Raw genomic sequence first — 57,671 nt, 5'->3', positions numbered from 1 at the left:
CCGTTCTGTTGCAGGTGACCCAAGTCCCGCACGCCGTGCGGGGTGATACCCGTTATTATTGTAGGCTTAAAAGAGTAACAGCCTTGGGAAAAGAGAAAATGACAAAATTTTCATTAAGTCAGACAGTATTTTTGACCAGACTGGGAAGGCATTGGCTAACGTTTAGCCGCTAGCAGACCGTATAGCGCAGAGTCGGACACCTCGCCGTCGACGATCCAACGCTGTTTCAATAGCCCTTCCTGCGTGAATCCCAGTCGTTCCAGCGAGCGGGCTGAGGCCACGTTGCGGGGATCGATTTCGGCTTCCAACCGGCTGAGTCCCGCCGTTTCAAAGGCAAAATCCCGCAGCGCAGAGAGCGCTTCCGCCATATAGCCTTTGCCTTGCGCACTCGCCGCCAGACAGTAGCCGATTTCGGCGCGTTTAGACTCAATCTCAAGGTTGAACAGCACGCAGGTGCCGATCAGCTCGCTGCTTTCTTTAACTTCCAGACCCAACTTCATGTGCTGCCCGGCACACAGCGCGCTCCAGTATTCGTCAATCGCGTCGTGCGCCTGCTCGATGTGTTGCCAAGGCGGATGGTTCCAGAAGCGCATCACAACCGGATCGGACATAAAGACGAACAGCGCTGGTGCATCATCACGATAGAGTGGGCGCAGCAGCAGGCGAGGAGTTTCGATTTTGGTGGTTTCGGAAAATAGCGCAGTCATTATCGTGAAAGCCTCTTTTTCGTGTGGAATGAATAGGTGTGGAATGGAAGACGGTTATTCGGACAGATGGCCAGCTTGCAGTGCGGCAATATCGCCAGCTGCGATGATGTCCAGATGACGTGTGATTTTTTCTATCGGCCAGTTCCACCAACACAGCGTTTCCAGTGTATCGATGACGTCCGGCGCAAAACGCGGCTTCAGGATTTTGGCCGGATTGCCGCCGACGACCGTATAAGCGGGCACATCGGCGGTGACCACGGCGCGTGACGCAATAATGGCGCCATTTCCAATGCGGATGCCGGGCATGATCAGCGCGTCATAGCCAATCCAGACATCATTGCCGATGATCGTGTCGCCTTTGTAAGGTAGATCGCCGGGCTTGGGCGTTACTTTTTCCCAGCCGTTGCCAAAAATCTGAAACGGGTAAGTCGACAGGCCGGAAAGCCGATGATTGGCCCCGTTCATGATAAATTTTGCGCCACGCGCGATAGCGCAAAACTTACCGACGACTAATTTATCGCCGAGAAACGGATAGTGGTAGAGCACATTTTGCTCGAAATTTTCCGCGCCATCGGGATCGTCATAATAGGTGTAGTCGCCAATTTCAATATTCGGGTTGGTGACAATGTTCTTGATGAAACACACTTGGGGGAAACCGGCCATGGGGTAGCGGTTATCAGGGTCTGGTCCGTTCAACATGGTCTCCATAACATCATAAGTCGGTGGATGTTACACCTCATTACAGGGCGCGGCTTCCCAGCGATAGCCGATGCCGTATACCGTTCGGATAAATGAGGTCTCTTCGTCCAGCTGTTCCAGCTTGCGACGCAGATTTTTGATGTGGCTATCGATGGTGCGGTCGGTCACGACGCGGTAATCGTCGTAGAGCTTATCCAGCAGCGCCTCGCGGGAAAATACCTTGCCCGGCTCGGTGGAAAGCGTCTTGAGCAGGCGAAACTCCGCTGGCGTGAGATCGAGATTCTGCCCCAGATAGCTGGCCTGAAAGCCGCTTTTATCAATCAACAGGGCCGTTTCGGTTTTCTCGACGGCTTTCAGCCCGTCATTCTGCCAGCCGCAGCGGCGCAACAGCGTTCTGACGCGCACGACCACTTCGCGCGGGCTAAAGGGTTTACAAATATAGTCATCGGCACCAATTTCCAGCCCCAGCAGGCGATCGATCTCTTCGCTGCGGGCGGTGACCATGATAATCGGCACGTTGGAAAACTGGCGGATAGTGCGGCAGAGCGTCAGGCCATCGCAGCCCGGTAGCATTAAATCCAGCAAAATGAGGGAAGGGGAATGCTGCCGCACCCACTCGACGACATCATTGCCGTTGGGCAGCCAGTGCGTGGCATAGTCCGCTGCCTGAAGGTAATCCACCAGCAGTTGTCCCAATTTGGGCTCATCTTCGACGATCAGAATCGGTGATGCCATAGCGAAATCGGGTACGGTTGTCATAGCTCTGCTTATTTTCGGTGTCGTGAGTCGATCTTAATCAGGTTCGTGCAAGGGAAGCTCAATGGTAATCATCACTCCCCCTAATGGCGAATGTTCAGCATACAGCCGTCCGCTATGCGCCTCAACGATATTATTGCAGATCGCCAGCCCTAGCCCGGAGCCGCCGCTGGCGCGGTTGCGCGAACTTTCCGCACGGTAAAAACGCTCGAAAATTAGCGTGAGCTGCTCGTCGGTCACGCCGGGGGCGCTGTCCTGCCAGATAATCGCCCAGCGTTTATGCTGCTGAATAACCGTAATGGTCAACTGACCTTGCTCATCAGTGTAGCGCAGACTGTTTTCCAGCAAATTGTTAAACAGCTGACTTAGCCGGTCTGGATCGCCAAAGACGCCCGCCTGCGCGGGTAAATCAGTGGTGAGCGTAATCTGCTTTTTCTGGAAACGTTCATGAAACGCGGCGATAGCAATATGCAGAATTTGCACCACGTCTACAGAGGCCTTGCGGTAGGCCAGCGCTCCACGATCGGACAGGGTGAGTTGATGCAGGTCGTCCACCAGTTTGGTGAGCGTCGTGACCTCAGATTGGAGCGAGTGCAGAGAGTGTGAGTCGGGCTTGCGTACGCCATCCTGCAAAGCTTCCAGCTCGCCACGCAGCACCGCCAGCGGCGTGCGCAGTTCATGTGAGACGTCAGCCATAAACGCGCGGCGAGACTGTTCGTTTTTTTCCAGCGTGATGGCAAGCTGATTGAAATCCTGCGCCAGCCTGCCCAGTTCATCGTGCGAACTTGCCGTCACGCGGGTGCTGAAATCCCCCGAGGCCAAACTGTGCATACCGCTGACCAGCCGCTTGACGGGCGCGAGCAGGCCGCGCGCGGTCAGCCAGGTGGCGATAATCGCGAGCAGCGTCGAGAGTGCGACAATCAGCCAACTGGTGCGCTGCTGCTGCCTGTCGAAACTGATGTCGGCGTTGCGGGTCAGTCGCTCAACGGGCGAGGCAACAATCCAGCCGACCGTCTGGTTTTGTACCTGAATCGGCTGCCAGGTGCCTTCATTCGGGATCGGTGCCGGAGAGCCGAACAGCTTGCGTTTGCCGGTATCCAGCACCCAAAGGCGCACCCGCAGCCCCTGCATGCTGTTGTCGGTGTCGTTGTTCTGGTCCAGCGAATGCAGCATTTTGAACACCAGACGCTCATTGTTGCGCAGGAATGACCAGTCGCCGTGCAGCTGATATTGCTCCGCCAGCGCATCGCGCAGTTGCGTGACCCGCTGTTCGTTGCCGCGCTTAATGTAGTCGATAAAGCCGCGCTCGAAGCTGGCGCGCACGCCCCAGTGCATAGTAATCAGCACCAGCATGCAGGTGGCGAAGATCGCGAGGAACAGCTTGGCGGTGATTCCGAATTTCATGACAACCTCACGATTTGCGCGGCAGCGTGGACTGCTTGACGCCGTCCGTCGGGACGCGGTTAAAAATCAACACGGGCAGGGCGATGATGACGATCATGCTGAGATAGGTGTAAATAAACACCATGTGCGTTTCTCCGCTGCCCGCCGCCATGTGCGGCTGGGAAAACATGCCGAGCAGAATGCCTGCGATACTGACGCCGAGGCTGGTGGACAGTTGCATGGTCATCGACAGCAGGCTATTGCCGCCGCTGGCGAGCGTATCTGGCAGATCTTTCAGTGTTAGCGTGTTCATGGTGGAGAAGCGAACGGCGTTCACCGTACCGAGGAAGAACAGCACAATCGGGATCATCCAGATCCATTTCATCAGCGCAACCAGAGCAAACAGCGCCGTGACCAGCGCCAGCAGCAGCGTGGAGACAATCAGCACGCGGCGGTAGCCGAGTCGGTTGACGACCTGCACCACGATCCGCTTCATTCCCATGCTGCCTAGCACCATCGGCACCATCATCAGCCCGGCATGGAACGGAGAAAAGCCCATTCCCAGTTGTAAAAACAGCGGCGTCATAAACGGTAACATGCCACTGCCGATGCGCGCCAATAGCCCACCGCTCAGGCCGATAGAGAAGGTCGGCGTATCGAACAGATGCAGATTAAACAGCGCCCGTTTGTTGTGACGAGCGTGCAGCCAATAGCTCAATAGCGCGATCAGCCCGACGGCGATCAGCGCGAAAATGGCAATCGGCGGAATGCCCAGGCTGCGGTTGCCGTCCAGCGCCAATGTCAGTGTGGCCATACCGACGGCAAGCCAAAGGAAGCCGCTGATATCAAAGCGCTGCGTTCGCATGGTGTAATTGGGCATCAGGAACCAGGTGGCAAGCGCGCCGATGATGCCAACGGGCAGGTTGATGAGGAAGATCCAGTGCCAACTGGCGTATTCCACCAGAAAGCCGCCGAGGGCTGGCCCCATTAATGGGCCAATCTGGCCGGGCAGCGTCACGAATGTCATCGCCGCCATATACTGATCGCGCGGAACGATTTTCATCACCGTCAGGCGGCCAACCGGCACCATCATCGCGCCGCCAATACCCTGAATGACGCGTGAAATCAGCAGTTCATTCAGCGTTTCCGAACGGGCACACAGCAGCGATCCGAGTGTAAACAGCAGAATCGCGGTGAAAAAGATGTTCTTCACGCCGATGCGATCGGCCAGCCAGCCGCTGGCAGGCAGCATCACCGCGACGGTCAGCACATAGGAAACAATCACCGAATGCATATGCAGCGGGCTTTCATTCAGACTCGAGGCCATCGAAGGCAGCGCGGTATTCACGATGGTGGTATCCAGCGTCTGCATAAAGAAGCCAAAGGCAACAATCCAGAGCTGCCAGCGGACGGAAGCCGGTTGGGTCATATTCCTTGACCCTCTGAATTGTTGAATACATTGGGCATAGTCGGTGGTGTCCTCACATTTCGCATGGTGCTCTCAAAGCACGAATATTATTATCTCGGAGAGGTTTCGTGCGCTTAACATTTGTTTTTCTCTGCATGCTTTCTGTATACGCACGACACAGGGGCGCTCAGTCGCCGCCGCCCTGTGAACCCAGGCTGTTTGGCGGGAAATGATGCCGCTTCGCGGTTCCTTCGTCGTCAATGTTCTCCTGTTCGGACCGCCGCTGACGCGTTCCCGACGCGGCAGCGACTTTCGCGGCGTCCTGCCGCTCATCCGAGAGAGCATCTCCTCCTCAGCATCATTTACGCCAAGGTGGGAGTACGTTGCGAGCTATATATTCCTTTTCTGTCACTTCGTGTGCTTAACATTTTTTCCTGGCGTAAAAAATTGTACTGAGACGGAAGCTGGCTCACGGGTGAGTGGCATGGACGCCACGAAAGGCAGTGCCGCGCCGGGAGCGCGTCACTGGCGGCCCGTAAAGAGACTGCTTTCGGTGAAGGCACCGCGTAGCGGTACAATTTAGCGCCACAAGCCAGGGTTCCAAGGGCGACGGCAATTGAGCCGCCCTTGGTCGGGTGCGTTCGGGGCGCTACCAGAAAAACAGCGAACGTTACGCGCACGAAACCTCCCCCTGAAATAGCATGTTATTAGCTCTTTACCGTTACTCATGTGCAGTCATGATAGTGACAAATCCAGCCGCTCATCCGAGAGAGCATCTCCTCCTCAGCATCATTTACGCCAAGGTGGGAGTACGCTGCGAGTTAAGCGCACGAAATATCCCCATAAATAGCATATTAATTAGATAGCTAACGCTAATCCTATTCCGTCACGACAGTGACAAATCCTTCTCCGGGACTTTGCGCCGAATATTCCTCAGCTTGTCGAAAAACAGATACACCACCGGGGTGGTATACAGCGTGAGGATTTGGCTCATCACCAGCCCGCCGACAATCGTGATGCCGAGCGGTTGCCGCAGCTCTGCACCGTCGCCACTGGTCAGCACCAGCGGCAGGGCGCCAAACAGCGCGGCTAACGTGGTCATCATAATCGGGCGGAAACGCAGCAGGCAGGCCTGGAAAATCGCATCCTGCGCGCTCAACCCGCCGCTGCGCTGTGCTACCAGCGCAAAATCCACCATCATGATCGCGTTCTTCTTCACGATCCCAATGAGCAGCATGATGCCAATCAGCGCCACCAGACTAAACGGTGCACCGAACCACTCCAGCGCCAGCAGTGCGCCCACGCCCGCGGAGGGTAGAGTGGACAGAATCGTCAGCGGATGCACGTAGCTCTCATACAGCACGCCGAGCACGATATATACGGTGATAATCGCCGCCAGAATCAGCAACAGCTGGGAAGACTGTGACTGCTGGAACGCCTGTGCCGTACCGGAGAACTGGCCGCGTACCGCTGATGGCACACCCAGCGACGTCATGGTTCTTTCTATCGCCGCCGTCGCGCTGGACAGATCGGTGCCTTCCGGCAGGTTAAAAGAGATCGTCGAGGCGGCCGACAAGCCCTGATGGTTCACCGACAGCGGGGCGTTGATCGGCTTCCAACTGGCGAAGTAAGAGAGCGGAATGGGCTTACCTTCGTTATTTATCACGAACATCTTGTCCAGTGAACTGACGTCCTGCGTGTAGGCGTCGTCCACTTCCATCACTACCTTATATTGGTTTAGCGGCTGGTAAATGGTCGAAATCTGACGCTGTCCAAAAGCGTTATTGAGTAGCGCGTTAGCGGCAGAGACGCTGATGCCGAGCTGCGCCATCGCATCGCGATCGTAGGTGAGTGCCATTTCCGCGCCTTTATCCTGCTGATCGGAGTTCACGTCGGCCAGCTCGGGCAGTTTGCTGAAAGCAGCACGAATCTTGGGTTCCCAGATACGCAGCTCGCTCAGATCGTCAGACAGCAGCGTGTACTGGTATCCGGCGCTCGATTCGCGCCCGCCGATACGGATATCCTGCACCGGCATTAAAAACAGGTTGGCACCGGGCTCTTTTGCCAGCTTGATGCGCAGGCGGCTGATTACCTGCTGTGCCGACACATCACGCTCGGACAATGGCTTAAGCGAGATAAACATCGACCCGCTGTTGGTACGCGATCCGCCGGTAAACCCGTTCACGTTATCCACCGCCGGGTCGCTGCTAACAATGGTCATGAAGTTCTGGAGTTTCACCGTCATGGCCTGAAAAGAAATGCTCTGGTCGGCCTGAATGAAGCCCATCAATCGGCCCGTATCCTGTTCCGGGAAGAAGGTCTTCGGAATGCTGATATACAGCCAGACGTTGAGTGCGATGGTGCCCAACAGGAGCAGCAGAACCCAGCGCGCATGGTTGAGCACCCATTTCAGCGATCGTCCATAGCCTTGTTGCATCGCCAGCAATACACGATTAAAACCACGGGTACGCGGCTGACTGCGTTTGGGCACGGCGCGCAGCAGTCGTGCGCACAGCATCGGCGTGAGCGTGAGTGAGATCAGCAGCGAAATCATGATCGCCGCTGACAGCGTGACGGCGAATTCACGGAATAGCCGCCCCGGCAAGCCGTCCATCAGCAGGAGTGGGATGAACACCGCAACCAGCGACAGGCTCATGGATAAGACGGTGAAACCCACTTCGCGCACGCCCTGAAGCGACGCCTGTAGCGGCTTCATGCCAGCTTCGATGTGGCGGGAAATATTCTCCAGCACCACGATGGCGTCATCCACCACGAAGCCAGTGGCAATGGTAAGCGCCATCAACGACAGGTTATTCAGGCTAAAGCCGCACAGGTACATCGCTGCAAAGGTGCCGATCAGCGATACCGGTACGGCCAGTGCCGGAATAGCGGTGGCTCGGCCGGAACGCAGGAACAGGAAGACGACCAGAATAACCAGCGCGACGGCGATAATCAGCGACTGCTCGACTTCCGCCAACGAGGCGCGAATGGTGGGCGAACGATCCTGCGCGACATCCAGCTGTATTTCGGCGGGTAGGCTGGCACGCAGTTCCGGCATCGCGGCGCGGATATTGTCTACCGTGGTGATAATGTTGGCATCCGGCGCGCGGCGAATCATCACCAGAATTGCAGGCTTCGCGTTCGCCATCCCTGCGTTACGGGAATTCTGCACCGAATCTTCTACCGTGGCGACGTCGCTCAGGCGGACGGCAGCGCCGTTGTTGTAGTGGATAATCAGCGGCGCGTAGGCGTCAGCGGTTTTGAGCTCATCGTTAGTTTGTATCTGCCAGCTTTTCTGGCTGCTTTCCACATTCCCCAGCGGCTGACGCACGTTTGCCTGCGCAATAGCCTGCCGTACCTCATCGAGAGAAATGCCCTGATTAAACAGCGCCACTGGATTCAGCGCGACGCGTACGGCGGGCAGGGAACTCCCGCCGATGGAGACATCGCCGACGCCTTCCATCTGAGATATTTTCTGCGACAGCTGGGTCGAGGCAAAGTCGTACAGCTGCCCCTGACTGTAGGTGTCCGAGGTTAGCGTCAAAATCATGACGGGGGCGTCGGACGGATTGACTTTGCGGTAGGTCGGGCGGCTGGACATGCCGGATGGTAACAGATTCTGTGCCGCGTTAATGGCCGCCTGTACATCACGCGCCGCGCCGTTGATATCCCTGTCGAGGTTAAACACCAGAATGACGCGCGTGCTGCCGAGCGAGCTGGTGGAGGTCATTTCGTTAACGCCTGCGATCCTGCCGAGCGCGCGTTCCAGCGGCGTGGCGACAGCAGACGCCATCGTTTCTGGCGAGGCACCGGGCAGCGAGGCGCTAACCGAGATCACCGGGAAATCCACCTGCGGCAGCGGTGACACCGGCAACAGGCGGAAACCTAGTACGCCACAGAGCGCGATGGCCAGCGTCAGCAGTAAGGTTGCGACGGGGCGGTGGATGAACAGGGCGAAGAACTTCACTCGGTTTCTTCCTCCTGACGCGGCGCACGGCGGAAACGCGTCGCCAGACGATCAAACAGCAGGTAGATCACCGGTGTCGTAAACAGCGTCAGGATTTGGCTCATGATCAGGCCGCCGACCATACAGATCCCCAGCGGCTGGCGCAGCTCCGCGCCAACGCCGGTACTCAGCATCAGCGGCAGCGCACTCAGCAGCGCCGCCATCGTGGTCATCAGAATCGGTCGGAAACGCAGCAGACAGGCCTGATAAATCGCGTCATACGGTTTCATGCCCTGTTCTCGCTCCGCCGCCAGCGCGAAGTCGATCATCATGATGGCGTTTTTCTTCACGATCCCGATGAGCAATATGATCCCGATAATGGCGATCACATCCAGTTCATTCCCCGCCATCATCAGCGCCAGCAGCGCGCCGACGCCCGCCGTTGGCAGCGTAGACAAGATGGTGATCGGATGAATAAAGCTTTCGTACAGCACGCCGAGCACAATGTACATCGCGACAATTGCCGCCACGATAAGCCATACGGTGCTGCTCAGCGCCGACTGGAACGCCAGCGTACTGCCCTGAAAACGGGTAGTGATATCCGCCGGCAGGTTCATCTGCTGCTCGGCTTGCGTGATCGCATCAACCGCTTCGCCCAGCGCATAGCCTTTCGCGACGTTGAAGGAGATCGTCGTCGATGGGAACTGGTCGATATGGTTGATCGCCAGCGGCCCCTGACGCTCTTCAACGGTGGCAATGCTGCTGAGCGGAATGGTCCCGCCGTCGCTGCTGATGAGGCGCACGTCGTTCAGCGCGTCCAGACCGGTGTTGTTCGTCGTATCGTGCTCCAGCACTACGCGGTATTGGCTGGCCTGCGTATAGATGGTGGAAACCAGACGCTGACCAAAGGCGTTGTACAGCGCACTGTCGACCTGTGACATCGTGATGCCCAGACGGCTGGCGCTGTCGCGGTTTACGTTGACGTAGGCGACCGCGGCGCCGTCTTGCCAATCGCTGCTGACATCCTCTAGCTGCGGCAGCTTTTGCAGCTCGGTCATTAGCTTCGGTACCCACTGGCTCAGCTCGTCCAGCGACATCGCCTGCAACGTAAACTGGTACTGCGTGCGGCTGATTTGGGTGTCGATGGTGAGATCCTGCACCGGTTGCAGATACAGCTGGATGCCGGGGATCTGTGCCGTTTGCTGTTGCAAACGACTGATGATCTCTGGAATACGTTCGCTGCGTTCACTGAGCGGTTTCAGGTTGATTTGCAGTCGGCCGCTGTTTAGCGCGGCATTCGTGCCGTCAACGCCGATGAACGAGGACACGCTCTCCACCGCCGGATCTTTCATGATGATGGAGGCGACGCGCTGCTGGCGGTCGGCCATATTACTGAACGAGACCGTCTGCGGTGCCTGCACGGTGCCCTGAATGATGCCGTTATCCTGTATCGGGAAGAAGCCTTTCGGAATCCAGATGTAGAGCAAAACCGTTAGCAGCAGCGTACCCAATGCGACGCTAAGCGTCAGCCACGGATGGTTCAGCACTTTGCGCAGCCAGACGCCATAGGCATCAATCAGGCGAGTGAAGAACCGTTCGCTGGCGCGGGTAAAACGGTTCTGTTTACGCAGCGACTGATGACTCAGCATTCGAGCGCACATCATGGGCGTTAGCGTGAGCGACACGACGGCAGAAATCAGGATAGACACCGCCAGCGTGACGGCAAACTCGCGGAACAGACGTCCGACGATATCGCCCATAAACAGCAGCGGGATCAGCACGGCGATGAGGGAAAACGTCAGAGAGATAATGGTGAAGCCGATTTCCCCCGCGCCTTTCAGCGCCGCGTTAAGCGGCTTTTCCCCTTTTTCGATATAGCGGGCGATGTTTTCAATCACCACGATGGCATCATCCACCACAAAACCGGTGGCGATGGTGAGCGCCATGAGCGTCAGGTTATTGATGGAGAAGCCGAGAAAATACATCGCAGCAAAGGTGCCAATCAGCGACAGCGGCACGGCAATGCTGGGGATCAGCGTAGCAACGGCGTTACGCAAGAACAGGTAAATCACCATCACGACCAGCGCGATAGCTAACAGCAGCTCGAACTGGACGTCTTTCACCGAGGCGCGAATGCTGGTGGTGCGGTCAGTCAGCGTGGTGACCTCGACGGAGTTCGGCAGGCTGGCTTTCAACGCGGGCAGCATCTTGCTAATACTGTCCGTGGTTGTGATGACGTTGGCACCTGGCTGGCGCTGAACGTTGATAATGATCGCCTGCTGCCGATTCGCCCAGGCACCGAGATGAATGTTCTCGGCGGCCTGCTCAATCGTCGCGACATCCTGAAGCCGCACCGGCGCGCCGTTTTTCCACGCGACAATCAGCTTGCGGTAATCATCAACGGATTTCATCTGATCGTTGGCGGAGAGCGTGACCGAGCGCGTAGGGCCGTCCAGACTCCCCTTGGCGGAATTCACGTTGGCGGCGGTAATGGCGGTGCGGATCGTTTCGCTGGTCAAACCGTACGCCGCCAGTGCTGGCGCGTTAAGCCTTACCCGTACCGCCGGACGCTGCCCACCGGCTAACGACACCAGTCCGACGCCTGCCACCTGCGAGATTTTCTGCGCGATACGGTTGTCCACCATGTCCTGAACTTGTGTCATCGACATGGCGCTGGAGGTGACGGCCAGCGTCATAATCGGCGGATCCGCCGGATTCACTTTGCTGTAGGTTGGTGGGTAGGGCAGATCGTTAGGTAGCAGGTTGTTGGCCGCATTGATGGCGGCCTGCACATCCTGTTCGGCGACGTCTAGCGACAGCTCAAGCTGGAATTGAAGCGTGATAACGGATGCGCCGCCTGCGCTCTGCGTCGACATCTGTTTCAGCCCGGACATCTGGCCGAACTGCCGCTCCAGCGGCGCGGTAATCGCGGAAGTCACCACGTCGGGGCTGGCACCGGGATACAGGGTAATAACCTGAATCGTCGGGTAATCGACTTCGGGCAGGGCAGAAACTGGCAGCGCCCGATAGCCGATAATACCGGCCAGCAGAATGGCGATCATCAGCAGCGTCGTGGCAACCGGACGCAAAATAAACAGGCGCGACGGCCCGCCGCCGCTGGCTGGAACGGTATCCTGCATCAGGATTTCTCCCCAGCGATGGCAGGCGTTTTCTCCGTCAGCGCTGAAGGCACGATTTCTACTTTCGCCCCTTCGGTCAGGCGGTCGATACCGTCAGTCACGACCTGAACATTGGCGTCCAGCCCAGCGGTCACCACAACCAGCTGGCCGTACTGAATGCTGGTAGTCACCTGACGCTTACTGACTTCGTTTTTATCATTCAAAATCCAGACGAAGCGGCCTTCATTACCCATTTGTACGGCGGCGGACGGCGCGACGACGGCGTTTTTCAGCGTGTCGACCTTCATACGGATATTCACGAACTGGTTCGGGAACAGGGCATCGTCCAGATTGTCAAAACGCGCTTTGAGTTTGATTGTGCCCGTCGTGGTGTCGATCTGGTTATCCATGCTCAGCAGGATGCCCTGCGAAAGTTTCGTTTGATTGGCGCGATCCCAGGCTTCCACCACGGGTGGCTGACCTGATTTCTGCGCGCTCAGAATCGTGGAGATTTCCGCTTCTGGCACGGTAAAGACGATATCGATAGGGTAGGTCTGCGTAATCACGACAATGCCGTTGGTGTCGCCGCTGGTGATGTAATTCCCGACATCGACCTGCTTTAAACCTATCCGACCGCTGATTGGGGCGGTGATTTTGCTGTAATCCAACTGGAGTTGCGCGCTGGCCACGGCACCTTCATCGGCTTTTAGTGTTCCTTCCGCCTGACGTACGGCGGCGGTCTGCGCATCTAACTCCTGACGGGAGATCAGGTTGGTTTTCACCAACTGCTGATAGCGCGCTAAATCCTGCCGGGCGTTAGCCAGTGCGGCCTGATCTTTTGCCAACTGTCCCTGTGCCTGCGTCAGCTCAACCTGAAAAGGACGAGGGTCGATTTCTGCCAGCAGGTCGCCAGCCTTAACCTGTTGCCCTTCCTGAAAGTGCAGCGCCATCAACTGACCGTTCACCCGACTGCGCAGCGTCACGGTATTGGCCGCCGTCACGGTACCTAAACCGGATAGATAATAGGGCACGGAAGCGGATTGCGTCAGCGCAGCCTGCACGGGGGCCAGCGTGCGCATGGCGGCACGGCGTCCACCACCACTGCTGTTGCTTCCCGAATGTGACGTACGGGCGGCGTGCTGCTCACCCGCACCGGAGGCGGCAGGTGGCGTCTGGGTAAAATGGCGCCAGATCAGTACGGCAATAGCGATAACGGCGGCAAGTACCAGCAGGCCTCGGATACGTTTGGCATTCATAGTGATGGATTACTCTCTCCAGGTTGCGCGGGAAGCTCGGCGTAGCCGCATACTTCACGCTGCATGTGCGTTGGCTGTCATACCCAGCACGTTAGTAGACCAATGGCCTTATTTTACTAGTTTAAACAGGAGATGCCGGATAAAAATGAAGGAAATGTGGAAGATATGTCAGGGTTTGTAGGAAAAAGAATCCGGCAGCACAAGGCCGCCGGATAGAGATAAGAATTTTATAACGTGATGAAGGATTACAGCACCAGACCCGCGATAGCAGCGGAAAGGATGCTCACCAGCGTAGAACCGTAAACCAGTTTCAGGCCGAAACGGGAAACCACGTTGCCCTGTTGTTCGTTCAGGCCTTTAATCGCGCCGGCAATAATACCGATGGACGAGAAGTTGGCGAAGGACACCAGGAACACAGACAGGATACCCACGCTGCGTGGAGACAGTTCGCCAGCCACTTTTTGCAGTTCCAGCATCGCCACGAATTCGTTAGAAACCAGTTTGGTCGCCATGATGCTACCAACCTGAAGGGCTTCGTGAGATGGAATACCCATGATCCAGGCGAACGGATAGAACGCGTAGCCGAGAACTTCCTGGAAGCTGATGCCAAAAATGGCGCTGAAAACGGCGTTGACCGCGGCAATCAGTGCAATGAAGCCGATCAGCATCGCGGCAACGATAACGGCCACTTTGAAACCTGCCAGAATGTATTCGCCCAGCATTTCAAAGAAGCTCTGATTTTCATGCAGAGTACCCAACTGCAATTCCGGCTCTTCACCGACTTTGTAGGGGTTAATCAGCGACAGCACGATGAAGGTACTGAACATGTTCAGAATCAACGCGGCAACCACGAATTTGGCATCCAGCATGGACATGTACGCACCGACGATAGACATCGAAACAGTCGACATGGCGGTCGCGGACATGGTGTACATGCGTTTTTCAGACATCTTGCCCAGAATGTCTTTGTAGGCAATGAAGTTTTCGGACTGGCCGAGAATCAGTGAACTGACTGCGTTAAAAGATTCCAGTTTACCCATGCCGTTCACTTTGGACAGGACCGTACCAATCGCGCGGATGATGATGGGCAGCACTCTAATGTGTTGCAGGATACCGATCAGCGCGGAAATGAAGACGATAGGGCAGAGGACTTTAAAGAAGAAGGAAATCAGGTTCTTCTCACTGTTAACCATGTCACCGAATACGAAGTCCGTCCCTTGACCTGCAAATCCGAGTAGTTTGTCGAACAGCGCTGCGACCCCTTTGACTGCGCCTAATCCAATGTCCGAGTACAAGAAGAAATAAGCGAGCAGAATTTCGATGACGAGTAACTGAATAATAAAACGAATACGAATACTTTTACGATCGCGGCAGACGAGTAGCGCCAGCGCCGCAACAACAACCAGCGCCAGAATAAATTGCGCGATATGGGACAGGGACATGTGTGCTCCAAATATGAGGCAGGCCTAATTTTCCACGTCATTTTATGTAACGCGTGCATTAAAAATGAGAGGAAGAACGCAAAAAAACAATTATACCTTGGGATTTTACCTAAACTAAATGCTACGTCTCGTTATTCGCACTTTTCTACTCATTCATTATTCTTATTCCACACATACTCGTCATCCTTCAAGTTGCATGTGCGTTGGCTGCGTTCAGTCACCCGAGTCACTTACTTGAGTAAGCTCATCGGGACTCCCTCGCTTGCCGCCTTCCTGAAACTTGAATTATTTAGGGTATAGAAAACGAACCGCCGTGTTCTGCATTGCAGGCTGGCGGGGTTTTTTCATGATGTTTTCTGCATGATTCAAAAGGAGAGTGATTATGTCAGTATCAAATACCACACGTGAGCTTGGACGTTCTGGAATCGTGGTGCCGCCTTTCTCGTTCGGCGGCAACGTTTTTGGCTGGACGGTCGATCAGTCGACATCGTTTAGCCTGCTGGATGCGCTGCTGGCGCACGGACTGAATTTCATTGATACCGCCGATGTTTATTCGCGCTGGGCACCCGGTAATCAGGGCGGTGAATCTGAAACCATAATCGGCAACTGGCTGAAAAAAAACGGCCAGCGCGACAAGGTCATTCTTGCCACCAAAGTGGGGATGGATTTGGGCGATGGCAAGAAAGGGCTGTCCCCTCGCTATATTCGTCAGGCGGTTGAGGCTTCATTGCAGCGCTTGCAAACTGACTATATCGATCTTTATCAGGCACATGCTGACGATAAAGACACGCCGCTGGAAGAAACGCTGGCGACGTTTGATGCACTGATTAAAGAAGGAAAGGTACGCGCGATTGGTGCGTCCAACTACAGCGCGGCACGTCTGGCTGAGGCGCTGAAAGTCAGTAAGGCCAACCATTTGGCGCGTTATGAAACGCTGCAACCGGAATACAATTTGTACGATCGGCAGGGCTATGAAGCTGCGCTAGAACCGCTGGTGCGTGAGCAGGGGATTGGGGTCATTAGCTATTATTCGCTGGCTAGCGGGTTTCTGTCGGGCAAGTATCGTCAGCCGAAGGATGCATCGAAAAGTGCCCGCGGACAGGGCGTGGTGGAGAAATACCTGAACGAGCGCGGCCGCACCATTTTGGAAGCGTTGGATAGCGTGGCGAATGCACATCAGACGACGCCGTCGCAGGTTGCGCTGGCATGGCTGATCGCTCGTCCGAGCATCACCGCCCCGATCGCCAGTGCGACATCGCTGGATCAGGTCGCTGAACTCGCGGGTGCGACCCGGCTGGTGCTGCCAGCAGAAGATATCGAGTTGCTGGATCGTGCGAGTCGTTATTAGGAAGCGGCTTTCTTCGTCACACTTTTATATGCGGGTGTGGACATTACATGCAGATGTGGAAATGGTTTCGTGCGCCATAATTCCGTCATTTTCATGCTGCTTCGTAGCACGCGCCCGACATAGGGGGCTCGCCAGCCCCCTATGAACCCCGGCTTTTGGCGGGAATTATGCCGCTGACGCGGTCCCATCGGTGTTCATGACCGCTAATCGAGCCACCAGTGACGCGTTCCCGACGCGGCACTGGTTTTCGCGACGTCCTGTCGCTCACTCGGCGGCCAAGCTCACCGCTGCATAATTTTTACGCCGGATAACGGCAAGGTACTCATACATTCACAACATTTATCGCGCACGAAACTGCCTCAATCGTGGCATAAAAAGACCGCGGCCAAGCAGACCTAAAACCGCTACCGCGCTTCTGCGCCATCATCCTCAAACCAGGCGGCTAGCTCGCGGCGTAGGTTATCCGACTGGGTGCCGAAGATGGCCTGTACCTGATGGCCGACGATGATCACGCCGATAGCCCCCAGTTTTTGCAGGCTGTCGCTGTTAACTAGCCGTAGGCTATGAACCTCGACCCGCAGGCGGGTGATGCAGGCATCCAGACTGACGATATTTTCTTTGCCACCAAAGGCGGTTACCAACTGCTGCAAGTTTTCTTTGTCTAGCGGTGAAGCGATTTCAATTTCGGTAATTTGCTTACCCAACATTGACGCGAACAATTTCCGAAAATTGTGAATCTTGCCCATCGTAGTCACCTCTTCGTTTGTTTATCAGCATGCGTATGATAATGCCGTTCACGTAACATTACTGTTAGGCAAAACACGGTGATGACGTTCCGTAGGAACCTCTGCACCGTGCCCGCCCGGTATCGTAATGCTTAACTAACAAGTATGAATCTTACTGCAATGCGCGACGTAGGATCCGGCAGCCGTAACCTGACAGGTCGAGCACCCCTGAAAGTGTGCTGCCAGTGGTCATTTCTTCGTATACGGCAGGCAGCGTGATCTGCTGCGGCGTTGCCGTGTAATTCTGTACGAAGATAAACTCACTTTCCCCGTCATCACGACGATGAGCCACAATGCCGTAAGGCAGATCGGTCGGCAGCGCTCGCGGTAAATCCAGCGTCTGTATCAGCGTAGTGAAGAAATCACGCTGGAAGGTGAGATCGTTGCGCGACGCGATGTAATAGGCTTGACCCTTGCCGTAATCATTGACCGTAACGGCCGGACGTCCAGCGTAGAAATCGCTGTCATAGGTTGCCAGCGCCCGCGCACCTTCGAGATGAATCAGCTCGCACAGGTGGGTGACCTGATACGGGCCGACCAGACCTTGTTCGTTACCGCTCAGACCGCTGATGCTGTTGCTTTCATGATCGTACAGCCCGTCAATTTCTTCCGCCCAGATTCCCATGATAGGACGCAGCGGACCGGGGAAGCCGTTTTGGTGGCACAGATCGGTTTCGTTGACGACGCCAGACCAGTAGGTGGTGACGAAGCGGCCGCCTTGTTTGACGAAGGCATCGACGCGTTCGGCAAAGCCATCGCGCACCATGTAGAGCATCGGGGCGATGACGAGCTGATAGCCGCTGAGATCGACATCGGCGTTGATGATATCTACCGCCACGCCCTGTTCCCAGAACGTACGATAATGTTCGGTGACGGTTTTTTCGTAGAACAGCCCTGCGTTGCGCGGCCCTTGGGCGTTGTCCATCGCCCAGCGGCTTTCCCAGTCGAAAATGATGGCGACTTTGGCATCAACACGACTGCCTGCCACCGGCGCGAGTTTGTTGAGAATGTCACCCAACTCCTGCACTTCACGCCCGACGCGGGTGTCGATATGTCCGACATGATCGACGACGGCACCGTGAAATTTCTCAACGGAACCACGGCTCTTACGCCACTGGAAATATTGCACAGAGTCTGACCCGTGTGCGACGGCCTGAAGTGAAGACAGGATATGCATTCCCGGCTTTTTCAGTTTGCTGATCGGCTGCCAGTTGGTCAGGCTCGGCGTTGACTCCATCAGGTAGAAAGGCTTCCCACCTTTTAGCGTACGCATCAGGTCGTGATACATCGCGGTGTAGGCACCCAGCGTGCAGTCATCTTCCGCGTTATGCCACAGCGGGTAGCTGTCCCAGGAGATAAAGTCGATCACTTTCGCTAACTGCCAGTAGTCGTAATCATAGAAATATTCCATGAAGTTCGTCGTCGCTGGCAGAGACGGATTTTCGGCTTTTAGCGGCGCAATTTCGGCGGCACAGAAATCGCTAACCTGTGAGGTGTTAAAGCGTTTCCAGTCCAGATTCAGGCCGTGAATCGACATTTCACCGATAGGCGATGGGGGCTCTAACTGCGACCAGTCGGTGTAGGTGTGGCTCCAGAAGGTGCTCCACCATGCTTTATTCAGCGCGTCTATCGTGCCGTAGCGGGCTTTCAGCCAGTTTTGGAAGGTGCTGCGGCAGGTATCGCAATGGCACTCTCCACCGTATTCGTTGGAAATATGCCAGCCGATCACCGCAGGATGGTTCGAGTAACGTTTTGCCAGCTGGGTGTTGATTTGTTTCACTTTCTCGCGATAGTTCGGTGAGCTCAGGCAGTGGTTATGGCGACCGCCGTGCAGCGCCCGCACGCGGTTGCTGCCCACGCGCAACACGTCAGGGTATTTCTGCGAGAGCCAGGCTGGGCGCGCACCGCTTGGTGTCGCCAGAAAAACGAAGATACCGTTGGCATGCAGTGTGTCGAGGATGCCGTCCAGCCAGCCAAATTCGTAGCGGCCTTCTTCCGGCTCAATCCCGGACCAGCTAAAAATGCCCACGGACATGACGTTGCACTGGGTCTGCTTCATCATCTCAATGTCTTTTTCCAGAACCTCGGGATCGTCCAGCCATTGGTCAGGGTTATAGTCTGCGCCGTGCAGCAGAACAGGCACCTTGCTGCTTAATGGGGGAATTTGAACATCGTTCTCTCCTAAACGGGTTGTCAACGCGTTGAATACGGTTTACGGCTTACTTAAACGCTTTGATGGAAGGCAGGACGTTGCCTTTGCAATCGAACAGCGCCTGATTTTCCCGCGCGTTGCCTTCCTTCCATTCGTCGTTGTTGTATTTCATGCCAGCTTTCGTAGCCCAGGTTGCGCCGGGAGTCGGCAGCCAGATTGGCTCCCAATAGAAGACGCCTTTGCCGCGTTGGTTGGGGACGTTGATGACGCTTTGCATCAAATCGTGCAGGTAATTGGCCTGACCCTGAACGGAGGCCGGGTAGCCGCCTGCATCCAGCTCTTTTTGCTGGAAGCTGTTTTCTGCGTTATCGCAGTTTTCCAGCGTGTAGGCATAAGCTGCTTCAACCACAATGATGTCTTTATTGTAGCGCTTGGTGACGTCGTTCATATTGTACTGCAACGCGCTGATAGGGCCGTTCCAGTAGGTGTAGAACGAGGCACCAATCACATCAAACGGGACATTACGTTTGACGATTTCATCGAACCACCAGATAAAGGTGTCGTTTTTGGTGCCTTCCGCCAGATGCAGCATGATCTTGACGTTATTCGCGCCCTGTACGTCCTTCACGCCCTGAATACCGGCTTTCAGCAGCGCCGCGAGGCGATCGAATTCACCGCCACCCTGACCCCAGCTTTTTCCTTCCGGCCACAACATTCCGCCGTTCAGTTCGTTACCGATCTGCACCATATCCGGCATGACGCCCGCTTTCTGGAATTCGCTAATCGTGGCTTTGGTGTAGTCATGTACGGCAGTCGTGAGCTGCGCGACGTTGAGGCCAGACCAGGCTTTGGGCTTGTTTTGGTGGGCCGGATCGGTCCAGAAATCGCTGTAGTGGAAATCCAGCAGCACTTTCATACCGTTCGCTTTGGCGCGTTTAGCCAGCGCCAGCGTGGTCGCCAGATCGTTATTGCCGCCGCCGTAACCATTGCCTGCCGCATCTTTCGGATCGTTCCAGATACGCAGACGGATATAGTTAATGCCGTTTTCTTTCAGGATCAGCATGGCGTCTTTCTGCTTGCCATGCTCGTCATAAAATTTTCCGCCGTGCTTTTCCACCTCGTTCAGCATGGAAATGTCCGCGCCTTTAATGAAGTCGGCAGGGACGTTCGTCAATGCGTTGATCGTCACATTTTCTGCGGCATACAGGGTTTGCGGCAGGGAGACAGTCAGCAGGCCAGTGGCGAGCATGGCGGCCATCAGTACGCGTTTTTTCATTTTCATTTTACGTTCCTGGAATTTGTACAGATGTTGAGTAATTACCCTTTGGTTCCGCCGGAAGTCAGGCCGGAGACAAAGTACTTTTGCAATGAAAGATAAAGAATGGCGACTGGCACCGCGATCAGCACGGCACCCGCGGCGTAGGTGGTGTAGCTGGCACCCATCTTCTGCGAGACCAGGTTGTACAGCCCGATGGGCAGCGTGTACTGATCCGGCGTACGCAGGATGGTGCTGGAGAGAATGAAATCACCCAGCGGACCGGTAAACGAGAACAGGGCGATCACCGCGATGATCGGCTTGGACAGCGGCATGATGATCTCGATAAAGATGCGGAAGTTACCCGCGCCGTCCATACGCGCGGACTCATCCAGATCTTTCGGAATGGCATCCAGATAGCCTTTCATCAGATAGGTGTTCATCGGGATCATGCCGCCGACGTAAACCAGCACCAGCGCAATATGGCTGTTCACCAGCCCCAGCATCTGTGCCAGTACGAAGATGGCGATCAGGGCAGAGAACTGCGGAATCATCTGCAACAGCAGAAACAGCATCAGCCCGTTCTGGCGACCGCGAAAGCGGAAGCGAGAGAAGGAATACGCGGTGAAACTGACGCTGACGAGCGTCAAAATCATGGTCAGGAAGCTGATCTTCATCGAGTTCCAGTACCACGCGGCGTAGTCAATCTGGCCGTTAAACAGCTCCTCATAGTGAATGAAGGAGAAGTTATCTGGGATGATCGAGGTGTTGAGCAGGCTGTTGCCGGGGTTCAATGACGCGCCTACCGTCCAGATCAGTGGATAAATAATGATGACCGCCACGATCGTCAGCAGCAGGTAGGTCAGGCCGAGTTTGATAAAATTCTGGCGTTTAACGCTGTGTTTTTTCATCTGCGCGCTTTCCTATGCCATGTTGTCTTGTTTGAAGGAATTGGTTGCGCGGAACTGCCACAGCGCGATTCCCACGACAAAAATCGACAGCAGAATGGTGATGCTGGCTGCGATCGCATATTGGGAAGAAGACATGGTCAGCTTATAAATCCAAGACACCAGAATATCCGTCCCACCTGCGTTGGAGCCGATCACTGCTGGTCCACCATTGTTGAACAGATAGATGATGTTGAAATTATTAAAGTTGAACGTGTACTGCGTGATGATGATAGGCGCAATGGAGTAGAGCACCAGCGGCAGCGTGATAGTGGTCAGCTTGTACCAGCTGCTGGCGCCATCAATCGTTGCGGCTTCGTACAAATCGTCAGGAATCGCCTGCAATACGCCCGTCGTCATGGCGAACACAAACGGGAAGCCTAACCAGGTTTGCATCAGAATCAGCGCGGTCTTGGTCCAGAACGGATCGGTCATCCACGCTTTAGGCTCAATCCCCAATGCGGCCAGAATGCCGTTATTAATCACGCCAAACGTTTCGTTAAACATCCCTGCGAAAACCAGAATGGTAACGAAGCCCGGCACCGCCCACGGCAGGATCAGAATGGTGCGGATCAGCGGTTTGAAACGCAGGCCTTTCTGGTTCACCAAAATCGCCAGCAGGATGCCCACGGCGCACTGAAGTGTGGTCGCAATCAGCGTCCAAATCACCGTCCATTGCAGCACGTCAAAGAATGTCGAACGCCAGAGATCGAGCCGGAAAATGTTGATAAAGTTCGTCATCCCCACCCAGTCGACCAGTTTGGCGGGCGGCGTGTGGTAGAGGTTGTAATTGGTAAAGGCGATGGAAAAGCCGAAAATAATCGGGAAAACCACGACAAAGACCAGCAGGATGAAGCCGGGCGTGATCATCAGATAAGGGAAGCCTTCGCTCAGTAGCATCTGATATTGCTTCTTCACGCTGTTCAACGGCAGGCCTTTATCGCGTCTGGTGCCGCACACGTAAGCATCGCGCAGGCTGAGATAGTAAACGCCGACGCCAAAAGCAGCGACGATCACACTGATAATGCCTTTTGCTAGCAGAAAAATAGAGTGATCGCGCGGCAGCTCGGTGCCCAGCGTGATGAGCCCCCAGGCGCCGTTTCGCAGGAAATCATGGAATATGCCGATGAAGCAGACCATGACGATAAAGAAAAGCGTGCCTTTGACGAACTGGCGATTATAAATCTGTCCGAGTCCGGGGACGAGCGCCAGCAATACAGCCGTTCTGGCGTGGCGACATCCTCTTTCTTGTGGCGTAAGGCCGCTAGCGTTGACGGTCACATCTACCTCCATTTTCTTCAAAACATGGGGTTCCCCTACACACCCCGAAACCGATTGGGGAGAAATAAGGGATCCCATGTTGACCCACGGTGGTGCGGGGGATTACTGGTTACTGTGGTTAGCTTCGATCTGCATTTTGATAATCTTCACGGCAGATTCCAGCGCCGCTTTGGTGTCCTGCTTACCGGTCACGCTCAGTTGCAGCGCGCTGTTCGCGGGTGTCCAGACTTCCTGCATTTCCGGTACGCTCGGCATAGGAACGGCATAGCCAGACTGGATCGCGACAGCACGGGATTTTTCGTCGTCCTTAATCAGCGGATCGTCAACCAGCGCAGCGATCGGTGGGATTTCACCGGTTAACTGGAAGCGGATTTTGGCGTACTCAGGCTGATTGATGAACTCAATGAATTTCTGCGCCAGCTCTTTGTTCTTGGAGTAGGTGGAGATGCTGTAGCCTTTCACGCCCAGCAGCGAACGTGGATGCTCACCGTTTGGCAGCAGCGGCAGTGGCGCGACGCCATAGTTTACGCCGGCGTTTTTATACGGCTGGAATGCCCACGGGCCGGTAATGACGGCAGCGGCCTTTTTCTCGGTAAACAGGGAATCGATCGCGTTAGCGCCGGTTTCACCGACGATACCCGGCGGGAACAGGCCATCGGCGTAGAATTTCTTGATGTAGTTGACGGCATCGATGGTGGCTTTTTTATCCAGACCGATGTCTTTTACGTTCGGTGAACCGTTGCTGTTCTGCCCGAAAATGTAGCCACCCATCCCGGCGATGACGCCATAGGCGTAATAAATCTCGTCAAATTTCGCCAGCAGGCCGTAACGGCCTTCTGCACGTTGCTGTTTGGAGAAGGTGAACAGGTCGTCGAATTTTTCCGGCGGCTGTGGCATCAGATCTTTGTTGTACACCAGTACGGTGGTTTCAACGGCTTTCGGCACGCCGTACAGCTTACCATTATAGGTTTGTGCTTCCAGTGCCGGTTTGGTGAAACTCGACAGGAATGTCTGATCCAGCTTCAGTTCGCTAATCAACCCCTGAACTACGGCGGTACCCACCTGATCGTGTGGCATCACGATCACATCTGGGCCGATTCCTGCTGGGCCATCCAGACGGAGTTTCTCAATCTGCTGCGCGTAGGGCGTTTCCAGCACTTTGATTTTGACATTATTCTGTTTTTCAAAGGCTTTTATCGCGTCGGCGATGCCGTCGGATTTCTTGATATCTTCCCATACCAGAAGTTCTTTGTCGGCTGCCAGTGCTGATTTGCTGAGTACGCCGGTGATACCCAGTGAAATCATAATGACGGTGGTCAGTGTTTTCATTTTCATCATTAGTCCTCAAAGCCCTGGTGGGCCAATCATGGTCGGAAATTGTCGCGTACTTTCCCGTTTTCACCGTTTTTGCTGTCCCTGTGCGATGTGGGTGTAACGTTACATCACACGGCAGGGAATGAGGCATTTAACAGTACACGTTGTTTGGCGATCGTCGCTGTGTGGCGCTTGACGCTTTATTGCGCGTTTTCCACAAACTAGGATAACGGTTACACCAATGGCGATTACATTAAGCAGAGTGCGCCACGTCTGCCAGCGAAACATGTAAAGGCTGTGATCTTATGCACAAAAGTAACCCCCTGTTTGTGCAAACGGTTACACCATGCTGTTATATTGCAATTATGACCAGCGTGCAGGTAAACCTGGCCGGATGCTAATGCGTCTGGAAGGGCTACCGAGCCATTTTGAGTAGACGACCACTGGGCCGTTGTGACTCAGCGCTTATATCCTGAAAAGCAAAATTATCAAGAGGTTACCGTTATGGCGTCGATCCAGTTGGATAGAGTGAGTAAGCATTTTGGCAAAACGATTACGCTTCACGATGTGAATCTGACGATTGCGGATGGCGAGTTCGCCGTTTTTGTTGGGCCGTCTGGCTGTGGTAAGTCGACGTTGCTGAGAATGATTGCCGGGCTGGAAGATGTCACAGGCGGTGAAATCATGATTGATGAAGCAGTGGTGAATGATGTTGCACCCGCTCACCGTGGCGTGGCGATGGTGTTCCAGTCTTATGCGTTGTACCCGCACATGACCGTCGCTGAGAATATGGGCTACGGCCTGCGCGTGAATGGTGTCCCGAAAGACCAGATTAAGCACCAGATCGAGATGGTGGCGAAGACGCTGCAACTGTCTCACCTGCTAGAGCGCAAACCGAAAGAGCTATCCGGCGGTCAGCGCCAGCGTGTGGCGATAGGGCGCGCTATCGTGCGTAACCCGAAAGTGTTCCTGTTTGATGAACCGCTGTCGAATCTGGATGCGGAACTGCGCGTTGATATGCGGTTGCACATCGCCAAACTGCATCAGGAATTGAAAACGACGATGATCTATGTGACGCACGATCAGGTCGAAGCCATGACGCTGGCTGATAAAATCGTGGTCATGAATTACGGCAAAGTCGAGCAGGTAGGATCGCCGATGGAGCTTTATTATCATCCGGTTAATCAGTTTGTCGCGGGCTTTATCGGCTCGCCAAAAATGAATTTCCTGCCTGCGCAGGTCATCGATTGGACGCCGGATAGCCTGACGGTGAATGTTGCCGACCAGCTACAGCTTGAGCTGCCGATCCGTACCGGTGAACTGAGCGTTGGCAGCACGGTAACACTGGGGCTGCGGCCTGAACATGTGTCACCAGAAGGCGAGGGGATTCGCCTGTCATTCGGCTGCGAGGTTGTCGAACGCTTAGGTAATAGCACCTACCTGTTCGGCCAATGCTGCGGCATTGATAACTTCAAGCTTCTGCTGGCGGGCGACAGCGCCTTCAAGCCGTATGAACACATTGAGGTTTTCTTCTCACCCAGTAACTGTCTGGTGTTCAACGCCGATGGCCTGCGTATCAGCGGCTAGTTAGCTTATTGAGTCTGAAGAATTAACGCATCCTGCCAAACAGCGCCCTTAACGGCGCTGTTTCTGTTGCTGTCTACGGCCTATTGTAGAAGCTGTTTTTCTTTATGCTGATGCGGTGTAAGTGTTTCGTGCGTGTTAGGCACCTTATTTCTCTGTAACATCGTTACACGCCCGACAAGGCGCGCTCAATCGCCGCAGCGCCTTGACCACTGGCTTTTCGGCGTGATTCGCGCCGCTTCGCGGTGCCTTCGGTGTTCATGCTCGCTATTCGGACCGCCTGCGACGCGTTTACTCGCCCCATAAACGGGGCTCGCCCTTCGGGCCAGCACAAGTGCTGTTCAAAAACGTCTCGACGTTTTTGTCCGACGCGGCGCAGCCTTTCGCGGCGTCCATGCCGCTCATCCGGCGATCATGTACACCTCAGCGCGATTTTTTACGCCGATGTAAGAAAAACAGTGAGTGCGTAGATATCCGCAATAGAAAAAGGCTTTCCGAAAAAAGCCTTTTGGGAAATACCCGACGGGAATGATGGGCCCGTCGAGCTGAGGGTTAGTGCGGTATTACCACCAGGCTTCTGCCTGAATACCGAAGTTCACTGCATTGCTGCGAGCGTCGTTGAAGGTGTTGCGGTTTTCATTTCCACGGTTTTGGTAAGACACGAAGAAGCGCAGTTCCGGGCGTGTCATCATGGGAATATCGGCGGTGAAGGCATGTGCCAGCGTGTATTTCTCACCACTGTATTTGGTTTCTGTACCCGCTTTCCAGCTGTCTTTTTTCTGATATGCGCCAGCTTCCAGATAGGTTTTTTGGTTCTTGGTCCAGACATATTGGCCGCGACCTACCGCAGACAATAATTCTGTGCTGTCGCGCCAGCGGCTGATTTCATCCGCTTTACCGTAGGTCAGAACATGGCTAAGAGAAATATTATCAGTGATCGGCAGATCACCGGCCTGAATGACGCGGTAGCCTTTGGCGCTGTCGTTGATGCTCCAGACGTCATACCAGCCGCCGCCCTGATCGACCATGTTGTGCGCCAGCCCTTTGTCGGCATATTGCAGCACCAGTTTCTGGTTAGATTTGAGGCCAGAGAAGTAGTGGCTGAGCTCGCCCGTGATCATCATCGAGTTTTTAGGATCGAATTTTTGCCCTTCCGCGAGGAAGATATTTTTCTGCGTGTCCGCTTCATTTGGCATCGCGTAGGAGATACCGAACTCCGTCCACGCGCCGTCCCACGGCTTCCAGCCCGCATAGCGTGCGTCCAGATAGTTGATATTCAGATCGTCGTAGGTGTCTGTTCTGCTTTGACATTCCTGACTGTTAATGCTGTTGCTACAGTCGACGTTCATGTTTTCAGCATCGGCACGGATCCAGGCAAAAGAGAACGCGCCTTCACCCGCTTTGACGTTTTCGATCCCGGCACCCGCACCGGAGATATTCCAGTATTTGGTATCAATGATGTGCAAGTCATGACGCTGATAGTAACGTTTCCCCGCCCATACCGTGGCATCCGGCAGGCCAGGTACAAACCCTTTTGCCTGAAGGTTTAACTGGCGCAAACCAAATTCGGCATCGTCATTTTTTGTCGTTTCATTATCGTTCGAGCCGTTGGAGAACATGGAAATCATGCTATCGAAGTAAAACGTTTTCCCATTTTCGTTATACAGCTGCTGCCCTAATTGGATTTCGCCGTAGGTGTCATCTTCGTTACCTAATCTTCCCACATAACTTTTATCGGCTGCCTGTTGTTTTCCGTGGTTTGAAGCACCCACGCCAGAACGGAAGTATCCTGAAAAATCAACAGAATAAGAAGGGGTTGCCAGCATTGCCAAACTCAGTGCAATGGATGTCGTCAGCAGTTTTCTTTTCATAATATACCTTTCGCTTATTCGGGTAAGAATGTGGATGTTCCAAATAACATGACGTGAACGGAGGTAAAACGTTTCCACTCATGGCGAAGGATTATGGGGGAATAAAATGGTGCGTGACATGATAGTTCTCACAAAATACAAAAGAGTTACACCAATATTTACACTGATGTAACGATGTTACAGGTGGTGCTTTGATTGTTTATCAGCAATGGTGCGGTGTTATTCGCTGCATAATGGTGTGTAACTGGTTACACGTTTTTCTAGCGTGACTAAAATGCAGCATAAAATTTTTTTATGTCAGAATCGGCGGCGTTACATAAAAGGAGTGATGCGATGCCGAGTAGGAAACATTTTAGAAAAAGAGTGAAAGGGTGTCTGCGGAAGAGAAATAAAGCACAGGGCGTGTAAGTGTAGAAAGGCAATGATGTCGCGCTTGCCTGATGCGAGGGATGACCGCATCGGGCAAGCTGAGTGATAAAAAACGGTTATTTCTTACGGGATGGGGGACTAACAGAATGGCGGCGTACCAGCGTCGGGCTAAACATGTTCGTGGTTTCACTGAGCTGTTTACCGTGGGATAACGCGATGGCTAATTCTGCGGCCTGAATTGCCATGGCGGAAACCGGATAGTGCACGGTCGTCAGGCGAGGGCGGAGGTAGCGGGCGATCAGTACGTCATCAAACCCGACTACTGACATATCCTGCGGTACGCTGATGCTGTTATCACTCAGGACAGAAAGGGCGCCGGCGGCCATGGAATCGTTGTAGCACACGACTGCTGTCATGTTGCCGCCCCGACTCAGCAGCTCCATCATGGCTGATTCGCCGCCCACTTCGTCCGGTGAAGCGCGGGCAATGAGGCGTTCATCCCGTGCGATGCCGTGCTCTTGCAGCGCATCCACATAGCCTTGCAGACGGTCGGCGGAGTCGGAAATTTGGTGATTAGAACAGAGAAAACCGATCCGCTGATGGCCTTCCTGAATTAAATGACGCGTTGCCAGCCAGGAGCCATAGCGATCGTCGAGCGCAACGCAGCGATTTTCATAACCGGGTAACGTGCGGTTGATGAGCACCATGTCAGGAATGTGGCTCATCAGCGCCGCCAGTTCCTCATCTGAAAGCATCTTTGCATGCACGACTAGCCCGGAACAGCGGTGGCGAATCAACTGCTCAATGGCTTTCTTTTCCTGTTCGGCATTGTGATAGCCGTTACCAATTAGCAGAAAGTTGCCGGTTGCCTGGGCAATTTGTTCGACAGATTTAACCATCGTCCCGAAAAAGGGATCGGACACATCCGCGACAACCAGCCCCATAGTCTCTGCACTTTGGTGCGCGAGCGCTCTGGCATTGGCATTCGGATGATATTGCAGCTCCGCCATGGCCTTGTGTACGGCTTCCCTTGAGGCGGTACTGGCTTTAGGCGAGTTATTAATTACACGCGAAACCGTAGCGACTGATACACCTGATAGACGAGCAACATCCTTTATTGTGGCCATTGGCATTCCTGAGCGGTCAAATGCGTGGTGAGGCGGACCGTAGCCTAACGCACAAGTTAAAAGAAAAAATCGATTACTTATATTTATAAATGTACAGGTTTTTGGGCGATGTTACCTATCCGACCACCTTTCCTTTTTGATCCAGACCGTACTTATGTGATCGCTATCAACAATCATCGGTCATTTCTCTCTTCCAAAATACTATTCCGAGGTTTAAATTTAGGGTAACCGATTACACTTGTGTGGTAGCTAAACGATAGCTTGCTATCGTTGTTCAGCATTATTACAGCTATTTTATCCATGCCATATAGTGAAACTGATTACATTAAGGGGTTTTTCTGGCTGAGTTTACAGACTGACCTGATGCCTCTTCCAGATCTCTGACGGACTGTTAGCGCCCTACAATGGGTTGCGGATGGTGCCGCGGTTGTACCGAATTTGTGTTTTGTATTGAGGAATAGCTTATGCAGTTTGAGCCGACTGAACATCCGCATCGCCGTTTTAACCCGCTGAAAGGCGAGTGGATTCTGGTTTCTCCGCATCGCGCCAAGCGCCCCTGGCAAGGGCAGCAGGATGAACCGGATCGCGCTACGCCACCGCCTTACGATCCGACCTGCTATCTGTGCGCGGGTAATAAACGCATTACTGGCGACATCAACCCGCACTATCAGGGTACCTTTGTTTTTACGAATGATTTCTCGGCTCTGATGGAGGACACGCCGGATGCACCGTCGGGTGACGACGAGCTTTTCCGCGTGCAGCAAGCTCGTGGCGTCAGTCGTGTCATCTGTTTTTCTCCCGATCACAGTAAAAGTCTGCCACAGCTTTCGCTGCCAGCGCTGAAAGCGGTGATCGATACGTGGAGCGATCAAACCGAGGAACTGGGCAAGCGGTATCCGTGGGTTCAGGTTTTTGAGAATAAAGGGACGATGATGGGGTGCTCCAATTCCCATCCGCACGGGCAGGTTTGGGCTAACGATTTTCTGCCGAACGAAGTACAGCGTGAAGATGAACAACAGCGAGACTATTTCTCCCGCCACGGTTCGCCGCTACTGCTGGACTATGTTCGCCGCGAGCAGGCTGACGGATCGCGCATCGTGGTGGAAACGGAGCACTGGCTAGCGGTTGTCCCTTACTGGGCGTCGTGGCCGTTTGAAACGCTGGTCCTGCCCAAATTCGCCGTACAGCGGTTGCCGCAGCTCAATGACATTCAGCGTGACGATCTGGCACTGATCCTGAAAAAGCTGACCAGCCGTTATGACAACTTGTTCCAGTGTTCATTCCCCTATTCGATGGGGTGGCATGGCGCGCCGTTTAAAGGTGATGACATCGCACATTGGCAACTGCATGCCCATTTTTATCCCCCGTTATTACGTTCCGCCAGCGTGCGCAAATTTATGGTCGGCTATGAAATGCTGGCTGAGGCGCAGCGTGATCTGACGGCAGAGCAGGCCGCTGAACGTTTACGCAGCGTGAGTGATATCCATTTTCGTGAGCAAATTTGAGGTCATTTTATGAGCCGTATTGATTCTCTACGTCAGTTAACCGAGTCTGTTTTTGTCCGATTATTTGGCTATGCGCCGCACGCGGCTATTCAGGCTCCCGGTCGGGTCAACCTGATTGGCGAGCACACCGACTATAACGATGGTTTTGTCTTGCCTTGTGCTATCGATTACCAGACGGTGGTCAGCGCGGCGATACGTCAGGATGGCATCGTGCGGGTGGTCGCGGTGGATTTTGACAACCAGCAGGATGAATTCGATCTCGCCAAAGAGATCGTGCCTCACCCAGACTACACCTGGGCGAACTATATCCGTGGAACGGTGAAGTTTTTGCAGGCGCGTGGCCTGCCGATCACCGGCATGGATATGGTGGTTTCCGGCAATGTGCCTTCTGGCGCAGGGCTAAGTTCATCGGCCTCGCTGGAGGTGGCTATCGGGCAGACGTTCAAAGAGCTGAATAATCTGGACATCAGCCAGTTGGATGTGGCGCTAAACGGCCAGCAGGCGGAAAACGATTTTGTTGGCTGTAGCTGCGGCATTATGGATCAGTTTATTTCCGCTCAAGGGCGTGTTGGTCAGGCGCTGCTGATCGACTGCCGCTCTCTGGAAGGGCGCTCTGTGCGTATGCTCGATGGTGTTGACGTCCTGATCGTGAATTCCAACGTACGCCGTGGGCTGGTGGACAGCGAATACAACACGCGACGCCAGCAGTGTGAATCGGCGGCGCGTCACTTTAACGTCAAGGCGCTGCGTGATGTTTCCCTCGCACAGTTTGAAGCGGGAATCGAGGGGCTGGATCCGGTAGCGGTACGCCGTGCGCGACACGTTATTACCGAGAACCGCCGTACGCTGGAAGCGGCCGATGCGCTGGCGCGTCAGGATGCGCATCGCTTGTTTGCGCTAATGGCGGAATCGCATGTCTCCATGCGCGACGATTTTGAAATTACCGTGCCACCGATCGATGCGCTGGTGGATTTGATTCAGGAGTATGTCGGTGAGCGGGGCGGTGTACGTATGACTGGCGGCGGTTTCGGTGGCTGCATTGTCGCCCTTACCCCCTCGGCGCTGACGGATGAAGTTAAACAGGTGATTGAACGGGAATATCCGGCGCGTACCGGTCTTCAACCGTCCATCTATCTGTGTCAGGCCTCCGGCGGTGCAGGGCGTGTGAGTTAAGTCTTTATACGGCCTCCGAGCAAGAGCCCCTGTGAGGCTCTTGCTCGTGATGATTCTATTTTTTCTCGGATATTTTAAATATATCAATCTATTAGTGGATGATGCTTTCCATTACTTTAATGAATAATGCTCTTACATCATCGTCTTTTTCATGATGCTTATCAGTGATGATCCAACGCCCTCCGACCATCACATCTTTTATTGGATTTGTTGAGCAGGCGAAAATCCAGCGGTTTAGGCGTTCCCGATCGTTGGCTGTGGCAAGGAAAGGATCGCGGCTGTCCAGCACGAGCATATCGGCCCGTTCGCCCACAGCGAGCTTGCCCACCGGTTGACCCAGTGCCATACGACCACCTCGCAATGCACCAGAGTAAAGCACATTGCCAATGTATGGTTCGTCTGGCAGGTGGAGTAAGTTACGCCGCCTTTTATTCAGGCGTTGCCCATACTCAAACCAACGTAAATCTTCACTGGCGCTCACGCTGATATGGCTATCGGAGCCAATTCCCCAGTTTCCCTGCTGTGAGACATATTCCTGCCCTGGAAAAATCCCATCGCCAAGGTTCGCTTCGGTCGTCAGGCACAGACCTGCGACTGCACCTGAAGTCGCGATCAATCGGGTTTCTTCTGCGGTGATATGCGTCGCGTGGATCAGGCACCAATGCTCATCCACTGGCATATGGCGGTATAACCACTCGACGGGGCGCAGACCAGACCAGGCAATGCAGTCGTTCACCTCTTTTTGTTGCTCGGCGATATGAATATGTATGGGTTGTTTTTGGGGGTGACAGTCGAGCACGGTTCGCATTTGATCCGGTGTAACCGCGCGAAGAGAGTGAAAGCAAAGTCCAGTGCGCTGCATGGGATTATTGGCAAGTTGTGAGGTGATACTGTCGTAGAGCCCCAAATAACGGTCAGTGTCGTTAATGAACCGACGCTGCTCCGAGGAAGCCGGTTGCCCGCCAAAGCCGGAATAGGAATAGAGCACCGGTAGAAGCGTCAGGCCAATACCCGCGGTGTTCGCCGCCTGCGAGATACGTAGCGCGAGTTCAGCAGGTTGCGCGTAGGGCTGCCCATTCTTGTCGTGGTGTAGGTAATGAAACTCGGCAACAGAGGTATAGCCAGCTTTCAGCATTTCGATATACAGGTAGCTGGCGATAACTTCTAACTGCTCAGGAGTGATTTTCCCTACCAGTCGATACATCAAATCTCGCCATGTCCAGAAGCTGTCGGCCGGATTGCCCATGACTTCACTTAATCCTGCCATCGCGCGCTGAAAAGCATGGGAATGGAGATTCGGCATACCGGGAACTAAAAAGCCGTCAAGTTGGATGCTGCTTTCGTCCCGAAGGCTATCACTTTCCAGCGATGTGATGGTGCCTTCTGCTGAGAGCGTTATTTTGACATTATTCGCCCACCCCTGTGGCAACAGGGCTTTTTCTGCAAAATATACGGTCATGTCACCACTCCGGTTTTTTATTTGTCAAATGTATATACATGTTCATATATATACATCTAATTGCGCGTAGAGTAAACTTTAACGGTCATCAGGATGAGGAAGCAGTCATGGCGCAAAGCGACGTTTTTAAAACAGTAGGTGAGGATCATCTGGATCAGCCCGCCCCCTTCTATGAAAGGGTGAAAAGTATGATCAAGACCAACATTCATAGTGGAGTCTGGCCTGTTAATTACCGTGTGCCCTCCGAAAGTGAACTGGTGAATCAGTTTGGTTACAGCCGGATGACCATTAATCGTGCTTTGCGGGAACTGACTGCGGAAGGATTACTGGTACGTATGCAAGGTGTCGGTACCTTTGTCTCAGAAATTCGTGGGCAATCCGCGCTTCTGGAAATCAATAACATCGCTGATGAGATAGCCAGCCGTGGGCATCGCCATCATGCACGGGTGCTTGAACTCACCCAAGTGTATGCGGATGCCCAGCAGGCATCGGCGTTTAATTTGTCGAAAGGCAGCCGTCTGTTTCATTCACTGATTTGCCATTATGAAAATGGTGTACCAGTGATGCTAGAAGACCGGTTGGTGAATACGCTGGTTGTGCCCGACTATTTGCAGCAGGATTTCACCCGTATCACGCCGAATGCCTACCTCTGCTCCATCGCGCCTATCGTTGAAGGGGAGCATATTATTGAGGCGGTGAATATCACCAGAGTGGAGTGTGCGTATCTGGAAATTGATGAGCATACGCCGTGCTTACAGGTGAATCGTCGCACTTGGACGGGACGGCAGGATAAAAAAATTGTTACTAGCGTGCGTTTGGTCTATCCCGGATCGCGCTACCGACTGGAAGGTATTATGCGCAAATGACCACGCGGTTACCTTACATCAACTACCTGGAAATGCGCTGGAAGAATGGGCTGGGGGTGACACAAGAAGTGTACCGCTATCCCGCCACGGAACAGTATGACTGGCGTGTGTCGGTGGCTACGATTCGTGATGCCGGACCGTTTTCTCGTTTTACCGGGTACCAGCGTAATATCAGCGTACTGGAAGGGGAAGGGATGTTCCTGGCCGTTGATGGTGAGCGCAGCGTATTGATCCCCACATTTCAGCCCACCGATTTTAACGGCGACAGCGACGTTTTCTGTGATGTTGTCGGCGGCCCGCTTCTGGATTTCAATGTTATCTATGATGCTAAAACGACACAGGCCTCGGTGCATTGGGTGAACAGCGGAGAGTGGAGCCTTAAACAAGGCTCATTGCTCCTGTTCAACGCGGGTCATGCGCTTGAAGTCAATGTCGATGGCGAGCGTCACTTCCTGCACCATTATGACAGTCTATTGATCGACACCCCTGCGACGGTGGTGGTGAGTGCTCAACCGACCCAGATCTTCGCCTGCGTCATGATTGAGCCCGTCACCTCCGGCAGTTAGCCTATCGTTTATCTGTTTATCTCCCGGTCGTCTGGTCGCATTGCCTATGTCAGTGATGTCTCTTCGGGGGCTATTTCGCGGCTGAATGGCATCCATTAGCCGTTCTCTCCGTGATAAGTGAACAGAGCTGTTTACTCAATTCACCGTGAGAAATCAGATCCCTGATCGCGTGCATGTCTGGATACAGTGCGGTGTCGGTTTCGCGAAACGCCACATTCTGGCGAATTAACGACAGCGTCAGTTCCGTTCCCACCGAGGCCCGTAGCGGCCGGTGAAACTCAATCGCTTGGCTGGCGCAAAGCAATTCGATTGCCACGATATCGACGGCATTTTCCACGGCCTTTATGGCCTTACGCGCCGATGACACGCCCATGCTGATATGGTCTTCCTGACCCGCGCAGGTGGATACGGTATGCACGCTAGCGGGTGCCGCCAGACTGCGATTATCCCCTGCTAGTGCGGCAGCAACATACGGAGGGATCATCATCCCAGAGTTTGCCCCGTTTTTTCCCATCAGAAAGGCGGGTAGTCCGCTGAGATGGGCATTAGTGATGCGGTCTGAACGTGCTTGTGAGGCAGTGCTGATTTGAGCTATTGCTATGGCCAGCGCGTCGAGAGCCAGCGCGAGTGGTGCGCCATGTCCGTTGCCGCCAGGTAAAATGACGAGTTCCTCTTCTTCGATTAAAAACACCGGGTTATCGGTGACCGAATTCAACTCGGTAGTCACGATATGGTGGCAATGCCGCAGTTGGTCGCGTACCGCCCCGTGGATCTGGGGGATACACCGTAAGCTGAGCGCATCCTGTACTCGATGGTCGCGGTAACGTTCAAGAATGTCGCTATCACTGAGCAAGTGGCGCAAAATACGCGCCGTTTCCTGCTGTCCATCATGGGGACGAAGTGCATGCAGCCGTGCATCATAACCGCGAGTATTGCCTTTCAGCGCCTCCAGACACATGCCACCCGCCATATCTGCCACAGGTAATAGCTGTGTGAAACCTTGCACTGCCAGACAGGCCAGTGCAGTAATTTCATAGGTTCCGCTAATCAGCGCATGGCCTTCACGCGGCCCTGGAATGCGCGGTGCAATCCCCGCCTTTTCCAGTGCCTCGGCGGAGGGTAATCGCTGCCCTTGATACCAGCATTGCCCTTCGCCAAACACAGATAACCCGATGTGCGCGGTGGCAATCAGGTAGCCTACGGAGCCACCGGCGGGCGACCAGGGCGTTACCTGATTGTTCAGCATATGGGCTATCCGCTGCGCGAGTTCCGCGTTAACGCCGCTGTATCCCTGCAAGAGCGATTTCAGCATCACGGCCATCATCGCCCTGACTTCCCGTACCGATAAATCTGGCCCCATCCCGCAAGCATGGCTACGCAGCATATCCAATTGCACATCGGCGATTTGGTTGGCTGACAAACGTTCGGTCACCAGATCGCCTACGCCTGTCGTTAAGCCGTAGATGACTTTTCCCTCGGCAATGGCGTTGTGTATATAACGGCTGACGTTATCCATGTGCGCCAGCGCCTCGGGATCAAGCTGTACCCGTGAGCCATCAGCAATGCGCACCAACTCTTCGATCGTGGTTTCAGCTCTGCCTAACGTGACCACATCATGATTCTGCATGGGAAAATGGGTATCTATCGTCATTTCGGAACGGTTCCTTACTTGCTAAGCCCTTGTTTAACGAGCCATTGGTGAGCGACATCATCAATACTGACGAATTCAGCGAGCTGTTCGTTCATGGCAATCAAATCTTCAGTGGTTAACTGGGCAGAAATTTTGTTCAGCGTACTTTCTATGGTCGGGTTCAATGTGCTACTGGCAACGATAGGCACGATATTCTGCGCGGCAAACAGGTGTTTTGTGTCGACCAAGGCCACGAGGTGATCTTTTTTGATTTCAGGGGTAGTGGAGGTGAGGTCAGCGACCTGAATTTGGTTATTTTTCAGGGCAGTCAGCGTCAGCGGGCCCGCGACATCGAGTACTTTGAAGCTTTTGAATTGCAGGCCATAAACGTCACGCAGACCGGAAACGCCTTCGTGACGGGTTTTCCATTCAGCGGGGCCGCCAAGCACCAGTTCACCGGCAATAGGTTTAAGGTCGTCAATCGTTTTCAGGTTGTATTTGTCAGCGGTCTTCTTTGTCACGGCCAGTATGTCGCTGTTTTGCGCGGCGGCGGGCGTGAGCATTTTCACTTTTTCCGGCAGTTTTTTCTCCAATTCTCGTATGACATCTTCCGAGCTGTGCGCCTGATTTTTTTCGTCTAAATAGCTCAGCAGTGCACCACTGTATTCTGGGATCACATTAATCGAGCCATCTAACAGTGCGGGAATATAGACTTCACGACTACCGATGTTGAGCTTTTTCTCCACTGGAATGTTTTGTGCTTCCAGTGCGCCAGCATAAATGGTTGCCAGCAGCTGGTTTTCTGGAAAATCCGCCGATCCAATAATCACTTTCTGGTTGGCGTCAGCAGCCCAGACAGAAGACGCGACAGACAGAATGGTGGCGCTGAACAACGTGAAATAGCGTTTTTTAATATTCATCTTGTTACCTTCTGTAAAAAGGACTAAACGTCATTGATTTTTAGTTCGCCGGGAAATCCCCGGAGAGACCACGAATCTCTCTGAAAGAGAGAAGAATATGTCGATGATCAGGGCCAGCAGTGCGACAAGCACCGCACCGGCTGTCATTTGCGCGAAATCATTTGCTGCCCGGCCGTCAATAATCAGGCGACCCAATCCTCCGAGAGAAACGTAGGCGGCAATGGTTGCCGTAGAAACGATCTGTAAGGCGGCGCTGCGGATACCTGAAATAATCAGAGGGGTCGCACAGGGTAATTCCACCTGAATGAGTAACTGAAGCGGCGTTAGCCCGATTCCTCTGGCGGCGTCATGGACGCTGGGATCGACGGAACGAATACCGGTGTGTATCCCGAGCACGACCGGAGGCAGCGCCAGCAGCACCAGCACGATGATGCAGGGCAGGACGAAGGCCATATCCGATTCGAAATACCCCGCGAGCAGGATCACCAGCAAAATAATCAAGCCAAATGAGGGAAGCGACCGCAGGGCGTTTGTGGTGCCGATAAGTAGCGCCTCTCCCTTGCCGGTGTGGCCGGTATAGCAGCCAATCGGGAAGGCAATGATGATGGCAGTCGCCAGTGCCGCAGCGCTGTAACCCACGTGCTGTAACAGGAGGAAGGCAATGCCTTCATCGCCGTACCAGTGGCTGAGATCAAAAAACCATTCAGACATTGATTATCCCCTTTTCGGCTGCCAGCGACTCAATGCGCGGGTCATGATGACCACCAGCGAGTCCAACGCAAAGGCGAGTGCGATACAGAGCACGATCCCTGCAATGATCGGCGTGAGAAACTGCAACTGAAATCCCTGAGTAAATAGTGCGCCTAGCTGTGGCACGCCGATCAGCGCTGCGACGGACACAATGCTGACGTTGGAGACGACCGCGACACGCAGCCCAGAACCGATAACCGGTACAGCAAGGGGAAGGTCGATTTGGAGAAACTGCTGCATAGGTTTGTAACCCAGCGCAAAAGCAGATTGTCGAGTCTCGGTAGAGATCGAATCCAGCCCGTCACACACGGTTCTGACCAGCAAAGCAAAGCTGTAAATGGTTAGCGCCACGACCACATTTATTGGGTCGAGAATGCGCGTATTGAGTAGTGGCGGTAACAGTACAAATAGCGCCAGCGACGGAACGGTATACAGCAGGCCAAAGAGATTGAGAATGATGCCCTTTGCTTTGGGCATGTTATATATCGCCCAGCCAACGGGAATCGCGAGCAGTAGGCCAATCACGATCGGTGTAACGGACAAATAACAGTGCCACAACAATAGATTAAGGATCTTATCGCTCTGCGACCACAGCCAGTCAAATCTCATATCGCCTCCTGCGCCATTGACTTGCAGGCATCCAGCACACTATCGAGCGTCATGACGCCCATTGGTATGTGCTGTGCGTCGATAACAACGGCTCGATGACAGGGAGAACTCAGTGCGGAGTCCAGTAGTTGGCGTAGTGTTCCGTTTTGTGGGTAAAACGTCGCCGCGAGGTTGATATTGTCTGGGGCGATGACATCAATGTGCTGTTGCGTGTCGAACCAACCATAAGCCTTACCTTGCTGCGTCACTAGCAGCCAACGTTGCGTGGCAATACGCCGCGCTTGCGCCATTGATGCGCCCATTTCGATGGTCGGTTCGAGCTGGAGGGCGGCAAGCGATCCAGAGGTGTGAAAACTCAGTTTGCGATAGCCGCGGTCACGGCCAATAAAATCGGCGACGAATGCATTGTGCGGCGCATTCAGTAATATCCCTGGTGCGGCCTGCTGGACTAACTTGCCTCCCGGTTTCAGAACGGCGACCAAATCGCCCAATTTCATTGCTTCGTCGATATCATGAGTGACCATAATGATGGTCTTGCTCACTTCTTTTTGAATACGGAGAAACTCTTCCTGAAGTTGTTCTCGTACCACGGGGTCAACCGCGCTGAAGGGTTCATCCATCAGCATAAATTCTGGATCGGCGGCGAGGGCTCTCGCTACGCCGACGCGCTGCTGCTGTCCGCCAGAGAGTTGCCACGGATATCTTTTGGCAAGCTGCGGGGCGAGCCCCACCACTTCCAGAAGTTCCGCAGCCCGGTTTCTGGCTTTACTCTTTGTGGCACCATTAAGAATGGCGGTCGTGGCGATGTTATCGATGATGTTTTTATGCGGGAATAACCCTGCGTTCTGGATAACGTAGCCAATGCGTCTCCGCAGTTGTACGACATCCATGTGTGTGGTCGATTCACCATTGAGCAGGATCGTGCCAGACGACGGTTCAACCAGTCGGTTGATCATTCGTAGTGATGTTGTTTTTCCGCATCCAGACGGCCCCACTAATACAGTAATTTTTCCGCTTGGCGCGGACAAATTCAGACCATCCACCACTACCGAGCCATCGTCATAATGCTTGGTCACGTTATTGAAAGTAATCATCGCTATGCCCCATGGTCATTTTTTTGCTTTACCGATGAAACGGTCGTTATAAAACGCATGCACACTCTTGTATGTACAACTAGCAAGGCATATGCCACAACACGGTTTAAAACAGACAATAAAAAATAAAGTAAATTAAAACAGTTATTTACTGTGTTTGTTAAATGTGTTTCAGGAAATATTTGTGTTACTACACAAGGATGAACGACGTATTGTCATGGTTTTAGTCGACTAAATCTGAGCCTTTTTGCACTAAAATGGTTCGTTTTGACATTTTATTGCACTTATTTTGGGCGAAACATCAAGTTATAGTCGATTTTCATTTCATTTTACGCATGCGATTTGTTTTTAATTTTTTGTTTTATAAGGATAAATAAATAAATAGATCAATGTGGCATTGTATGTGCTTATCATGTATATACAATTGCGATGGGAGAGAACATCGCATGCTATCAGTGGGTCTATCCACAGCTATCAAAGAAAGAAGGTAAACCGCATGAGTAGTGAATTTTCCCGTTATCGTGATGTTGAAATCAGAGCGCCACGCGGCACAACACTGAATGCCAAAAGCTGGCTTACCGAAGCACCGCTGCGCATGTTGATGAATAATCTCGATCCTGACGTCGCAGAAAACCCAAAAGAGTTGGTGGTATATGGGGGAATCGGACGAGCAGCAAGAAATTGGGAATGCTTCGATAAAATGGTCGAGGCGTTGAAGCAGCTCAACGACGATGAAACTCTGCTCGTGCAGTCAGGAAAACCGGTAGGCGTATTTAAAACGCATACGAATGCGCCCAGAGTGTTGATTGCTAACTCCAATTTGGTACCCCACTGGGCGAACTGGGAACACTTTAACGAATTAGACGCCAAAGGCTTGGCGATGTACGGGCAAATGACGGCGGGATCGTGGATTTACATCGGCAGTCAGGGCATTGTTCAGGGAACCTATGAAACCTTCGTGGAAGCGGGACGCCAGCACTATGATGGCACGCTGAAGGGGCGATGGGTGCTAACAGCGGGTCTTGGTGGAATGGGGGGCGCGCAGCCATTGGCGGCTACGCTGGCGGGTGCTTGCTCCCTGAATATTGAGTGTCAGCAATCGCGTATCGATTTTCGTCTGCGTACCGGATACGTGGACGAGCAAGCGCAGGATCTGGATGACGCACTGGATCGCATCCAGCGGCATACGCGTGCAGGGAAAGCGGTCTCGATTGCATTGCACGGCAATGCAGCAGAAATTTTGCCTGAACTGGTTAAGCGCGGTGTTCGGCCTGATATTGTGACCGATCAAACCAGCGCCCACGACCCGTTGAATGGCTATCTTCCCATCGGTTGGGATTGGGAAACGTACCGTGAACGCGCGCTGATCGAACCTGCTGCGGTGATGCAGGCGGCAAAAGCCTCAATGGCTGAACATGTTAAAGCCATGCTTGCCTTCCAACAGCAGGGTATCCCCACCTTCGATTACGGCAATAATATCCGCCAGATGGCGAAAGAGATGGGTGTCAGCAACGCCTTCGATTTCCCTGGTTTTGTCCCTGCCTATATTCGTCCTTTATTTTGTCGTGGTATCGGCCCGTTCCGTTGGGCTGCGCTCTCCGGCGATCCGCAAGATATCTATCGCACTGATGAAAAAGTGAAAGCGCTAATCCCTGACGATCTTCATCTGCACCACTGGTTAGATATGGCGAAGGAACGTATCAGTTTTCAGGGGCTACCTGCGCGCATCTGCTGGGTTGGCTTGGGGCAGCGCGCTCGTTTGGGGCTGGCATTTAATGAAATGGTCAGACGTGGCGACGTCTCCGCACCGATTGTTATTGGCCGCGACCATCTTGATTCCGGCTCTGTCGCTAGCCCTAATCGGGAAACCGAAGCGATGAAAGATGGTTCTGATGCGGTTTCTGACTGGCCGTTGCTGAATGCATTACTCAATACGGCAAGCGGCGCAACTTGGGTTTCTCTGCATCACGGTGGCGGTGTTGGGATGGGATTTTCACAACATTCCGGCATGGTTGTCGTGTGTGATGGCAGCGATGAGGCCGCAGAGCGCATTGCACGGGTATTGAGCAACGATCCGGCGACGGGCGTGATGCGTCATGCCGATGCGGGTTATGAGATTGCTATCGACTGCGCGAAAGAGCATGGCCTAAATTTACCGATGCTGACGAAATAAGCCTGGCAGGGTGCGACCACCTTCGCACCGTACCTTCACCGAGAGAGTGCGTATGCGTACTTTATGGCAGCATTGCCAGATTGCCACCATGGCGGATGGCAAATACAACCTGATTAACGATGCGGCATTAATCACCGATGGGCCTACGTTGCTCTGGGTCGGAGAGGCGGCAAAACAGCCCGATATTGCTATTGATCAGGTGTGGGATTTACAGGGTCGTCTGGTGACACCGGGCCTGATTGATTGCCACACGCATAGCGTATTTGGCGGCGATCGCAGCCAGGAATTTGAAATGCGGCTCAATGGTGCGACCTACGCCGATATCGCGGCGGCAGGAGGGGGAATTATCAGCACGGTCAATGCCACCCGTGAAGCCAATGAGCAGCAATTACTGGACAGCGCCCGACAGCGCATTGATGCGCTACGCAAAGATGGCGTCACAACCCTTGAGATTAAGTCAGGCTACGGCCTCAGTTTTGACGATGAGCGTAAAATGCTGCGTGTGATCCGTCAATTGAGCCATCTCATGCCGCTGACGATTTATAGCACCTGCCTGGCCGCCCACGCGCTACCGGTGGAATATCAAGGCCGCGCCGATGACTATATCGATGAGATTTGTGAACGTTGGCTTCCCCAATGGCATGCAGAGGGATTGATGGATGCGGTGGATGCATTTTGTGAGCATCTGGCGTTTTCTGTTGCGCAGGTGGAGCGTGTTTTTCTTACTGCGCAACAGCTTGGGCTCCCGGTAAAACTGCATGCCGAGCAGCTTTCGCTGCTGCATGGTGCAGGGCTGGCAGCCCGATATAACGCGCTTTCCGCCGATCATCTGGAATACCTCTGCGAAAGTGATATTGCGTTGATGGCACAGCACGGTACGACAGCCGTGCTGCTGCCGGGCGCGTTTTACTTTTTACGTGAAAGCAAACGGCCTCCGGTGGAATTGCTGCGTCAGTATCACGTGCCGATGGCTATTTCCAGCGATCTCAATCCTGGCACGTCGCCAGTTTTATCCTTGCGCCTGATGATGAATATGGCTTGCACGCTATTTGGGCTTACCCCAGAAGAGGCGCTGGCCGGGGTGACATATCATGCTGCTCAGGCATTGGGGGTCAGCGATCACTGTGGTTCATTGCAGGCAGGTAAAGAGGCAAATTTTGTCGTGTGGCAGGTGAATCATCCGGCAGAGCTGTGCTACTGGTTAGGCGGTTCGCTATCCAAACAGGTTATTTATCAAGGTCAAGAGGTCTGGCATGACTAACGGATTCGAATTACATCAAGGCAGCTTACCGCTGCTAATCAGTATGCCGCATCCCGGCACGCTTTTGACGCCGGAAATCGCCAACGGTTTGACGACCCGTGCAAAACAGCTTGAGGATACTGACTGGCATATTCCGGCGCTCTATCAGCCGATTATTGACATGGGCGCGAGCGTACTTTGTGCAAACTATTCCCGCTATGTGGTGGATTTAAATCGCTCTGCGGATGATAAGCCTTTGTACAGTACGGCTACTACTGGCCTATTTTCTGGCATTTTTTTTGACGGTGAACCGTTGTTTGAGGCAGGGAAAGCGCCGGATGAAAAGATGAAGGCGGATATTTTACAACATCTATGGCAGCCTTATCATCAGGCACTGGCACAAGAACTCGCGCGATTACATGAAACCTTTGGCTATGCACTGTTGTGGGATGCGCATTCGATAAAATCAGTAGTGCCCCGATTATTCGAAGGACGCCTGCCAGATCTTAATTTTGGTACTGCTGACGGTGCAAGCTGTGCCCCAGCGCTAAGTGCAGCGCTCCTGGCAAGCAGCGAACAATTCCCACAGTATACGAGGGTGTTAAATGGGCGTTTTAAAGGGGGCTATATCACCCGTCATTACGGCAACCCGCAACGGGATGTTCACGCGGTTCAACTTGAAATTGCCCAATGCAACTACATGAATGAGGATGACTTTACCTACTCAACGGAAAAAAGTGCAGATTTACAAAAATGCCTCATTGCGCTGACCAATACCCTGCTTCAGTGGGGAGATCGGCATTATGGTAAGGCCGCGCAGTCGTAATACGGATATATCAATGCCTTGGTAACGTGGCACTTACGTTATCAAGGCAGCAGGAACAGCGTTGCCAACCCGAGGAAGATAAAGAAGCCGCCGGTATCGGTAATGGCCGTAATCATTACGCTGGAGCCGATGGCTGGATCGCGGCCGAGTTTCATCATGACTAACGGGATAGCGACGCCCATCAGTGCGGCGAGCAGCAGGTTCAGCAGAATCGCCAGCATCATCACGCCACCCATGGCGGCGTTACCATAGAGCAGGAAAGTCACCACGCCCATAATCGTACCCCATATCACGCCGTTGACCAGCGCAACGCCTAATTCTTTGAGCAGCAGGTACGACTTTTTGCCGTGTTCAAGCTGATGCAAGGCCAGTGCACGCACGATCATGGTGATCGTCTGATTACCGGTATTCCCGCCAATTCCAGCGACAATCGGCATGAGCGTCGCCAGCGCCACCAAGTGAGATAACGTGTGCTCGAACAGACCGATAACCCGCGAGGCAATGAGCGCGGTACAAAGATTGATGGCCAGCCATGCCCAGCGATTGCGAAACGATTTATACACGGGCGCGTAGACGTCTTCAGAAGGCGTTAAGCCCCCGAACGCCGCAGATTGCTGTCGCTTTCCCGGTTCACGACGTCGACGATATCCTCAATCGTCAGGCGTCCCATGAGTTTCCCTTTGCTATCAACCACGGCGCTGGAAATTAAATCGTAACGCTCAAAGGCACCCGCGGCCTCTTCGACTTTATCTTCAGGCTGGAACCTCAGCGGCTGATCGTCCATGACGTTATTAACCAGAGCCTGGGGCGAGTGGAGCAGAATGTTGGCCAGCGACAGCTCGCCGATCAGCGTATTTTTGCGATCGGTGACGAACAGTTTGTCGGTGGAATTGGGGATAGTTTTACGGTAGCGCAGATAGCGCTGTACGGTCGCGAGCGTGACATCGGCGCGCACGGTGATGAGTTTGAAATCCATCATGTGGCCGAGGCAGTCTTCATCATAATTGATGGCGGCGCGTAGCTGCGCGCGCTGCTTCGGCTCAAGCGAGGTCAGTATCCTGCCCAGCAGATGGCGGGGGACGAGGCGGGACAGCTGAGCCTGCTCATCAACATCCAGTATCCGAACTGCTCTCAGGATTTCCTTGTCCTGCATATCGCCGATCAGATCGTCAGAAATGCTGTCAGAAGCCTCAATCAACACGCGGCCGCGCTTCTTTATGGGGATCAGTCGCCAGAGCGCTAGCCGTTCATCCTGCGGTAAAGATTCCAGCAAGTCGGCAAGGTCAGCGGCATGTAGCCCGATAATGAGCTCGCTGATTTCTGCGGTTTGATCGAGCAGGATGCTTTTTTCACGCAGCCTGATGTTGTTATTTAATGCCGCGTTATCGCCTAACGTCGTCTCATCACGTTCCGTAACGCGCGGTTGCTGGTTGATAATGTCTTCAACCAGTTCTTTGTTTTCCAACAGCAGAAGGGAGATGCGGCGACGGAGGTCGGTAAGTTTTTTTACACTCGACATAATGTTTTATGCTCGATCTGTTTTTTATCCGTGTTTTATTAAACGTAGCGCAAAATCAGTAGATTAAGAATAGGATTACTGGCGAATCGCAGTCTGAAAGGTGTGCGATAGTGCCCAGACGTGTTTTTTATGAGGAATTTTATCTAACGAATTATTAAATCGCTTGCTACTTAGTTTTTGGCGATATATAGTCAATTCCAGAAACGTAACCGATACCGATGGCAGAGACGATGAACGACAACGCTTACAAACTGGATGGACAGCTGTGCTTCGCACTGTATTCAGCCAATCTGGCGATGAATAAACTGTATCGTCGTTTGCTGTCCGAGCTGAATCTGACCTATCCCCAATATCTGGTGATGCTGGTGTTGTGGGAGCGTGATGGTTTGACGGTGTCTGAACTGGGCGAGCGTCTGTATCTCGATTCCGCTACGCTAACGCCGTTACTCAAGCGGTTACAAAGCGCAGGCTTAGTGGTACGTAACCGGGGAACAGAAGATGAGCGTCAGGTGCTGGTTGGCTTAACCGAAGCCGGGCGAGCACTTCAGCAACGGGCGAAAGCGGTTCCTGAAAGCGTGTTTTGCGCGACGGAATGCCATCTTGACCAGCTACAGACGATCAAAAAAGATTTAGAGACGCTGCGTAAAAATCTGATTGGGCATCTTTGAAAATACTGGCGGTTGCCTTGCGCATCCGCAGCCTGTCAGACAGCGTTATAGTTGTTAAGTAGTATACTTTTACGTTATTTTCTTTACGCAAATAAGTAGTTCGCGATTTAATTTTTCACTATGTAATTAAGGCCTGAGCAGCATCTATACTGCCTTAGGCTATTCCCTCACTATCTGGAGTCACATTATGTCTATTGAAAAAGTATTATACGTTGCTCATGCTCAAGCTACCGGTGGTCGTGATGGTCGTGCGGTGTCTTCCGATAAAGCGGTTGATATTAAATTGACGACCCCACGTGAGCTGGGCGGTGCAGGCGCTGAAGGGACGAACCCAGAGCAACTTTTCGCTGCGGGCTATTCTGCCTGTTTCCTTGGCGCGATGAAGTTTGTTGGTGCACGTGACAAAATCGCTGTCCCTGCTGATACCACGGTAAACGGTAGCGTAGGCATCGGTGCCATCCCGACAGGATTTGGTATCGAAGTTGAACTGAAAATTTCCCTGCCGGGCCTGGATCGCGCTGTGGCTGAAGATTTAGTGCAGAAAGCCCATATCGTTTGCCCATACTCCAATGCAACGCGCGGCAACATCGATGTGACCCTGACTATCGTCTAAGTCCGGCTTGAAGCAAGCTCATTGTTGATTGACGAACACGATTGATTCATGAACACAACTGATTGATAAAAACGGTGGCTGCGAAGATTCGCACTGCCGTTTTTTATTGGTACGGCATAGCTGAATGGGCAACGGACGTGAATGACGGGCACGGGAATACGAAGGCAACAAGCCTGATAGAAAAAATAGAATATAAGAAACGGGTTGGTTAAGCGCTACTCTTTCTGATTGACGAGTACGTTGGCAGGAAGCAGTAATTGTTCAGCACGCTGCTGCTGTTTGTCTTGATGATGACCAAACGCGGTGACGGTGGAGTAAGCAAAGCGGCCTAAAAGAATAATGAAGCTGATGAGTAAAACGGCACGGGCGATCCGAGAGCCACTTCGTCGCGGGCGTATCGATAATCGTCGTTTATGGGTAAGCGTGGACATTACCAGTTAATCCTCTGTGAAAGCGAACATTCGCTGTTGTTTATTTATGCACAAGCAGTAGGCGAGGTCAATCTGCCTGAGTGAAAAAGATGATGACCGATCCGGTTTGCGCACGTTCGGTATAAGGATAAAGGAAGCGTGAAGGGAGGAATAAGGGATAGGGAGAACCACCAAAAAACCCGCTCAAACAAAAACGAATAAGCGGGTTGTGTGGTGCAAGGGATTACGCCGTGGTATTGACGTTACGCCCAATCGCTGGATTTGCTGGCAGAGGTGGTAATGCCTGCAAAATACCGGAGACGACAGTTTCTTGGCTATCGAGCGCTTTTTTCAGCACAAGTGCGCTGGCCTCATTGCTGGTACGCATGTTGCTGAGGTCGGTCGCGAGTGATGCAATCTGTGATACATCCATTTCACTCTCCTTAACATTGAGTTGGATTGATATCCGGTAGGGAAAGGAAGCGCGCCTTTCCGCCGAGGTTGCATGATGTTGGCGAAAATTCTCGCCAGCCATCATTTGGGTATCGGCCCCATCCCTGTAAACTTTACGTTAACTGGACTTCACCAGCCAGCTTGGTTGCACGATTTTGCGCCACTTTACTGTTCGATGTAGGCTCGATTTTCCACGTAACGTTTTCATCAATCAGGCTTTTTCTTCCTCAATCATCAGCTTCCAGCCGGTGACGTCCTGCCAATATTCCTGTTCCCGTTCCAAATCCAGCTGTACCAGCGTGTTGTTGGTAAAGAAGTCACGGGGGAAGGTCAGCGTCCAGTAGTTGTCATCGGTATGCAGCCGTAACGATTCCGGCGTTGTCGTTGCCTGACGCTGGTTATTCAACAGCGTGGCAAGGCGCAAGAGCTGCATCATGGGCAAATACTGTTTCTTTTTGAACAGGTTCAACCGTGGCAACTCTTCCAGCTTGATCGCTTTACGGTGCAATCGCACGATCATGGACAGCACAAGCTGCTGTTCCTGATTGAAACCGGGCAGGTTGGTGTTTTGCAGAATGTAGGCGGAATGGCGATGCATGCCGCTATGGTTAATGCCCAATCCAACCTCATGCAGCATGGAAGCCCAGTTCAAAATAGCCTCAAGCTGTGGATGCACCAGACTAGGATTTTTCTCTGCCCATTGCGCATAAAGTTGCTGCGTGGTTTCCCGCACGCGTCGCGCCTGCTCGCGGTCGATATTGTAATGGGTCGCCAGGCTCTGCGCGGTACGGATACGAATATCCTGATGGCGGAATCGACCTTCCATTTCGTACAGCACGCCTTCGCGCAACGCGCCATCGGACAGGCGTAACTCTTTGATCGCCAGCGCATCGAAAATACCACACAGAATAGCCAGACCGGGCACCAGCACCGACTGACGATCTTCGGACAGACCCGGCAGACTCAGCGCTTTGAAGTGCTTAAACTGCAAGATCTGCATGCGTAGCATTTCCAACCGTTCGGGAGTAATCAGGCCGTCTTTCTCTCCCATTTCCACCAGAATTTCGTGCGTGGCTTTGATCGTTCCAGACGCACCGAGGGCGAATTTCCAGCCGTATATGCGGTATTCCCAGGACAGCGTTTCCAGCTTTTGCGCTGCGGCCAGCCGGGCGCGCTTGAAGTTGGCTTCGCTAATTTCACCATTCGGGAAAAACTGCTGTGCGAAGCTGACGCACCCCATACGACGGCTTTCCACCAGCATCGGTTCGAAATCTTCACCGATAACCAGCTCTGTAGAACCGCCGCCGATATCAATGACCAGCTTGCGGCCTTTTTCCGGCTGCGTATGCTCCACGCCCATAAAAATCAGGCGAGCCTCTTCATGGCCGGAAATGATCTCTATCGGATAGGGAATGATGTCCGCCGCGCGGCGCAGAAACTCCTGCGCGTTGGCCGCCTGACGCAGCGCGTGCGTGCCGACGATAGAAACGTTCATGGCCGGGAAGCCTTGCAGACGTTCAGCAAACAGCGCCAGACAGCTCAAGCCACGTTGAATGGCTTCTTCGCTGAGCATGTTTTTGCTGTCCAGCCCGTCGGCCAGATGTACACGCTGTTTTAAACGTCCCAATACCTGAAGCGCACCGTTTACCACGCGTGCGATCACCATGTGAAAACTATTGGAGCCCAGGTCGATAGCTGCGAACTCTTGCGGCTTTATCTCGGTTTTTTCATTGTTCGTTAACGGCATTATTCAGGCTTATCTCCAGGTTGCTCCAACGCCTTGATGTAGTCGTAAATGGCATTTTGCGCGCGTACTTTACGCCGGTTGCCGCGTGAGACATAGCGGTTGCTCGACTCTTTATCAATGACACGGGCTTTCACCGTATCACTGAACAGAATATCCAGCGTTTCCAGCACGCGGTTTTTCAAAATGGGATCCAGGATTTCCACTGCGACTTCAATGCGATAATCAATGTTGCGTGTCATCCAGTCGGCGGAAGAGAGGTAGACTTTCTTGTCCCCACCGTTGTTGAAGACATACACCCGATCGTGTTCCAGATAGCGGTCAAGAATACTGATGACCTGAATATTTTCGCTGATCCCCGGTAAATTAGGGATCAGCGAACACATGCCACGTACCAGTAGATTAATTTTCACGCCCGCAGAGGAAGCCTGATACAGCTTTTCTGCCAGCCCTTTATCCACCAGATTATTTACCTTAAGCGTAATGCCTGCATCACGATTCGCCAGCGCATTTTCGATCTCGGTATCGATCAATTGGTAAAGCTTGTCGCGGGAGTTTTGCGGAGACACCAGCAGGTGCTCGAAGCTGACCGGGCGGTAAGGGTTTTCAATGAAGTTGAAGACGCGACGGACTTCGTTGGTAATGCGTTCGTCGGCGGTCAACAGCGAGTAATCCGTATACAGACGGGCGGTTTTCTCGTTGAAATTACCGGTGCCGATGTGCGCGTAACGCACGATGTTTTCCCCTTCGCGGCGGGAAATCAGGAACAGCTTGGCGTGAATCTTCAGCCCTGGCACCGAGAAAATGACGTGTACGCCCGCTTCCGTTAGGCGCTTGGCCCAGTGGATGTTCGCCTCTTCGTCAAAACGTGCCTGTAGCTCGACCACTACCGTTACTTTCTTACCGTTGTGCGCCGCATGGATCATCGAGGTAATGATGCGCGAATCTTTAGCGACGCGGTAAATATTGATTTTGATCGACAGCACGTTGGGGTCGAAAGAGGCTTGTCGCAGCAGTTCCAACACGTGCTCGAAGGTGTGGTACGGGTAGTAAAGCAGAACGTCGCGCTCACGGATCGCATCAAACCCATTGCGAAAATTGTTGAACCCGGAGTGCCGCAGGCGGGGCAGGGGTTTGTTGACCAGATTGGCGCGCCCGACGTTCGGGAAAGAAATAAAGTCTTTGAAATTATGGTAACGCCCGCCGGGGATAACGGAGTCAAAGGAAGAGATCCCCAGTTTCTCTTGTAGCATCGCGACCATGGCGTCCGGCATGTCGCGCTGATACACGAATCTCACCGGCTCGGCGGTTAAGCGCTGCTTCAGGCTGGAAGACATCAATTCCAGCAGGCTGGATTCCATTTCCGTCACCAGATCGTATTCCGCATCGCGCGTCATCTTCATGGAGTACGCGTTCAGCGCATCATAATCAAAGAAGCCCTTGAAGATATCATCCAGACAATAACGCAGAATATTATCGATGAGGATCATGGTCTTGCGACGGCGCGGCGCTTCTGCTGGCAGGTTGACGAAGCGCGGTATTTTATCCGAAGGAATTTCCAGCAGGGCGTAACTAATCTCATCGCCACGAATAATTTCGACGGCAAGATAGGTATAGTTATCCTTCAGGAACTCCACCAGATTGGTTTCGTTAAAGATGAGTATTGGCGTGATATGCGGGCGCAGATATTGCCGGAAGTAGTCCCTCAGCCACTCTTGCTGATTAGGGGAAACCTGACGCTCATTGACCAGAAAAATCTGGTTACGTGCCATCTCCAGCAGCAGCTCGTTGTACAGGCTATCGAAGATTTGATCGGTTTTTAGTACGCGCGCCTGAATTTTGCCTAAAAGGTGTCGCAGATTGCCGTCCAGACCTTGTTCTTCGTTAATCAGAATGCGTCTTTTCAAATCGGCAAAACGGACTTTATAAAATTCATCAAGGTTGCTGGAGTAAATGCCAAGAAAGCGCATGCGTTCGATTAACGGATTGCTTTTATCTGCTGCTTCCTGAAGTACTCGTTCATTAAAGGATAACCAACTTAATTCTTTCTCTATGTAGAGTTTGTCCTGACCCATTGTCACTCCGCTCAACTCATGTACTGAAGGTTCATCCAATATTCATACCCTTCCTCTGTGGGGATAGGGTACAACAACATTATGGCGTGTTGATGACGATACCCGTCATATTTCGAGCCGTCTGTACGTTGGCTACCCTTACTCACCCCAGTCACTTACTAAAGTAAGCTCCTGAGGACTCCCTCGGTTGCCGCATTACAAGGCTCATAAATGAGCCTTGCCCTAAAGGGTCAACGCTTTAGCGTTGCTCAAAACGCTAGCGTTTTGTCATACGACTGGAACTATTTAGGGTATAAAATCTAATTCATAGACAGACTTACCATTGTCATATTATGGGCGTAAAGGCAACATATGCTACCCGCAATACGTTAGCAACACGACTCTGGCGGCTTCACTCTAACGGCGAGAATAATGGTAAACACAGGTAACACATCACAGTATCGGGATCGTCGGCGAGCGTGGATCGATCGTTTGGTTCACCGCATTGTTGCGGGCAGTGGGCTGCTGGTGCTGGCTATGCTGTTGTTAATCTTCTTCTATCTACTGTATGTGGTGACGCCACTGTTCCTTTCTCCCACCGTTAACGGGCAAAAAACGGTGCAACGCCACAGTGCGGAGCCGTCGCTGGCGCTGGGGCTTAGCGACAACGGGCAAATCGGGTTTCGCATCGACAGTCAGGGCTATGGCGAGTTTATTCCGTTTGCGGAAAACCAGCCTATGTCGCGTATTCAACTGATTCCCGCGCTGAGTTTATTGGCGCAGAGTCAGGGCGAGCGACAGGTTTATGCCCTGAGCCAGCCTGATGGCCGTCTGATTTTCGTGCAGCCTGTTTTATCACGTACGGAAAACCGTTCTCCTGTCTGGGATTATCCGCTGGGTGAGCAGGCATATTCGCTTGGGTTACCTGCGCAGCCGCTGCGTCATCTGGCTGTGGCTGCGGTGAGTGAAAAGCATGTTGTTGTGGCGGCGATTGGGCAGGAAAATGCCTTGATTATCGCTGATGTTGATAAAAACGGCGTGCGGCAACGAGCACAGATTACGCTTCCGGCGGGTACGATTAGCCAACTGCTGCTAACGCCAGACGGGCAGCAGGTGTATTTGCTCAGCGGCAGCACATTAACACTGTGGCAGGTGGGCGCGAACGCGCTGACGCTGCGGGAAGAGCGCCAGTTACAGCTGGCGGAACCGCTGCATCTGGCGCTGTTGTCCGGTGGACGATCGCTGTTGGTGCAGTCTGCTGACGGGCGGATTAGCCAATGGTTTGAGGTTCCGGGTCAACAGGGCGCGACGCTGACAGAGACGCGTCAGTTTCCGCACGTTGTGGGCGAATCGGTGTTGTTGGCAACAGAGGCGCAGCGACGAGTCTTTGCCACATTGAATGCACAGGGAGAGCTGTCGCTGTTTGCCAGTAAACAGTCGCATGCGTTGCTGACGCAGACGCTACTGGCACACGCACAAAAGCTGGCGTTTTCGCCTCGCGGTTCTGCCATGCTGGTTGAAACGGCGCAGGGCTGGCATCGCTATCGGGTTGATAACCCGTATCCCGATATTGGCTGGCGCGGGCTGTGGCAAAAACTGTGGTACGAAAACTACCCAGAGCCTGCCTATATCTGGCAATCCACGTCAGCGGATGACAGCTATCAAGCCAAATTCAGCATGATGCCGCTGATGTTGGGCACGATGAAAGCGGCGATTTACGCCATGCTATTTGCCACGCCGCTGGCGCTGTCTGCCGCGATTTATACCGCCTGCTTTATGTCACCGACGCTGCGACGCTGGATTAAACCCACGCTGGAAATCATGGGCGCACTGCCGACGGTGGTCGTCGGCCTGATTGCGGCCATCTGGCTGGCCCCGCATTTTGCGACCTATCTGTCCGCGATTTTGGTCATGCCGATTCTATGGATGCTGGCCGTGCTCGGCTGCGGCTGGCTGATTGAGTGCCTGCCGACGCGCTGGCGCGTCCGTTTCCCTGCGGGCTGGGACGTGCTATTCCTCATCCCCACGATCTTGCTGACATTTGTGCTCGGCTGTTGGCTTGCGCCGCGGATGGAAATTTGGGTGCTGGGGCAGCCGCTGTACCAGTGGCTAGGCGATGATTTTGTGCAACGTAATACGCTGGTGGCGGGCGTTGCTCTCGGTTTTGCGCTGATCCCGCTGATTTTTTCGCTGGCGGAAGATGCGCTGTTCAGCGTACCGGCTCGCTTAAGTCAGGGATCGTTGGCGCTGGGTGCGACAGCGTGGCAAACCCTGTGGCGCGTTGTGCTGCCGTCCGCCAGTGCCGGGATTTTCGCCGCGCTGATGCTGAGTTTTGGTCGCGCCGTGGGGGAAACCATGATTGTGCTCATGGCGACGGGCAATACGCCGATTATGGATGAAGGCCTGCTTCAGGGGCTGCGTTCGCTGGCGGCGAATATCGCGATTGAAATGCCGGAAGCGGTGACGAACAGCGGTCACTATCGGGTGCTGTTCTTAACGGCATTAACGCTGTTTGTTTTCACGTTTATCGTGAATACGCTGGCTGAAACTATCCGGCAGCGCTTACGCCAACGCTACCGTGATGAAGGAGAGAACGCGTGAAGCGCTGGTTCCGTTCGGGAAGGCCCTGGGTGTGGCTGACCGCATCGTCAATTTCCATTAGCCTGCTGGCGATGTTGGCAATCATTGTGTTGCTGGCCGGGCAGGGCATGCGCTATCTGTGGCCGCAGCCCGTCTGGCTGCTGACGTTGCAGCCTGAACAGGGGGCGCAGCGTGCGCTGATGGGGGAAATTTATGCCGAGCAGACGCTTTCGCCCCAGCAACTGGAACAGGCCGGTTTGTCCTCTTCTCCCGAGGACGCTGAAACTCGTTACTTGATCAAAATTGGCCAGCGTGAAATTCATGGGCAGAGCTTTCGCACGCTGTTGTCGCGCGACATTGTCCGCTTTGATAAACCCGCCGACATTCTGGTGTTGAAGCGGACGAATAATGGCACTGCCTATGGTTATCTGGCTGGCATGCTGGAGGGCGAGCAGCCGCTGGTGGCAACGGATCTCCCCGCTACCTTACAGCATCGCGTCGAGCAGGTGCAGGGATTGCTTGCGAAGACGCAGGCCATCCGTATGGGGGAGATGGCGAAGATCAACCAGCAGTTTGAGACGCTGCGGCTGGAAGAGAAAAAGCGGCAGCAGGCCAAGACGCTGGATAATCAGGCGTTAGCCCGTCTTCAGGCTGAACGTATTGAACTGCAACGCCGCTTTGATGAGCTGTCGCGCCAGCTAACCTCACTCAATCTGGACATTAATCGCGATACCGTGCAATTACGGGACGCGAACGGCAGCGTCCATCTTATTCCGCTCAGGGACATTGAACAGGCCTGGTACCCTAACGCGATGAGCCTGTGGGAAAAAGCCAGCCACTGGGGCGCTCAGGCGAAATACATGCTGGTGCACTATTCGCCGGACAGCAACAGCGCGGGCCACCTTTTTCCTGCCATTTTTGGCACGGTGCTGATGGTGGTATTGATGTCCATCGTGGTGATGCCGTTGGGGGTGATCGCCGCGGTTTATCTGCATGAGTACGCGGGGAAAAATAGCTTAACGCGCTGGGTGCGAATTGCCGTAGTCAATCTGGCTGGGGTGCCTTCCATTGTTTACGGCGTGTTCGGGTTAGGCTTTTTTGTTTATCTCATCGGTGGCACGTTGGATCAGCTGTTCTATTCCGAAGCGCTGCCGAATCCGACGTTTGGTACGCCGGGGCTGCTGTGGGCGTCGCTGACGCTGGCTCTACTGACGCTGCCGGTGGTGATTGTGGCGACGGAGGAAGGGCTGTCGCGCATTCCGATGTCTGTGCGCCACGGTTCACTGGCGCTGGGGGCGACCAAAGCCGAAACGCTGTGGCACGTCGTGCTGCCGATGGCGGTTCCCGCGATGATGACGGGCTTGATCCTCGCTGTGGCGCGTGCCGCAGGGGAAACCGCGCCGCTGATGTTGGTCGGCGTAGTGAAGTCGGTGCCGGTGTTGCCGGTTGATGACATTTTCCCTTATTTGCATCTTGAGCGAAAGTTTATGCATCTGGGATTCCAAATCTACGATCTGGCGTTCCAAAGCCCGGATGTGGAAGCGGCAAGGCCGCTGGTGTACATCACCGCACTGCTGCTGGTGTTGATCGTCGTTGGGTTGAACCTTGCAGCGATTGGGATTCGCCATGTTCTGCGTGAGAAATACCGTTCGTTATCACTCTGAAAGTAGGATGAAGTTATGGGATTTATGACACAAAAGGAGATGGCACCGCTGCCTGATGTTCATCAACTGAGTGATGAGCAGACGACGTTAACCGTGGAACATCTGAATCTTTACTATGGCGACAAGCAGGCACTGAACGATATTTCGATTCGCATTCCGAAGAATCAGGTGACGGCGCTGATTGGGCCGTCGGGCTGCGGTAAATCCACGCTGTTACGCTGCTTTAATCGCATGAACGATCTGGTTGATGATTGCCGCACCGAGGGCGATATCCGGCTGAACGGTATGCCTATTAACGACCCGCAGTTGGATGTTGCCACGTTGCGCCGTCGGGTGGGTATGGTTTTTCAACGACCGAATCCGTTTCCCAAATCGATCTATGAAAACGTGATTTATGGCCTGAGATTGCAGGGGCTACGCGATCGCCGCTTTCTGGATGATGCCGTTGAGCGGGCGCTGCGGGCGGCGGCGCTTTGGCATGAGGTAAAGGATCGGTTGAGCGACAACGCGCTGACGCTATCCAGCGGGCAGCAGCAGCGTTTGGTGATCGCCCGGGCGATCGCCATTGAGCCGGAAGTATTGTTGTTGGACGAACCGACCTCCGCACTCGATCCGATTTCGACGCTGGTTGTCGAGGAACTGATGGGAACGCTAAAGCAGCATTTCACGCTGGTGCTGGTGACGCACAACATGCAGCAAGCCGCGCGCGTGTCTGATTACACCGCGTTTATCAATCAGGGAAAACTGATCGAATACAACCGTACGGACGATCTGTTTACTTCTCCGACGCAGCGCCGCACAGAGGATTATATTACCGGGCGCTTTGGGTGAAATTTCATCAGACCGCCGCGTTTAAAGGACCTAAAAAAATTATGGATACCGTTCATCAATTGTCCGTGCCATTTGAAAAATTGATGATAAAATGCGCGCAAATTTTTTGACTCTGGCAAGTGGCGGGTAAGATGAAATTCAGTACCATGAACGAAGGTGAAATTATTACCGAGCTGTGCCGGAGAATAAAAGACTCCAGAATTCAGCAGCGTTTATCGCAGGTCGATCTTGCCGAACGGGCGGGGCTGGGAATTGCAACGATCAAGCGTGCGGAAATGGGCGAATCCATTACGCTCAGCAGCCTGCTCTCCATTCTGCGCGGATTAAATCGTCTGCATCAGATTGAAGGCGTGCTCTTCGATGCCGAAGTGGAATCCTTCCATGCGCAGATCAGCGGTGAGAAAAAACAGACCCCGTTGCGTATCAGAAAGAAAGCCGCCACGTTTCCTGCCAAAGCGCTCACCAAGCATGAAAATATCAAGAAGCCCGCTAACAGCACGGTAGACTGGTATATCGCGGCGGCTGAAAACAATATTGTCTGGTCGCTGCCTGAAAGCGATAAAAAATAAAGGGCTAATGCAAATGCATTAACCCCTATGTACGAACCCCGCATGCCCCCTGATTGTCGCGTTAAGCCACTTGGTATATTTAACGCGACAAGGTCAGTTTAGCCCCTGCCACGACTACTCGCACAGCACGACTTTAATCGCCAAACCGCCACGAGACGTTTCACGGTACTTGGCGTTCATGTCTTTGCCTGTTTCGTACATGGTTTCAACGACCTTATCCAGCGATACGCGTGGCTCGCTGGTGCGGCGCATTGCCATTCTGGCGGCGTTGATTGCCTTCACGGAGGCGATGGCGTTGCGTTCAATGCACGGCACCTGAACCTGACCTGCTACCGGATCGCATGTCAGCCCCAGATTATGCTCCATCCCGATTTCCGCCGCGATGCATACTTGTTCAGGGCTAGCGCCGAGTAGTTCAGCCAGACCGGCTGCCGCCATCGAACAGGCCACACCGACTTCTCCCTGACAGCCCACTTCCGCACCGGAAATAGAGGCGTTCATTTTGTAGAGCATACCGATAGCGCCGGATGCCAGGAAGTAACGCAGGTAAGATTCCGGAGTGACCGGTTGAACGTAGCGATCGTAATAAGCCAGCACGGCAGGAATAATGCCGCATGCGCCGTTAGTCGGTGCGGTGACGACGCGTCCGCCAGCCGCATTCTCTTCCGACACGGCCATCGCGAACATGTTTACCCAGTCCATCGCATCCATCGGGTCGTTAGAAAAACGATCGTTGATGAACAGCAGGCGATGCAGTGCTGATGCCCGGCGGGGAACGCGTAATGGGCCGGGCAACACGCCTTCCGTATTCATGCCGCGATGCATGCAGTCCTGCATGGTTTTCCATACGTCGGCAAAATAGTGCTCAAGCGCTTCCCGACCATGCATCGCAATCTCGTTTTTCAGGACGATGGCGGATAAAGACAGGCAGTGATCGTGACAGTGTTGCAGCAGCTTCTGGGCAGAAAAGAACGGGTAGGGCGCGCTTTCCTCTGCCAGATTAGGT

The 57,671-nt window shown here is 53.6% G+C and carries 43 protein-coding genes and 1 pseudogene (1 of these 44 only partly in view); 15 read left to right on the top strand and 29 right to left on the bottom strand.

The window, feature by feature from the left end:
* Positions 1–155: 155 nt before the first annotated feature.
* From BJJ97_RS20530 to BJJ97_RS20490, 9 genes are all read right to left on the bottom strand, one after another.
* A complete protein-coding gene (locus BJJ97_RS20530; protein WP_095995160.1) occupies positions 156–707 on the bottom strand; it encodes a GNAT family N-acetyltransferase in 552 nt (183 codons plus the stop codon).
* 54 nt (positions 708–761) lie between these two features.
* Positions 762–1,406, bottom strand: coding sequence for a Vat family streptogramin A O-acetyltransferase (locus BJJ97_RS20525; protein ID WP_405083395.1), 645 nt, complete (start codon positions 1,404–1,406; stop codon positions 762–764).
* Positions 1,407–1,436: 30 nt separating this feature from the next.
* On the bottom strand, positions 1,437–2,165 hold the full coding sequence (gene baeR / locus BJJ97_RS20520; protein ID WP_095995158.1) for an envelope stress response regulator BaeR: 729 nt from the start codon (positions 2,163–2,165) through the stop codon (positions 1,437–1,439).
* Between the two features lie 33 nt (positions 2,166–2,198).
* Positions 2,199–3,566, bottom strand: a complete 1,368-nt coding sequence (baeS, locus tag BJJ97_RS20515; RefSeq protein ID WP_095995157.1) for an envelope stress sensor histidine kinase BaeS — start codon at positions 3,564–3,566, stop codon at positions 2,199–2,201.
* A gap of 7 nt (positions 3,567–3,573) precedes the next feature.
* Positions 3,574–4,974 (bottom strand): MFS transporter, encoded by a 1,401-nt coding sequence (gene mdtD, locus BJJ97_RS20510; protein WP_095995156.1) that lies wholly within the window; start codon positions 4,972–4,974, stop codon positions 3,574–3,576.
* 865 nt (positions 4,975–5,839) lie between these two features.
* Complete coding sequence (mdtC, locus tag BJJ97_RS20505; RefSeq protein WP_095995155.1) at positions 5,840–8,920, bottom strand: multidrug efflux RND transporter permease subunit MdtC; 3,081 nt, start codon at positions 8,918–8,920, stop codon at positions 5,840–5,842.
* Entirely contained in the window at positions 8,917–12,039 is a 3,123-nt protein-coding gene (locus tag BJJ97_RS20500) for an MdtB/MuxB family multidrug efflux RND transporter permease subunit (protein ID WP_095995154.1), read from the bottom strand. The genes mdtC and BJJ97_RS20500 overlap by 4 nt, the downstream gene beginning before the upstream one ends.
* Positions 12,039–13,274: an MdtA/MuxA family multidrug efflux RND transporter periplasmic adaptor subunit gene (locus tag BJJ97_RS20495; protein ID WP_095995153.1), complete on the bottom strand. Its 1,236-nt coding sequence runs from the start codon at positions 13,272–13,274 to the stop codon at positions 12,039–12,041. Before BJJ97_RS20495 ends, BJJ97_RS20500 begins: the two co-directional genes overlap by 1 nt.
* A gap of 245 nt (positions 13,275–13,519) precedes the next feature.
* Positions 13,520–14,710, bottom strand: coding sequence for a NupC/NupG family nucleoside CNT transporter (locus tag BJJ97_RS20490; RefSeq protein ID WP_095701948.1), 1,191 nt, complete (start codon positions 14,708–14,710; stop codon positions 13,520–13,522).
* A 388-nt stretch (positions 14,711–15,098) separates the two neighbouring features.
* Here BJJ97_RS20490 and BJJ97_RS20480 point away from each other — a divergent pair, with 388 nt between their 5' ends.
* Complete coding sequence (locus tag BJJ97_RS20480; protein ID WP_095995151.1) at positions 15,099–16,064, top strand: aldo/keto reductase; 966 nt, start codon at positions 15,099–15,101, stop codon at positions 16,062–16,064.
* Between the two features lie 404 nt (positions 16,065–16,468).
* Here BJJ97_RS20480 and BJJ97_RS20475 read toward each other — a convergent pair whose 3' ends face one another.
* The 6 genes from BJJ97_RS20475 to BJJ97_RS20450 form a co-directional block, all read right to left on the bottom strand.
* On the bottom strand, positions 16,469–16,810 hold the full coding sequence (locus BJJ97_RS20475; protein ID WP_010301002.1) for a glucose PTS transporter subunit EIIB: 342 nt from the start codon (positions 16,808–16,810) through the stop codon (positions 16,469–16,471).
* 151 nt (positions 16,811–16,961) lie between these two features.
* Positions 16,962–19,046: a beta-galactosidase gene (locus BJJ97_RS20470; RefSeq protein ID WP_319424410.1), complete on the bottom strand. Its 2,085-nt coding sequence runs from the start codon at positions 19,044–19,046 to the stop codon at positions 16,962–16,964.
* Positions 19,047–19,068: 22 nt separating this feature from the next.
* On the bottom strand, positions 19,069–20,283 hold the full coding sequence (locus BJJ97_RS20465; RefSeq protein WP_095995150.1) for a glycoside hydrolase family 53 protein: 1,215 nt from the start codon (positions 20,281–20,283) through the stop codon (positions 19,069–19,071).
* A 35-nt stretch (positions 20,284–20,318) separates the two neighbouring features.
* On the bottom strand, positions 20,319–21,167 hold the full coding sequence (locus tag BJJ97_RS20460; protein ID WP_039474975.1) for a sugar ABC transporter permease: 849 nt from the start codon (positions 21,165–21,167) through the stop codon (positions 20,319–20,321).
* 12 nt (positions 21,168–21,179) lie between these two features.
* Positions 21,180–22,496 carry a sugar ABC transporter permease gene (locus tag BJJ97_RS20455; protein ID WP_095995149.1) on the bottom strand — a complete coding sequence of 439 codons (1,317 nt, stop codon included), beginning with the start codon at positions 22,494–22,496 and terminating at the stop codon, positions 21,180–21,182.
* 90 nt (positions 22,497–22,586) lie between these two features.
* The gene (locus BJJ97_RS20450) at positions 22,587–23,819 is read right to left on the bottom strand and encodes an extracellular solute-binding protein (protein ID WP_095995148.1); all 1,233 of its coding nucleotides are present in this window, start codon (positions 23,817–23,819) and stop codon (positions 22,587–22,589) included.
* Between the two features lie 483 nt (positions 23,820–24,302).
* Between BJJ97_RS20450 and BJJ97_RS20445 the strand changes: the two genes are divergently transcribed.
* On the top strand, positions 24,303–25,385 hold the full coding sequence (locus BJJ97_RS20445; RefSeq protein WP_095995147.1) for an ABC transporter ATP-binding protein: 1,083 nt from the start codon (positions 24,303–24,305) through the stop codon (positions 25,383–25,385).
* Between the two features lie 560 nt (positions 25,386–25,945).
* Here the strand turns inward: BJJ97_RS20445 and BJJ97_RS20435 are convergent.
* Together BJJ97_RS20435 and galR are read right to left on the bottom strand one after the other, a co-directional pair.
* The gene (locus BJJ97_RS20435) at positions 25,946–27,253 is read right to left on the bottom strand and encodes a maltoporin (protein WP_095995146.1); all 1,308 of its coding nucleotides are present in this window, start codon (positions 27,251–27,253) and stop codon (positions 25,946–25,948) included.
* A gap of 485 nt (positions 27,254–27,738) precedes the next feature.
* On the bottom strand, positions 27,739–28,749 hold the full coding sequence (gene galR / locus BJJ97_RS20430; RefSeq protein ID WP_095700188.1) for an HTH-type transcriptional regulator GalR: 1,011 nt from the start codon (positions 28,747–28,749) through the stop codon (positions 27,739–27,741).
* 464 nt (positions 28,750–29,213) lie between these two features.
* On the opposite strand from galR, the gene galT reads away from it, so the two are divergent.
* Complete coding sequence (galT, locus tag BJJ97_RS20425) at positions 29,214–30,254, top strand: galactose-1-phosphate uridylyltransferase (RefSeq protein WP_095995145.1); 1,041 nt, start codon at positions 29,214–29,216, stop codon at positions 30,252–30,254.
* Positions 30,255–30,263: 9 nt separating this feature from the next.
* Positions 30,264–31,427, top strand: coding sequence for a galactokinase (gene galK / locus BJJ97_RS20420; RefSeq protein ID WP_095995144.1), 1,164 nt, complete (start codon positions 30,264–30,266; stop codon positions 31,425–31,427).
* A gap of 91 nt (positions 31,428–31,518) precedes the next feature.
* Here the strand turns inward: galK and BJJ97_RS20415 are convergent, their stop codons facing one another.
* Positions 31,519–32,886: a formimidoylglutamate deiminase gene (locus BJJ97_RS20415; protein WP_095995143.1), complete on the bottom strand. Its 1,368-nt coding sequence runs from the start codon at positions 32,884–32,886 to the stop codon at positions 31,519–31,521.
* 107 nt (positions 32,887–32,993) lie between these two features.
* On the opposite strand from BJJ97_RS20415, the gene hutC reads away from it, so the two are divergent.
* The gene (gene hutC, locus BJJ97_RS20410; RefSeq protein WP_095995142.1) at positions 32,994–33,752 is read left to right on the top strand and encodes a histidine utilization repressor; all 759 of its coding nucleotides are present in this window, start codon (positions 32,994–32,996) and stop codon (positions 33,750–33,752) included.
* On the top strand, positions 33,749–34,318 hold the full coding sequence (locus BJJ97_RS20405) for a HutD/Ves family protein (protein ID WP_095995141.1): 570 nt from the start codon (positions 33,749–33,751) through the stop codon (positions 34,316–34,318). The genes hutC and BJJ97_RS20405 overlap by 4 nt, the downstream gene beginning before the upstream one ends.
* 70 nt (positions 34,319–34,388) lie before the next feature.
* Here BJJ97_RS20405 and BJJ97_RS20400 read toward each other — a convergent pair whose 3' ends face one another.
* From BJJ97_RS20400 to BJJ97_RS20380, 5 genes are read right to left on the bottom strand one after another with little or no spacing between them, the layout of a single operon-like run.
* Positions 34,389–35,945, bottom strand: coding sequence for an HAL/PAL/TAL family ammonia-lyase (locus BJJ97_RS20400; RefSeq protein ID WP_095995140.1), 1,557 nt, complete (start codon positions 35,943–35,945; stop codon positions 34,389–34,391).
* 38 nt (positions 35,946–35,983) lie between these two features.
* On the bottom strand, positions 35,984–36,868 hold the full coding sequence (locus BJJ97_RS20395) for an ABC transporter substrate-binding protein (RefSeq protein WP_095995139.1): 885 nt from the start codon (positions 36,866–36,868) through the stop codon (positions 35,984–35,986).
* 30 nt (positions 36,869–36,898) lie between these two features.
* Entirely contained in the window at positions 36,899–37,579 is a 681-nt protein-coding gene (locus BJJ97_RS20390; RefSeq protein WP_095995138.1) for an ABC transporter permease, read from the bottom strand.
* 3 nt (positions 37,580–37,582) lie between these two features.
* Positions 37,583–38,227 carry an ABC transporter permease gene (locus BJJ97_RS20385; protein WP_095700179.1) on the bottom strand — a complete coding sequence of 215 codons (645 nt, stop codon included), beginning with the start codon at positions 38,225–38,227 and terminating at the stop codon, positions 37,583–37,585.
* Positions 38,224–39,321, bottom strand: a complete 1,098-nt coding sequence (locus tag BJJ97_RS20380; protein ID WP_095995137.1) for an ABC transporter ATP-binding protein — start codon at positions 39,319–39,321, stop codon at positions 38,224–38,226. Before BJJ97_RS20380 ends, BJJ97_RS20385 begins: the two co-directional genes overlap by 4 nt.
* 496 nt (positions 39,322–39,817) lie before the next feature.
* On the opposite strand from BJJ97_RS20380, the gene hutU reads away from it, so the two are divergent.
* The 3 genes from hutU to hutG are packed head-to-tail and all read left to right on the top strand — an operon-like array spanning position 39,818 to position 43,560.
* Positions 39,818–41,494 carry a urocanate hydratase gene (gene hutU / locus BJJ97_RS20375; RefSeq protein ID WP_095995136.1) on the top strand — a complete coding sequence of 559 codons (1,677 nt, stop codon included), beginning with the start codon at positions 39,818–39,820 and terminating at the stop codon, positions 41,492–41,494.
* A gap of 52 nt (positions 41,495–41,546) precedes the next feature.
* Entirely contained in the window at positions 41,547–42,755 is a 1,209-nt protein-coding gene (hutI, locus tag BJJ97_RS20370; RefSeq protein WP_095995135.1) for an imidazolonepropionase, read from the top strand.
* Positions 42,748–43,560: an N-formylglutamate deformylase gene (gene hutG, locus BJJ97_RS20365; protein WP_095995134.1), complete on the top strand. Its 813-nt coding sequence runs from the start codon at positions 42,748–42,750 to the stop codon at positions 43,558–43,560. Before hutI ends, hutG begins: the two co-directional genes overlap by 8 nt.
* A 41-nt stretch (positions 43,561–43,601) precedes the next feature.
* Here hutG and mgtE read toward each other — a convergent pair.
* A pseudogene (mgtE, locus tag BJJ97_RS20360) lies at positions 43,602–45,079 on the bottom strand (magnesium transporter).
* Between the two features lie 218 nt (positions 45,080–45,297).
* Between mgtE and BJJ97_RS20355 the strand changes: the two are divergent.
* Positions 45,298–45,747: a MarR family winged helix-turn-helix transcriptional regulator gene (locus BJJ97_RS20355; RefSeq protein WP_095995133.1), complete on the top strand. Its 450-nt coding sequence runs from the start codon at positions 45,298–45,300 to the stop codon at positions 45,745–45,747.
* A 187-nt stretch (positions 45,748–45,934) separates the two neighbouring features.
* Positions 45,935–46,360, top strand: a complete 426-nt coding sequence (locus tag BJJ97_RS20350; protein ID WP_039486432.1) for an organic hydroperoxide resistance protein — start codon at positions 45,935–45,937, stop codon at positions 46,358–46,360.
* Between the two features lie 215 nt (positions 46,361–46,575).
* Here BJJ97_RS20350 and BJJ97_RS20345 read toward each other — a convergent pair whose 3' ends face one another.
* The 4 genes from BJJ97_RS20345 to ppk1 all read right to left on the bottom strand — a co-directional run bounded on the left by BJJ97_RS20345 (position 46,576) and on the right by ppk1 (position 51,042).
* Entirely contained in the window at positions 46,576–46,791 is a 216-nt protein-coding gene (locus BJJ97_RS20345; RefSeq protein WP_095700173.1) for a YfgG family protein, read from the bottom strand.
* Positions 46,792–47,014: 223 nt separating this feature from the next.
* Positions 47,015–47,203, bottom strand: coding sequence for a YjfB family protein (locus BJJ97_RS20340; RefSeq protein WP_095995132.1), 189 nt, complete (start codon positions 47,201–47,203; stop codon positions 47,015–47,017).
* 231 nt (positions 47,204–47,434) lie between these two features.
* A complete protein-coding gene (gene ppx, locus BJJ97_RS20335; protein WP_095995131.1) occupies positions 47,435–48,970 on the bottom strand; it encodes an exopolyphosphatase in 1,536 nt (511 codons plus the stop codon).
* A complete protein-coding gene (gene ppk1, locus BJJ97_RS20330) occupies positions 48,970–51,042 on the bottom strand; it encodes a polyphosphate kinase 1 (protein ID WP_095995130.1) in 2,073 nt (690 codons plus the stop codon). Before ppk1 ends, ppx begins: the two co-directional genes overlap by 1 nt.
* 411 nt (positions 51,043–51,453) lie before the next feature.
* Here ppk1 and BJJ97_RS20325 point away from each other — a divergent pair, with 411 nt between their 5' ends.
* The 4 genes from BJJ97_RS20325 to BJJ97_RS20310 all read left to right on the top strand — a co-directional run bounded on the left by BJJ97_RS20325 (position 51,454) and on the right by BJJ97_RS20310 (position 56,665).
* Positions 51,454–53,622 (top strand): ABC transporter permease subunit, encoded by a 2,169-nt coding sequence (locus tag BJJ97_RS20325; RefSeq protein WP_095995129.1) that lies wholly within the window; start codon positions 51,454–51,456, stop codon positions 53,620–53,622.
* Positions 53,619–55,265 (top strand): phosphate ABC transporter permease PstA, encoded by a 1,647-nt coding sequence (pstA, locus tag BJJ97_RS20320; protein ID WP_095995128.1) that lies wholly within the window; start codon positions 53,619–53,621, stop codon positions 55,263–55,265. The genes BJJ97_RS20325 and pstA overlap by 4 nt, the downstream gene beginning before the upstream one ends.
* Before the next feature lie 15 nt (positions 55,266–55,280).
* The gene (gene pstB, locus BJJ97_RS20315) at positions 55,281–56,096 is read left to right on the top strand and encodes a phosphate ABC transporter ATP-binding protein PstB (RefSeq protein ID WP_039486418.1); all 816 of its coding nucleotides are present in this window, start codon (positions 55,281–55,283) and stop codon (positions 56,094–56,096) included.
* A 131-nt stretch (positions 56,097–56,227) separates the two neighbouring features.
* On the top strand, positions 56,228–56,665 hold the full coding sequence (locus BJJ97_RS20310) for a helix-turn-helix domain-containing protein (RefSeq protein WP_010280336.1): 438 nt from the start codon (positions 56,228–56,230) through the stop codon (positions 56,663–56,665).
* Between the two features lie 114 nt (positions 56,666–56,779).
* Here BJJ97_RS20310 and BJJ97_RS20305 read toward each other — a convergent pair whose 3' ends face one another.
* Positions 56,780–57,671, bottom strand: partial view of an L-serine ammonia-lyase gene (locus BJJ97_RS20305; RefSeq protein WP_095995127.1) — the 3' portion only. Its footprint extends 476 nt past the window's final position; 892 of the gene's 1,368 nt are visible here — the last part of the coding sequence; its start codon lies off the right edge, out of view; the stop codon is at positions 56,780–56,782.

The sequence above is a fragment of the Pectobacterium polaris genome, from assembly GCF_002307355.1.
Lineage (GTDB): Bacteria > Pseudomonadota > Gammaproteobacteria > Enterobacterales > Enterobacteriaceae > Pectobacterium > Pectobacterium polare.
Note: the sequence above shows the minus strand (reverse complement) of the source record. Positions and strands in the feature narration are given on the sequence as shown.

Excerpts from the sequence above, each read along its gene's own strand:
- galR (WP_095700188.1), bottom strand. The coding sequence starts at position 28,749 with ATGGCCACAATAAAGGATGTTGCTCGTCTATCAGGTGTATCAGTCGCT.
- BJJ97_RS20385 (WP_095700179.1), bottom strand. The coding sequence starts at position 38,227 with ATGAGATTTGACTGGCTGTGGTCGCAGAGCGATAAGATCCTTAATCTA.
- BJJ97_RS20310 (WP_010280336.1), top strand. The coding sequence starts at position 56,228 with ATGAAATTCAGTACCATGAACGAAGGTGAAATTATTACCGAGCTGTGC.
- hutC (WP_095995142.1), top strand. The coding sequence starts at position 32,994 with ATGGCGCAAAGCGACGTTTTTAAAACAGTAGGTGAGGATCATCTGGAT.
- BJJ97_RS20390 (WP_095995138.1), bottom strand. The coding sequence starts at position 37,579 with ATGTCTGAATGGTTTTTTGATCTCAGCCACTGGTACGGCGATGAAGGC.
- BJJ97_RS20530 (WP_095995160.1), bottom strand. The coding sequence starts at position 707 with ATGACTGCGCTATTTTCCGAAACCACCAAAATCGAAACTCCTCGCCTG.
- baeS (WP_095995157.1), bottom strand. The coding sequence starts at position 3,566 with ATGAAATTCGGAATCACCGCCAAGCTGTTCCTCGCGATCTTCGCCACC.
- BJJ97_RS20455 (WP_095995149.1), bottom strand. The coding sequence starts at position 22,496 with ATGGAGGTAGATGTGACCGTCAACGCTAGCGGCCTTACGCCACAAGAA.
- BJJ97_RS20475 (WP_010301002.1), bottom strand. The coding sequence starts at position 16,810 with ATGGGCAAGATTCACAATTTTCGGAAATTGTTCGCGTCAATGTTGGGT.
- ppk1 (WP_095995130.1), bottom strand. The coding sequence starts at position 51,042 with ATGGGTCAGGACAAACTCTACATAGAGAAAGAATTAAGTTGGTTATCC.
- ppx (WP_095995131.1), bottom strand. The coding sequence starts at position 48,970 with ATGCCGTTAACGAACAATGAAAAAACCGAGATAAAGCCGCAAGAGTTC.
- hutG (WP_095995134.1), top strand. The coding sequence starts at position 42,748 with ATGACTAACGGATTCGAATTACATCAAGGCAGCTTACCGCTGCTAATC.
- BJJ97_RS20325 (WP_095995129.1), top strand. The coding sequence starts at position 51,454 with ATGGTAAACACAGGTAACACATCACAGTATCGGGATCGTCGGCGAGCG.
- galT (WP_095995145.1), top strand. The coding sequence starts at position 29,214 with ATGCAGTTTGAGCCGACTGAACATCCGCATCGCCGTTTTAACCCGCTG.
- BJJ97_RS20350 (WP_039486432.1), top strand. The coding sequence starts at position 45,935 with ATGTCTATTGAAAAAGTATTATACGTTGCTCATGCTCAAGCTACCGGT.
- BJJ97_RS20495 (WP_095995153.1), bottom strand. The coding sequence starts at position 13,274 with ATGAATGCCAAACGTATCCGAGGCCTGCTGGTACTTGCCGCCGTTATC.
- BJJ97_RS20400 (WP_095995140.1), bottom strand. The coding sequence starts at position 35,945 with ATGCAGAATCATGATGTGGTCACGTTAGGCAGAGCTGAAACCACGATC.
- BJJ97_RS20415 (WP_095995143.1), bottom strand. The coding sequence starts at position 32,886 with ATGACCGTATATTTTGCAGAAAAAGCCCTGTTGCCACAGGGGTGGGCG.
- BJJ97_RS20380 (WP_095995137.1), bottom strand. The coding sequence starts at position 39,321 with ATGATTACTTTCAATAACGTGACCAAGCATTATGACGATGGCTCGGTA.
- BJJ97_RS20340 (WP_095995132.1), bottom strand. The coding sequence starts at position 47,203 with ATGGATGTATCACAGATTGCATCACTCGCGACCGACCTCAGCAACATG.
- hutU (WP_095995136.1), top strand. The coding sequence starts at position 39,818 with ATGAGTAGTGAATTTTCCCGTTATCGTGATGTTGAAATCAGAGCGCCA.
- BJJ97_RS20445 (WP_095995147.1), top strand. The coding sequence starts at position 24,303 with ATGGCGTCGATCCAGTTGGATAGAGTGAGTAAGCATTTTGGCAAAACG.
- galK (WP_095995144.1), top strand. The coding sequence starts at position 30,264 with ATGAGCCGTATTGATTCTCTACGTCAGTTAACCGAGTCTGTTTTTGTC.
- mdtD (WP_095995156.1), bottom strand. The coding sequence starts at position 4,974 with ATGACCCAACCGGCTTCCGTCCGCTGGCAGCTCTGGATTGTTGCCTTT.
- BJJ97_RS20465 (WP_095995150.1), bottom strand. The coding sequence starts at position 20,283 with ATGAAAATGAAAAAACGCGTACTGATGGCCGCCATGCTCGCCACTGGC.
- pstB (WP_039486418.1), top strand. The coding sequence starts at position 55,281 with ATGGGATTTATGACACAAAAGGAGATGGCACCGCTGCCTGATGTTCAT.
- baeR (WP_095995158.1), bottom strand. The coding sequence starts at position 2,165 with ATGACAACCGTACCCGATTTCGCTATGGCATCACCGATTCTGATCGTC.
- BJJ97_RS20405 (WP_095995141.1), top strand. The coding sequence starts at position 33,749 with ATGACCACGCGGTTACCTTACATCAACTACCTGGAAATGCGCTGGAAG.
- BJJ97_RS20500 (WP_095995154.1), bottom strand. The coding sequence starts at position 12,039 with ATGCAGGATACCGTTCCAGCCAGCGGCGGCGGGCCGTCGCGCCTGTTT.
- BJJ97_RS20525 (WP_405083395.1), bottom strand. The coding sequence starts at position 1,406 with ATGTTGAACGGACCAGACCCTGATAACCGCTACCCCATGGCCGGTTTC.
- hutI (WP_095995135.1), top strand. The coding sequence starts at position 41,547 with ATGCGTACTTTATGGCAGCATTGCCAGATTGCCACCATGGCGGATGGC.
- BJJ97_RS20395 (WP_095995139.1), bottom strand. The coding sequence starts at position 36,868 with ATGAATATTAAAAAACGCTATTTCACGTTGTTCAGCGCCACCATTCTG.
- BJJ97_RS20460 (WP_039474975.1), bottom strand. The coding sequence starts at position 21,167 with ATGAAAAAACACAGCGTTAAACGCCAGAATTTTATCAAACTCGGCCTG.
- BJJ97_RS20450 (WP_095995148.1), bottom strand. The coding sequence starts at position 23,819 with ATGAAAATGAAAACACTGACCACCGTCATTATGATTTCACTGGGTATC.
- BJJ97_RS20435 (WP_095995146.1), bottom strand. The coding sequence starts at position 27,253 with ATGAAAAGAAAACTGCTGACGACATCCATTGCACTGAGTTTGGCAATG.
- BJJ97_RS20355 (WP_095995133.1), top strand. The coding sequence starts at position 45,298 with ATGGCAGAGACGATGAACGACAACGCTTACAAACTGGATGGACAGCTG.
- BJJ97_RS20480 (WP_095995151.1), top strand. The coding sequence starts at position 15,099 with ATGTCAGTATCAAATACCACACGTGAGCTTGGACGTTCTGGAATCGTG.
- BJJ97_RS20345 (WP_095700173.1), bottom strand. The coding sequence starts at position 46,791 with ATGTCCACGCTTACCCATAAACGACGATTATCGATACGCCCGCGACGA.